Source organism: Streptomyces chattanoogensis (assembly GCF_001294335.1).
GTDB classification, from domain to species: domain Bacteria; phylum Actinomycetota; class Actinomycetes; order Streptomycetales; family Streptomycetaceae; genus Streptomyces; species Streptomyces chattanoogensis.
On sequence record NZ_LGKG01000079.1, the window covers coordinates 1 to 57,197 of the forward strand.

General features: G+C 69.2%; 50 protein-coding genes and 1 pseudogene (1 of these 51 running past the window's edge). 30 read left to right on the plus strand and 21 right to left on the minus strand.

Annotation, left to right across the window (positions count from 1 at the left end; genetic code table 11):
• Positions 1-125 (plus strand): annotated as a pseudogene (locus ADL29_RS45020) (12-oxophytodienoate reductase); the annotation flags it as partial.
• A 164-nt stretch (positions 126-289) separates the two neighbouring features.
• On the opposite strand, the gene ADL29_RS10295 reads toward ADL29_RS45020, so the two are convergent.
• The gene (locus tag ADL29_RS10295) at positions 290-1,744 is read right to left on the minus strand and encodes an MFS transporter (RefSeq protein WP_053923494.1); all 1,455 of its coding nucleotides are present in this window, start codon (positions 1,742-1,744) and stop codon (positions 290-292) included.
• 86 nt (positions 1,745-1,830) lie between these two features.
• Between ADL29_RS10295 and ADL29_RS10300 the strand changes: the two genes are divergently transcribed.
• Complete coding sequence (locus ADL29_RS10300; protein WP_053923371.1) at positions 1,831-2,217, plus strand: MarR family winged helix-turn-helix transcriptional regulator; 387 nt, start codon at positions 1,831-1,833, stop codon at positions 2,215-2,217.
• A gap of 53 nt (positions 2,218-2,270) precedes the next feature.
• On the opposite strand, the gene ADL29_RS10305 is transcribed toward ADL29_RS10300, so the two are convergent.
• Positions 2,271-3,107 (minus strand): helix-turn-helix transcriptional regulator, encoded by an 837-nt coding sequence (locus ADL29_RS10305; RefSeq protein WP_053923372.1) that lies wholly within the window; start codon positions 3,105-3,107, stop codon positions 2,271-2,273.
• Between the two features lie 142 nt (positions 3,108-3,249).
• Between ADL29_RS10305 and ADL29_RS10310 the strand changes: the two genes are divergently transcribed.
• The 6 genes from ADL29_RS10310 (at position 3,250) to ADL29_RS10335 (ending at position 10,060) form a co-directional block, all read left to right on the plus strand.
• Entirely contained in the window at positions 3,250-4,011 is a 762-nt protein-coding gene (locus tag ADL29_RS10310; protein ID WP_053923373.1) for an SDR family oxidoreductase, read from the plus strand.
• Positions 4,012-4,219: 208 nt separating this feature from the next.
• Positions 4,220-5,707, plus strand: coding sequence for a hypothetical protein (locus ADL29_RS10315; protein ID WP_053923374.1), 1,488 nt, complete (start codon positions 4,220-4,222; stop codon positions 5,705-5,707).
• Positions 5,708-5,769: 62 nt separating this feature from the next.
• The gene (locus tag ADL29_RS10320) at positions 5,770-7,032 is read left to right on the plus strand and encodes an AAA family ATPase (protein ID WP_053923375.1); all 1,263 of its coding nucleotides are present in this window, start codon (positions 5,770-5,772) and stop codon (positions 7,030-7,032) included.
• Positions 7,029-8,324, plus strand: a complete 1,296-nt coding sequence (locus ADL29_RS10325) for a vWA domain-containing protein (RefSeq protein WP_053923376.1) — start codon at positions 7,029-7,031, stop codon at positions 8,322-8,324. The genes ADL29_RS10320 and ADL29_RS10325 overlap by 4 nt, the downstream gene beginning before the upstream one ends.
• 331 nt (positions 8,325-8,655) lie before the next feature.
• Positions 8,656-8,811, plus strand: a complete 156-nt coding sequence (locus ADL29_RS44475; protein WP_157878438.1) for a hypothetical protein — start codon at positions 8,656-8,658, stop codon at positions 8,809-8,811.
• 373 nt (positions 8,812-9,184) lie between these two features.
• On the plus strand, positions 9,185-10,060 hold the full coding sequence (locus ADL29_RS10335) for a zinc metalloprotease (RefSeq protein ID WP_245689283.1): 876 nt from the start codon (positions 9,185-9,187) through the stop codon (positions 10,058-10,060).
• A 184-nt stretch (positions 10,061-10,244) separates the two neighbouring features.
• Here the strand turns inward: ADL29_RS10335 and ADL29_RS10340 are convergent, their stop codons facing one another.
• The 3 genes from ADL29_RS10340 to ADL29_RS10350 form a co-directional block, all read right to left on the minus strand.
• On the minus strand, positions 10,245-11,720 hold the full coding sequence (locus ADL29_RS10340; RefSeq protein ID WP_053923379.1) for an alpha/beta hydrolase family protein: 1,476 nt from the start codon (positions 11,718-11,720) through the stop codon (positions 10,245-10,247).
• Complete coding sequence (locus ADL29_RS10345; protein WP_053923380.1) at positions 11,717-12,292, minus strand: ArsR/SmtB family transcription factor; 576 nt, start codon at positions 12,290-12,292, stop codon at positions 11,717-11,719. Before ADL29_RS10345 ends, ADL29_RS10340 begins: the two co-directional genes overlap by 4 nt.
• A gap of 363 nt (positions 12,293-12,655) precedes the next feature.
• Positions 12,656-13,186 (minus strand): hypothetical protein, encoded by a 531-nt coding sequence (locus tag ADL29_RS10350; protein ID WP_053923381.1) that lies wholly within the window; start codon positions 13,184-13,186, stop codon positions 12,656-12,658.
• A gap of 419 nt (positions 13,187-13,605) precedes the next feature.
• Between ADL29_RS10350 and ADL29_RS10355 the strand changes: the two genes are divergently transcribed.
• Entirely contained in the window at positions 13,606-14,970 is a 1,365-nt protein-coding gene (locus ADL29_RS10355) for a M64 family metallopeptidase (protein WP_053923382.1), read from the plus strand.
• A gap of 256 nt (positions 14,971-15,226) precedes the next feature.
• On the opposite strand, the gene ADL29_RS10360 is transcribed toward ADL29_RS10355, so the two are convergent.
• Positions 15,227-15,946 carry a PaaI family thioesterase gene (locus ADL29_RS10360; protein WP_053923495.1) on the minus strand — a complete coding sequence of 240 codons (720 nt, stop codon included), beginning with the start codon at positions 15,944-15,946 and terminating at the stop codon, positions 15,227-15,229.
• Between the two features lie 575 nt (positions 15,947-16,521).
• Positions 16,522-17,208 carry a hypothetical protein gene (locus ADL29_RS10365; RefSeq protein WP_157878439.1) on the minus strand — a complete coding sequence of 229 codons (687 nt, stop codon included), beginning with the start codon at positions 17,206-17,208 and terminating at the stop codon, positions 16,522-16,524.
• Between the two features lie 583 nt (positions 17,209-17,791).
• Between ADL29_RS10365 and ADL29_RS10370 the strand changes: the two genes are divergently transcribed.
• On the plus strand, positions 17,792-19,345 hold the full coding sequence (locus tag ADL29_RS10370) for an alpha/beta hydrolase (RefSeq protein WP_157878440.1): 1,554 nt from the start codon (positions 17,792-17,794) through the stop codon (positions 19,343-19,345).
• A gap of 244 nt (positions 19,346-19,589) precedes the next feature.
• On the opposite strand, the gene ADL29_RS10375 is transcribed toward ADL29_RS10370, so the two are convergent.
• On the minus strand, positions 19,590-20,261 hold the full coding sequence (locus ADL29_RS10375; protein ID WP_078970877.1) for a TetR/AcrR family transcriptional regulator: 672 nt from the start codon (positions 20,259-20,261) through the stop codon (positions 19,590-19,592).
• 77 nt (positions 20,262-20,338) lie between these two features.
• On the opposite strand from ADL29_RS10375, the gene ADL29_RS10380 reads away from it, so the two are divergent.
• A complete protein-coding gene (locus tag ADL29_RS10380) occupies positions 20,339-21,283 on the plus strand; it encodes an alpha/beta fold hydrolase (RefSeq protein WP_053923385.1) in 945 nt (314 codons plus the stop codon).
• Between the two features lie 42 nt (positions 21,284-21,325).
• On the opposite strand, the gene ADL29_RS10385 is transcribed toward ADL29_RS10380, so the two are convergent.
• On the minus strand, positions 21,326-22,291 hold the full coding sequence (locus ADL29_RS10385) for a hypothetical protein (RefSeq protein WP_053923386.1): 966 nt from the start codon (positions 22,289-22,291) through the stop codon (positions 21,326-21,328).
• Positions 22,292-22,990: 699 nt separating this feature from the next.
• On the opposite strand from ADL29_RS10385, the gene ADL29_RS10390 reads away from it, so the two are divergent.
• Entirely contained in the window at positions 22,991-23,434 is a 444-nt protein-coding gene (locus tag ADL29_RS10390) for a cupin domain-containing protein (RefSeq protein ID WP_053923387.1), read from the plus strand.
• A gap of 492 nt (positions 23,435-23,926) precedes the next feature.
• Positions 23,927-24,304, plus strand: coding sequence for a hypothetical protein (locus ADL29_RS45025; protein WP_245689287.1), 378 nt, complete (start codon positions 23,927-23,929; stop codon positions 24,302-24,304).
• 191 nt (positions 24,305-24,495) lie between these two features.
• Here ADL29_RS45025 and ADL29_RS10400 read toward each other — a convergent pair whose 3' ends face one another.
• A complete protein-coding gene (locus tag ADL29_RS10400) occupies positions 24,496-25,467 on the minus strand; it encodes a GlxA family transcriptional regulator (RefSeq protein WP_053923389.1) in 972 nt (323 codons plus the stop codon).
• Between the two features lie 156 nt (positions 25,468-25,623).
• Between ADL29_RS10400 and ADL29_RS10405 the strand changes: the two genes are divergently transcribed.
• Entirely contained in the window at positions 25,624-26,610 is a 987-nt protein-coding gene (locus ADL29_RS10405) for an NADP-dependent oxidoreductase (RefSeq protein ID WP_053923390.1), read from the plus strand.
• Positions 26,611-26,809: 199 nt separating this feature from the next.
• Here ADL29_RS10405 and ADL29_RS10410 read toward each other — a convergent pair whose 3' ends face one another.
• Positions 26,810-28,366 (minus strand): alpha/beta hydrolase, encoded by a 1,557-nt coding sequence (locus tag ADL29_RS10410; protein ID WP_107094935.1) that lies wholly within the window; start codon positions 28,364-28,366, stop codon positions 26,810-26,812.
• A gap of 242 nt (positions 28,367-28,608) precedes the next feature.
• Between ADL29_RS10410 and ADL29_RS10415 the strand changes: the two genes are divergently transcribed.
• Positions 28,609-30,078: a pyridoxal phosphate-dependent aminotransferase gene (locus ADL29_RS10415; RefSeq protein ID WP_053923392.1), complete on the plus strand. Its 1,470-nt coding sequence runs from the start codon at positions 28,609-28,611 to the stop codon at positions 30,076-30,078.
• A 72-nt stretch (positions 30,079-30,150) separates the two neighbouring features.
• Here ADL29_RS10415 and ADL29_RS10420 read toward each other — a convergent pair whose 3' ends face one another.
• The 4 genes from ADL29_RS10420 to ADL29_RS10435 all read right to left on the minus strand — a co-directional run bounded on the left by ADL29_RS10420 (position 30,151) and on the right by ADL29_RS10435 (position 36,286).
• Positions 30,151-31,326 (minus strand): RNA polymerase sigma factor, encoded by a 1,176-nt coding sequence (locus ADL29_RS10420; RefSeq protein ID WP_053923393.1) that lies wholly within the window; start codon positions 31,324-31,326, stop codon positions 30,151-30,153.
• A gap of 8 nt (positions 31,327-31,334) precedes the next feature.
• Positions 31,335-31,748: a YciI family protein gene (locus ADL29_RS10425; protein WP_046929787.1), complete on the minus strand. Its 414-nt coding sequence runs from the start codon at positions 31,746-31,748 to the stop codon at positions 31,335-31,337.
• Positions 31,749-31,919: 171 nt separating this feature from the next.
• A complete protein-coding gene (locus ADL29_RS10430; protein ID WP_425424216.1) occupies positions 31,920-33,062 on the minus strand; it encodes an ABC transporter substrate-binding protein in 1,143 nt (380 codons plus the stop codon).
• 452 nt (positions 33,063-33,514) lie between these two features.
• On the minus strand, positions 33,515-36,286 hold the full coding sequence (locus ADL29_RS10435) for a SpoIIE family protein phosphatase (RefSeq protein ID WP_078970880.1): 2,772 nt from the start codon (positions 36,284-36,286) through the stop codon (positions 33,515-33,517).
• A gap of 723 nt (positions 36,287-37,009) precedes the next feature.
• Between ADL29_RS10435 and ADL29_RS10440 the strand changes: the two genes are divergently transcribed.
• The 3 genes from ADL29_RS10440 to ADL29_RS10450 all read left to right on the plus strand — a co-directional run bounded on the left by ADL29_RS10440 (position 37,010) and on the right by ADL29_RS10450 (position 40,603).
• On the plus strand, positions 37,010-37,273 hold the full coding sequence (locus ADL29_RS10440) for a hypothetical protein (protein ID WP_053923395.1): 264 nt from the start codon (positions 37,010-37,012) through the stop codon (positions 37,271-37,273).
• 18 nt (positions 37,274-37,291) lie between these two features.
• Positions 37,292-38,863: a hypothetical protein gene (locus ADL29_RS10445; protein WP_053923396.1), complete on the plus strand. Its 1,572-nt coding sequence runs from the start codon at positions 37,292-37,294 to the stop codon at positions 38,861-38,863.
• A gap of 216 nt (positions 38,864-39,079) precedes the next feature.
• The gene (locus tag ADL29_RS10450; RefSeq protein WP_053923397.1) at positions 39,080-40,603 is read left to right on the plus strand and encodes a cellulase family glycosylhydrolase; all 1,524 of its coding nucleotides are present in this window, start codon (positions 39,080-39,082) and stop codon (positions 40,601-40,603) included.
• Positions 40,604-40,678: 75 nt separating this feature from the next.
• Here ADL29_RS10450 and ADL29_RS10455 read toward each other — a convergent pair whose 3' ends face one another.
• The 3 genes from ADL29_RS10455 to ADL29_RS10465 form a co-directional block, all read right to left on the minus strand.
• Complete coding sequence (locus ADL29_RS10455) at positions 40,679-41,539, minus strand: MOSC domain-containing protein (RefSeq protein WP_078970881.1); 861 nt, start codon at positions 41,537-41,539, stop codon at positions 40,679-40,681.
• A gap of 224 nt (positions 41,540-41,763) precedes the next feature.
• The gene (locus tag ADL29_RS10460; protein ID WP_063788431.1) at positions 41,764-43,227 is read right to left on the minus strand and encodes an L-lactate permease; all 1,464 of its coding nucleotides are present in this window, start codon (positions 43,225-43,227) and stop codon (positions 41,764-41,766) included.
• Between the two features lie 150 nt (positions 43,228-43,377).
• The gene (locus tag ADL29_RS10465; protein ID WP_053923399.1) at positions 43,378-44,169 is read right to left on the minus strand and encodes an AraC family transcriptional regulator; all 792 of its coding nucleotides are present in this window, start codon (positions 44,167-44,169) and stop codon (positions 43,378-43,380) included.
• A 325-nt stretch (positions 44,170-44,494) separates the two neighbouring features.
• On the opposite strand from ADL29_RS10465, the gene ADL29_RS10470 reads away from it, so the two are divergent.
• From ADL29_RS10470 to ADL29_RS10480, 3 genes are all read left to right on the plus strand, one after another.
• On the plus strand, positions 44,495-44,935 hold the full coding sequence (locus ADL29_RS10470; protein ID WP_245689289.1) for a hypothetical protein: 441 nt from the start codon (positions 44,495-44,497) through the stop codon (positions 44,933-44,935).
• Between the two features lie 404 nt (positions 44,936-45,339).
• Entirely contained in the window at positions 45,340-46,149 is an 810-nt protein-coding gene (locus tag ADL29_RS10475) for a hypothetical protein (RefSeq protein WP_053923400.1), read from the plus strand.
• Positions 46,150-46,196: 47 nt separating this feature from the next.
• Positions 46,197-46,802 carry a class F sortase gene (locus tag ADL29_RS10480; RefSeq protein ID WP_245689319.1) on the plus strand — a complete coding sequence of 202 codons (606 nt, stop codon included), beginning with the start codon at positions 46,197-46,199 and terminating at the stop codon, positions 46,800-46,802.
• A 150-nt stretch (positions 46,803-46,952) separates the two neighbouring features.
• Here ADL29_RS10480 and ADL29_RS45995 read toward each other — a convergent pair whose 3' ends face one another.
• Positions 46,953-47,078: a hypothetical protein gene (locus ADL29_RS45995; protein WP_281181810.1), complete on the minus strand. Its 126-nt coding sequence runs from the start codon at positions 47,076-47,078 to the stop codon at positions 46,953-46,955.
• A 198-nt stretch (positions 47,079-47,276) separates the two neighbouring features.
• Between ADL29_RS45995 and ADL29_RS10490 the strand changes: the two genes are divergently transcribed.
• The 4 genes from ADL29_RS10490 to ADL29_RS10510 all read left to right on the plus strand — a co-directional run bounded on the left by ADL29_RS10490 (position 47,277) and on the right by ADL29_RS10510 (position 51,559).
• Positions 47,277-48,686, plus strand: coding sequence for a tetratricopeptide repeat protein (locus tag ADL29_RS10490; protein ID WP_053923403.1), 1,410 nt, complete (start codon positions 47,277-47,279; stop codon positions 48,684-48,686).
• Positions 48,687-48,698: 12 nt separating this feature from the next.
• Complete coding sequence (locus tag ADL29_RS10495) at positions 48,699-49,043, plus strand: effector-associated constant component EACC1 (protein WP_053923404.1); 345 nt, start codon at positions 48,699-48,701, stop codon at positions 49,041-49,043.
• Entirely contained in the window at positions 49,044-50,261 is a 1,218-nt protein-coding gene (locus tag ADL29_RS10500; protein WP_107094936.1) for a caspase, EACC1-associated type, read from the plus strand.
• Positions 50,262-51,019: 758 nt separating this feature from the next.
• On the plus strand, positions 51,020-51,559 hold the full coding sequence (locus tag ADL29_RS10510; RefSeq protein WP_063788433.1) for a DM13 domain-containing protein: 540 nt from the start codon (positions 51,020-51,022) through the stop codon (positions 51,557-51,559).
• A 77-nt stretch (positions 51,560-51,636) separates the two neighbouring features.
• On the opposite strand, the gene ADL29_RS10515 is transcribed toward ADL29_RS10510, so the two are convergent.
• Positions 51,637-52,761 carry an alpha/beta fold hydrolase gene (locus tag ADL29_RS10515; RefSeq protein ID WP_053923407.1) on the minus strand — a complete coding sequence of 375 codons (1,125 nt, stop codon included), beginning with the start codon at positions 52,759-52,761 and terminating at the stop codon, positions 51,637-51,639.
• A gap of 172 nt (positions 52,762-52,933) precedes the next feature.
• Between ADL29_RS10515 and ADL29_RS10520 the strand changes: the two genes are divergently transcribed.
• The 4 genes from ADL29_RS10520 to ADL29_RS10535 all read left to right on the plus strand — a co-directional run bounded on the left by ADL29_RS10520 (position 52,934) and on the right by ADL29_RS10535 (position 55,623).
• Entirely contained in the window at positions 52,934-53,659 is a 726-nt protein-coding gene (locus tag ADL29_RS10520) for a TetR/AcrR family transcriptional regulator (protein ID WP_053923408.1), read from the plus strand.
• Between the two features lie 191 nt (positions 53,660-53,850).
• A complete protein-coding gene (locus ADL29_RS10525; protein WP_046929796.1) occupies positions 53,851-54,078 on the plus strand; it encodes a DUF6458 family protein in 228 nt (75 codons plus the stop codon).
• A gap of 270 nt (positions 54,079-54,348) precedes the next feature.
• Complete coding sequence (locus tag ADL29_RS10530) at positions 54,349-54,909, plus strand: hemerythrin domain-containing protein (protein WP_053923409.1); 561 nt, start codon at positions 54,349-54,351, stop codon at positions 54,907-54,909.
• A gap of 363 nt (positions 54,910-55,272) precedes the next feature.
• Positions 55,273-55,623 (plus strand): PRC domain containing protein, encoded by a 351-nt coding sequence (locus ADL29_RS10535; protein WP_053923410.1) that lies wholly within the window; start codon positions 55,273-55,275, stop codon positions 55,621-55,623.
• An 18-nt stretch (positions 55,624-55,641) separates the two neighbouring features.
• On the opposite strand, the gene ADL29_RS10540 is transcribed toward ADL29_RS10535, so the two are convergent.
• Positions 55,642-56,538 (minus strand): helix-turn-helix transcriptional regulator, encoded by an 897-nt coding sequence (locus ADL29_RS10540; protein ID WP_078970882.1) that lies wholly within the window; start codon positions 56,536-56,538, stop codon positions 55,642-55,644.
• Positions 56,539-56,711: 173 nt separating this feature from the next.
• On the opposite strand from ADL29_RS10540, the gene ADL29_RS10545 reads away from it, so the two are divergent.
• Positions 56,712-57,197: the 5' portion of an SDR family oxidoreductase gene (locus ADL29_RS10545; RefSeq protein WP_053923411.1), read on the plus strand. Its footprint extends 252 nt past the window's final position; the window shows 486 of its 738 coding nt (coding positions 1-486); its start codon is at positions 56,712-56,714; its stop codon lies off the right edge, out of view.

Sequence of the window (57,197 nt, forward strand, 5' to 3'; positions counted from 1 at the left end):
AGTTCGACCTGGTGGCTGTCGGCCGTGCGTTGCTTCAGGATCCGTTGTGGGCGGCGAAGGTGCTGGGGGACCGGTTCGAGGAGCTGAAGCCGTATGACGCGGCGGCGCTGAAGACCCTGAGCTAGCGGTTTCCCGCCACCCACTCTTGTACGTCGGGCACCTGACTCGCGCCACGCACGGTCCTGTGGGCGGGAAACAGAGCGCGCGCTGCGCATGTTTCCCGCCCACAAGCAGGAGTGCCGGGTCAGGGCTGAATGAGGACCTTCAGGGTTTCGCGGCCGGCGCGGGGTCAGTCGACGAGGGCGAGCTCCGGCTCGGCCGCGGGCGTGTCGACGCTGCGGCGCCGTCCCAGTACTCCCGACAGCGCGATGACCAGGCCGATGGCTGACAGCGCGGTGACGGTGAGCAGGGCGGGGGTGAAACCGGCGAGCAGCGCGTCGGGCCCGGTCTTGCCTTCGCCACCGGTGGTGAGGGACGCGGTGACGACGGCGAGCCCGATCGCGCCGCCGACCTGCATCGAGGTGTTCAGCAGGCCGCCGGCCAGGCCCTGCTCGTGGTCCGGTATCCCGGCGGTGGCCTGGATGTTGAGGGACGAGAAGGCCAGGGTGAACCCGATGCCGAGCAGGATCATGCTGGGCAGCACGCCGACGGCGTACGGGGCGTCCCGGTCGATGACGAGGAAGAGCACGTAGGCGACGAGGTGGGCGATGACGCCGCCCGCGATGGTGCGCGAGGTGCCGAGCCGTTCGATCAGGGGATCCATGCGCGGCGAGCCGAAGGCGACGATCAGCGCGGCCGGAAGGAAGCCGAGCGCGGTCTGGAGCGCCGACCAGTGCAGCACCTGCTGGAAGTAGAGCATCACTACGAACTGGAAGCCGATGTAGCCGCCGAAGAACACCGTCGCACCGAGGTTGGCCCGCGCCAACGGGCCCGAGCGCAGGATGCTGAGACGGACCAGCGGATGCGCACTGCGGCGTTCGATCACGACGAAGGCGATCAGCAGCAGCGCGGCGAGGGCGAACTGGATCAGGGTGCTCGGCGCGGCCCAGCCGGCCTCCGGTGCCTGGACGACGGTGTAGACGAGCAGCAGCATCGCGGCGACCGAGGTGACCGCGCCCGGCAGGTCGTAGCCGCCGGAGGGGCGGGGCCCGTCCTTGGGCAGCAGACGGCTGGCCGCGATCCAGGCGATCAGTGCGATCGGCATCGGCAGGAAGAACGTCCACCGCCAGCCGACCTGGGTCAGCAGGCCGGAGAGCACCAAACCGGCCGAGTAGCCGCTGGCGCCGAAGACCGCGAAGACGCCCAACGCCTTGTTGCGCGCCGGTCCTTCGGCAAACGTGGTGGTGACGATGGACAGCGCGGCCGGTGCGGTGAACGCCGCTGCCATGCCCTTGAGTATGCGGGTGGCGATCAGCAAGGCTCCGTCGTCGACCAGGCCGCCGACGAGTGAGGCCAGGGCGAACACGGCTACCGCGGTCAAGAAGACGCGGCGGCGCCCCAGGAGGTCGGCGGCGCGTCCCCCCAGGAGCAGCAGCCCGCCGTAGCTGAGGACGTAGCCGCTGACGACCCACTGCAGCGCGCTGGTGGACAGGCCCAGGTCGGCCTGGATGGAGGGGAGGGCCACGCCCACCATCGACACGTCCAGGGCGTCGAGGCCCACGACGAGGGAGGCGGTGAGCAGGATTCCCCATAGTCGTGCGTTCCACGCGGATGTGGAGGTGGACAAGGGTGCGGAGGAAGTCATGCCGACCACCATTACATGCGCACGCATCGAATGCAATTGCATTTAATACTGCTGCATCAAATGCTGACGCATGCTAACCTGGGCGCATGATGAGCAGCTCGGAGCAACAGTTGGTCGAGGAGTGGCATGGACTTCTCGCCCGGCACGCTGCCGTGCACAACGCTCTCGAGCGCGAGTTGCAGGCACGGCACGACATCGGTGTCAACGAATTCGAGACCCTCGAACGCCTCGCCTCCTCCGACCACGGCAAGTGCCGGGGCCAGGACCTCACCGACGTGGTGCACCTGAGCCAGAGCGCCGCCTCCCGGCTGGTGGCCAGGCTGGAACGCGACGGGCTCGTCGAGCGCGCCATGTGCGATCTCGACCGCCGGGGCATCTTCGTCGTGCTCACCGACGAGGGCCGCAAGCGCTACAGCGAGGCGAAGCCGACCCACCGCGCCGTACTCGCGCGGACACTCCGCGACGACCGCTGACTGGTCACCCGTAGCACCTCGGAGGCGGCGGCAAGCCACGGCCCCCGCTGGTGTCAGGCGTGCGGCGTGGCCGGCTGTGCCGTCCAGCTCGCCAGTACGGTGAGCTTCTCGGCGGTCCCGGAGCCTGGAGAGGCCGTGTAGACGACCAGCAGCTGGTCCGGATCCCCAGGAAGCGCCAACGTCTCGTAGCCGAGTTCGAGGTCCCCCACCTCGGCATGCCGCATGCGCTTGACGCCGTACGTCTTCTCCTTGACCTGGTGGTCCGCCCACAGGCGGCGGAACGGCTCGCTGCGGAGCGACAGTTCGCCGACCAACTCGGCGAGGTGCCTGTCGTGCGGATGCCGCCCTGCATCGAGCCGCAGGTACGCCACGGTCTCGGCAGCCACCGCGTCCCAGTCGAGGTAGAAGTCCTGGGCCGCCGGGTCGAGAAAGGCATAACACGCCTGGTTGCGCCGCCCGTCGGGCATGGCGGAGAAGCCCGCTACGGCGTCGCCGAGCGCGTTCCACGCCAGCACGTCCATCCGGCGGCCGAGAACGAAGGCCGGGGCGTGCATGGAGTCCAACAGCAGCTGGATCCCCGGACGCAGCCGCTGACTGCCGCGCGGGCGCGCCGAACGCCGTTGCGGGCGGGCCAGGTCATGCAGGTGCGCCTGCTCGACCTCGTCAAGTCGCAGCACCCGCGCTATGGAGTCGAGCACCGCATCCGACACGCTCGGTCCGCGGCCCTGCTCGAGCCGGATGTAGTAGTCGACGCTCACCCCGGCCAGCTGCGCGACCTCCTCACGGCGCAGGCCAGGCACCCGGCGGCGCCCGTGCTCCTGCAGCCCGACCTCGTGCGGCTGGATACGGGCCCGGCGCGAGCGCAGAAATTCCCCCAGATCACTGCTCATGACCCGTGAGTCTAGGCGACGGGCTACGGGGCCAGCCTGGTACTGCGGGACCCAGGAAAACCGCTGCCCTGGGTACGGGCAGGGGAGTGTCACAGGATTGCCGGTGTCACCAACTGAGACACCGACAAGGAGCACGTCGAAGATGAGCTACCAGAACCTGTCCGGCCGGACCGCCGTCGTCACCGGGGCCGCCAGCGGCATGGGCGAGGCCACGGCGCGCCTGCTCGCCGCCCACGGCGCCCGCGTGGCCCTCCTGGCGCGTCGCGGCGACCGGCTGACCGAACTGACCGAGAAGATCGCCGCGGACGGCGGCCAGGCACTCGCGGTGCAGGTGGACGTCACCGACCGGGAGAGCATCACGCAGGCAACGCAGCACATCCACCGTGCGTACGGCCAGGCCGATCTGGTCGTCAACAGCGCCGGCGTCATGCTGCCCAACCCGATCGCCGAAGGCCGCGACGACGAGTGGGCGCGCATGATCGACACCAACCTCACCGGTGCACTGCGCATCATCCGTGCCTTCGTGCCCGATCTGATCGCCGCCGCAGCCGACGGCCGCCCCGCCGACCTGATCAACATCTCCTCCATCGGCGCCCATGTCACCTTCCCCAACTACGCCGTCTACGGCGCCACCAAGGCCGCGCTCACCCATCTCTCGGCGTCCCTGCGCACCGAACTCGGCCCGTCCAACGTCCGCGTCACCAACATCGAGCCGGGCCTGACCGGGACCGAACTCGGCGGCCACATCGACAACACCGAGCTCAGCCGTCAGCTCGACGGCATGTTCACCGCGATGGACGCCCTGACCGCCGACGACATCGCCGACCTGATCGCCTACACCACCAGCCGCCCGGCCCGTGTCAACCTCCGCCAAGTGGTGATCCTGCCGACCCAGCAGGCATAGGTCCTGATCTGCCTGGCCGTCAGACGGACGTCCCACCCCTTGACTGAACGCACCAACTGGTGATGACAGGCAGGGGTGGGCCAGGGACCGGGTGGCGCTTTCCTGTCGCCGGCACCTGACAGATCGAGGGTGCCGGGATACGATCAGCCGCGATGATGACTCCTTCTGTTGACAGATGGGGGGTCCCGTCCGCGCAAGGTGAGTGCTGATGCTCACTCACCTCGCGAAGGGGGATTCCCGCCTTTCCTTCTGGCTGCGCGTGCGTGAGTTCGCCGTGCCGCCGTCCGTGATCGAGACTGCGACCGCCCGCCGTTCCGTCGGGGACTGGGCCGGGGCGTGCGCCGCCGCAGGCATCGATGTCGATCTCAATCTGCGTGCCGTGGCGCGTACGCAGGGTCAGGACATGGCGGCCCAAGTCCGGGCCGACCTCCGCCACTTGGCGCCTGACCTGCTGCGCTGGCATATGCCGAGGGTCGCTCCCGACGGACTGCTGCGCCCGGGGCTGACCCTCTCTCTGGCTCGGTACGACGCTGTGGGGCGTAACGGCGCGTGCCCGGTGCACCTCGTGGTACGGACTCCGCCGGCCTGGGCGGATGCCGGGCAGCGGATCAGCCTCGCGCTGTGGGACGGATCCCGCCCCGAGGCCGGCGTCTGCCGTCATCCGCATCCCCGTCCCCACCGGCGGTTCCGTCTCGACCTGCACCGCCATCTGTGGGACGCGCGCAGGGCCGATGAGCTGCGGATCCGGTCCGGGGCCGATCGGCTGCCCGCCGACGACCGGCCTGTGCCGGGCCCGAGGCTGCCGGACCTGACGTTGCCCGGCCCAGAACTGCCCGACCCAGAACCGCCCGATCCGGAGCTGCCGGACCCGGAGCTGCTCAAGACGGTGCCGCAGGGGCGCCGCTGTGCCGTTGACCGATGGGCGGCCGAAGCGGGGATCCTGCTCCATGCAGAGAGGCCCGAGGGGCGGCACACCGGGACCGTCACCGTGCGGCTCGGGGGCCGGCATCGGCTGCTCCTGGACCTGGTCGCGGACAAGGACGGCGCGGCGCCGCCCGCCGTGCGGATCGCGTCGGCAGCCACGGACGGCGGCGCCTCCGCGCTGCCCGTCCTGCCCGACGCGGCGACCTGGGTGCTCCCCGACCTGGAACTGATCCGCACCGGTGCGATCCAGGCCGAACGGCTGCACCCGCTGGTCGCCTCGGCACTGGTCCCCGGCTGTTCGCCGGCCGGTCCGCCCCGTACTCCGGACCTCGCAGGCCAACCACACCTCGTGGAGTGCCGAGGAGCTCAGCACCGGATCGCCCTGGTCGACGGGGTACTGGCCCCGCTGGACCACGACCCCGCCGAGATCCGGCGGGAGGAACTGCTGGCCGCACTGACCGGTACCCCGCTTCCCTGCCTCCAGGCAATCGACGAGGCGCACCGCGATCCGCACTGTCTCGACGGCGTCCGCGAACGTCTGGTGCACGGCGACACCGCCGGTGCGCTGGCCGTCGTCGAGGGCCTGCTGGGTCCCGACGCACTGCTACGCGACGGTGCTCTGCGGGACGAACTGGAGGCGGCCGCGCAGCGGCGCATCACGTACGGACTGTTCAGGGCGGGCCTGGTCGGGCCCGGCCCCGGCCGCATCCGCCCGGATCGTCGCCGTACCCGTGACCGCCGCTCACACCCGCGCCACACCACCTCTCGCTGACCCAGGGGACCTCCGTCCCCTCGCACCCACGCAGCCCACCACCAACCCATAGGTGATCAAACATGCCCGCATACGCTCCGTCCACCGCAACCGGCACGCCCTCCGGCCCGGCCCACGCCTCCCAGCTCGACGTCGCCGGCGAGCTGCTGAGCCTGCTGCGCGACGCCACCACCGAACCGCGCCCCGACACACAACTGGCGGCACTGACCCTGGCCGTGGCCGCCGACCTGCCCGTACTCCTGTGGGGCGAGCCGGGGATCGGCAAGACCGCGGCCCTGACACAGCTTGCCCAGGCACTGGATCTGCCGCTGACCACCGTGATCGCCAGCGTGCACGAACCGTCCGACTTCTCGGGCCTGCCCCTCGTCGGAGACGACCCCGCCGAACACGGCGTCCCGATGGCGCCGCCGGACTGGGCAGTGCGACTGGTACGGGCCGGCCGGGGGCTGCTGTTCCTGGACGAACTGTCCACCGCGGCACCCGCCGTTCAAGCCGCCCTGCTCCGCCTCGTTCTCGAGCGGCGGATCGGCTCCCTGCAACTGCCGCCCGGGGTCCGGATCGTGGCTGCCGCCAACCCGCGGTCCTCGGCGGCCGATGGTTGGGAGTTGAGCCCGCCTCTGGCCAACCGGTTCGTGCATCTTCAGTGGACCCATGACCACGAGGTCGTAGTACGCGGCCTCGGCGGGACCTGGCCCCGCGCAACCCTGCCACGGCTCGACCCGGAGAAGTTGCCGGAGGCTGTGACCTTCGCCCGCCGCGCGGTGTGCGGATTCCTCTCCGCCCGCCCCGCGCTCGTACACCGACTGCCCAGCAACGAAGCCCGCCGGGGCGGCCCTTGGCCGTCACCCCGGAGCTGGGAGATGACCCTGTGCCTGATCGCCTTCGCCACCGCGGCCGGATCGTCCCGGGACGTACTGTCCCTGCTGGTCAGGGGCACCGTGGGAGACGGTCCGGGGCTGGAGTTGCTGGCGAGTCTGGACCGGATGGACCTCCCGGACCCCGAGACGCTTCTCGCCGACCCGGCGGGTGCCGCCCTGCCTGAGAGGGGGGATCTGCGCCAGGCCGTCCTCGACGGTGTGGTGGAGGCGGTCCGCACCCGTCCGGAGAAGCCCCGCTGGGATGCGGCGTGGGCGCTGCTGGTCCGGGCGGTGGAAACCGGAGCTCCGGACCTGGTGGTGGTGCCTGCGACCACCCTCGCCACGCTGCGCCGCGAGGACTGGGACGTTCCGGCATCGATCGAGGGGCTTGCCGGAGCGGTGTCCCTGTCGCGGAGAGCGGACCAGGCGGCGGCCCGGACCGCAGTCGCCCCGCAGGCCCGCCGATGACCCAGGACGCTCCGGTGACACCGGACACACCAGGTGCACCATGCACACCCGGCACCCTGGACTTCGACAAGCTCTTTGCCGCCCGACTGCACGCCGCCAGGGTCCGGCCTTACTTGGCGACAGCACTGTTCGCCCTGCATACCGTCGAGTCGCGGCGGGTACCGACGATGGCCGTCGACCGGTACTGGCGGTGCTACGTCTCACCGGCGTTCGTGGACCGGACACCGGTGGAGGAACTGGCCGGTGTCTGGGTGCACGAGGTGTCGCACCTGCTGCGCGACCACCACGGGCGCAGCGACCGGGTCGCGCGCGAGCGCGGGCTGACCGGCCCGGGGGAACGGCTGCGGATGAACATCGCCGCGGACTGCGAGATCAACGACGATGTGTTCGGTGACGGGCGGGTCCGGCCCGAAGGCGCTGTCGATCCGGCGTTCTTGGGGCTGCCCGAGGGGGAGCTCATGGAGGACTACCTGCGCCAGTTCCGGCTCGGGCCGCTTACGCAGAGCGCCGCCTGGCTGGACTGCGGAAGCGGCGCCGACGGACTGGAACGGGAGTGGGAACTGGGACCGGACGGCGCCCACGGCCTCAGCGAGCAGGAACGGGACGCGGTGCGGTTCCGGGTGGCCCAGAGCATCACCGCCCGACCGGGCAACACCCCCAAGGGCTGGCAGCGGTGGGCGGAAGAGGCATTCCACCCCCCGCAGCCGTGGCGGGAGTTGCTGGGCGCGGCGGTCCGCTCGGCAGCCTCCGGCCCCGGCACAGGCCAGGACTACACCTACGGCCGGCCCTCTCGGCGCTCGGCAGGGGTGCCTGGGGCCGTACTGCCGAGCCTCCGCCGCAGGCCGCCCCGGGTCTCCGTCGTCATCGACACCTCCGGCTCGGTAAGCGACGCCGAACTGGGCAGCGCGCTCCTCGAGGTCGCCGCCATCTCCCGTGCCGTGGGCGGCCGCCGCGACCTGATCACCGTCCTGCCGTGCGACGTGGCGGCCCGCATCGTGCACCCGCTGTGCCGGGCCGAGGGAATACCGCTGGTGGGCGGTGGGGGCACGGATCTCCGCACGGGCTTTGCCAAGGCGCTCCGAGCACAGCCCCGACCGGATGTCATCGTGGCCCTGACCGACGGCCAGACACCCTGGCCGCAGACGCGGCCACCGTGCCGGACGGTGGTGGGTCTGTTCCCCCGGCAGCAGGCAGCCCGGTCGTGGGACGAGGACGATCCCGACTACGTGCCGGACTCGCCGCCTGCCTGGGCACGAGTGGTGGTCATCGGGTCGGCGCCCGCTGGTCGGTGAGTTCCTCGGGACGGCGCGGTGGGCCTTTTCGGCACTCGTCCTTCGACAGTGAATCGGCCATGACCGGATGGAGTATTTTCCGGTCGCTGTTCCCCTGGGTTCGGCATTCTTGGCCTGCGGTCAGCCCATGAGGGCAGGGCAGGGCAGGGCAGGGCAGGTGGGGTGCGGTCCTGGCTGACGGCAGCGAATCCACGCCGATGCACTTTGACGCCGGAAGCGGACGCGGCGGGCACACGACCAGCGACTCGATGAACCGGCGGACTTGTTGAAGCAGGTCGTTGAGCAGTTGAGCGACCTGGCAGATCAAGCACCGGTTGCCGCGCTGGGGGCTGTGGCAGTACTGGAGCGCACCACCGTGTGTATCAGCCGTGCCGCCGCCTGCAACGCACAGGCGGACGAGGTGCCGTGGGGCGCGATCGGGAAGTCCCTCGGGCTGACCGAGCAGGACGCCCGCTCCTGTTTGACCAGCTACACCTTCCGGCGCTGACTCGGCCGCAGCCCTCCGCGAGGGGCGCCGAGGATCGTCTCCGGGAGGCCGTGAGTTCGGCTTCTTCGGGAAGCTTTGCTGTCTGTCGATGCTATGGGCCCGCTGGAAGGTTCGGAAGGTTCGGCGGGCAGCTCGCTCATCGTCACGGTTTTCCCTCATGGGCATCTTTTGCCGCGGTCCGCAACAGATGCTAGCCTTTTCGTGAGTTTATTCAATTCTCGTCATCATGGTTTATTTGCCGTAATCGGTAATGCCTCACCCAGACACAGCCGTGCTCCGCGGCTGAACCTGGAGGTGTGATATGTCCGAGAACGATGCGGCTGCCGCTCCTCCCCGCCGAGGGTGCGGCACGATGCCGGTGCACCATCTGCTGATGGCCGAGAACCCGGAATACGCCGCAAACCGTGTCCAGATCGAGAACCAGGCATTCGCCTACGAGACGGGCGCCGAGGCAATGGCGCGTGTCGGCGTGACCCGCATCCCGGTCGTCGTGCACGTGGTGTTCAACACCGCCGCACAGAACATCGGCAAGGACCAGGTCGTCAGCCAGATCAAGGTGTTGACCCAGGATTTCCGGGCGCAGAATCCGGACATTGAAAGGGTCCCGCCGGTCTGGAAACCGCTCGTGGCGGACAGCCGCATCGAGTTCCACCTCGCCACACAGGATCCGCAAGGAAAGCCCACCGACGGCATCACCCGCACACAGACCGGGACCACGAAATTCAACTTGCGGACCAATGCCGTCAAAGACTCGTCGCGCGGCGGTCATGACGCCTGGCCCGCCGACCGCTACCTCAACCTCTGGGTCTGCCCGCGCATCTTCGATCCCGGGGACCCCGACGAGGTGCTCGGCTATGCCCAGTTCCCGGGTGGCCCCGCAGCTACGGACGGGGTGGTCATCGGCCACCAGTTCTTCGGTACCACCGGCACCGCCTCCGCTCCCTTCAACGGCGGGCGCACGGCGACCCACGAGGTGGGCCACTGGCTCAACCTGCTGCACATCTGGGGCGATGACGACGGCGGCTGCAACGGCAGCGACCTCGTCGCGGACACGCCGAACTCCGGCGCGCCCAACTTCCAAACCCCGGCCTTCCCCCGGCTGTCCTGCAGGAATGGGCCCGACGGCGACATGTTCGTCAACTACATGGACTACACCGACGACAAGGCCATGTTCATGTTCACCAAGGGCCAGGTAGCCCGCATGGCGGCCACTCTCGACAGCGCCCGGTCGTCCTTCAACGGGGCTTGATGGGAAGGTAGTTGGTGGCGTGCCCTGCTCGGCTACCAGGACCGCGCGAACAGCGGCGAGGACCTGATCGACCCGCACCGCCGCGGGGCACCGTTCTCCTTCCCGCAGATGGACGCACCGCGCCCGCATGGCGCGGTGGTCGCGGGACAGCGCGGTGACGTGCCCTCCGGAGCTGTGAACGCTCTCAGGGGCGCAGCGTCCCCCACCACAGCGCCCACGGTACGAACAGCACCGCCGTCACCATCACCGTCGCCCGCGCCGCTGTCTGCCGGACGGGCCTCGCCCCGGCTGGCGCGTGCTCGAGTCGCGGACGCCGTGCCGTCACTGCTGCCGCCCCGGTCAGTGCGACCACGGCGACGCTCAGCACCTGCGCCACCAGCCATCCCACCGGCCGTCCCGCCACGACGGGTGCCGCCGCCCCGTCGCCCGCGATGAAGACCGCGAGCGGGCACAGCAGCGTTGCCGTCACTGCCGCAAGGCCCAGCCCGGCCAGCCAGCGCCACAGGGACACACACCGGCGTGTGTGAGGCCGCGCGCGTCTGGTGATCCGTCGCAGCGCCCCGCTCACCGGGTAGGAGGCGAAGCCGAGGAGCAGCAGTACGGGAGTGAGCCAGGCGTACCAGGTGCCGGCGACGGCAGTGCTGGCGGCTGCCTGCGGTGGTGCGGGACCGGTGTGGGGCACAGGAGGGTGCCCGGAGGCGACTGCATGCACCCAGGAGGTCATCGTGTCCATGTAGCCGGGGGCCGGCGCGCCCAGCCGCTTGCCTTGGTAGACGGGCCCCCCGATGCGGTCGAAGCCGTCCGACGTCCGATGGCCGTTGTGCGCGGTGTGGTGGAGGAAGCGGATGACCACGTGCGCGTTGCCCGCCTTGGCCAGAGCACGCTGAAGAACGCGAGCGCTCTCGCGCGGCGGTACCTGGATGTCGTGATCGCCCCACAGCGCGAGTACCGGAGTGCGGTGCAGGCGCTCCCACATCGGCAGCGGATCGTAGTCACCCTCCGGGAACAGGCCGGTGGAGTCCATCAGTTGGGCGGTCGGCCCCGTCATGGCGTGCAGGTAGGACCCGGTGATGCCCCGGTGCCGCAGACGGTTGGCGAGGTGCCAGGCTTGGGTGCGCAGTGGGGAGTGGCCCGGACCGCCGATGGTGATCACGAAGGCGACGTCGGAGGAGCGTGCGGCGGCCAGTGGGGCGACCCAGCCGCCCTCGCTGAATCCCCACAGGCCGACGTGGCGCGGATCCACACCCACCCGGCCGGTCAGCACCCGCACCCCGGCCAGGGCGTCCTCGGCCAGCAGCCCGAAGTCGCGGTCCAAGGTGGAGTAGCCCACCGTCCGCTTGTCGTAGACCAGCGTCGTGATGCCTGCGCGGGCGAAGGACTCGGCCTCCTGCCGGTACTCCTCCCGCGGGCCGGGCCCCGACCCGCCGACGAGCACGATCCCGGGCCGTGCCCGCGTCGTCCGAGTCGTGACGGGGCTCAGCACCGTCCCGTGGAGCGTGAGCCCACCACCGCCGCGAAAGGAGACCTCCTGGCGCATCAGACCATCGCCGTCCGGGCCGCGGCCGGCGGCATGGGCCGCCGGCGCGGGCAGCAGCACACCTGAAGCCGCCCACACCGCAACGACCAGCGCGAAGATGAGGCGATTGCGGGAGAGCGTCACCGTGTGCTCTCCTCGCGGCTTATCTCGGGAAATCCGAGCAGGCGAACGAGAACGGCGCGCGCATCGGGCGCGGCCTCCTCCTGCGACGGGGAGTACCGGTGGATCAGCGCGATGTACTCCTCGAAGAACTCCCTGAGCCGGCCTGGATCGAGCCGTAGCGTGGCACGGGAGAAGATTGCCGCATCAGCCCAGGGCCCGAGGGCGTCGCGCGCATCCTCGAACTGCCGGACACTCTCGACAAGTTCGGCGAAGTTGAGCCGGTGCATCTGCGTCAGCACCTCCCGCATCTCCGGCGTCTGCCGGCTGTACGGCGGGAACCGGCGGTCCCCGGGCACCGCCCGCCACCACCGCTCCCGCCCCTTCGCCAGCTCAGGCACCTCCTCGATGAACCCGTGCTTGGCCATCTGGCGCAGGTGGTAGCTGGTCAGGCCGGTGCTCTCGCCGAGCTCGCGGGCGAGTGCGGCGGAGTTGACCGGCCCCTTCCGCAAGCACTGCTCGATCTTCTGCCGCATGGGGTGCGCCAGGGCCCTGAGGGCCTCTACGTCGGTGATCTCCTGAGGTTCAGGTGCCATGCGAAGCAGCCTAGAGAGTGCAAACGACCCTTGCAAAGCAATTTTGCAACTTCGCGCCCTCCGCCTGGAGCGGGCCGTTGAGGCCTTTGCCGCCTGCTGCTCTGCCGCGGTTCTCTTCCCCCGGCCTGACCTCCCTGACTGCTCCTCATGACCCAATGACCCATCCACGGAACAGCATGTGATGCCGGGATGAACTGCCAAGTGGCAGGGCTGCCCCACACCAGGATGTGGGGCAGTTGTCGTCGGCAGGGGTGCCTCGTGACGCCGCAAGGAGCTCGACCAGCGGTTGGACTCCCGTAGGCCGAATCAGCGGAGGGCCGCACCACGAGCGTCGCGGGCCCTCCCGATCACGGTGGGGCGTCATCAGGCAGTCCGGTCGGCCCCGCCCGCACGGCTATGGAAGTGCTCGATCCCGGACCAGGGCGGCGGTCCGCCGAGCTGCCAGTCAAAATTGCCGTGGGAAGGGTCGAGCGAGCGGCGCGCGGCGTTGACGAAGTCCAACTGTGCCTGCACAAGGCCACTGTGTATCTCCTTGAGCCCTTCCAGCGTCTTGGGTCGCCCGTCGAGAATGAGGGTGAACTGCTCGACGAGTTCGGCGATGCGCGCGGCGGCAGAACCGACGCGGTTGTCTGCGAGGAGGCTGACGGACACCAGGGCCGCGTTGAACTGCTCCCAGCGGGGATTGTGCGTGCGGTCGTCCAAATACGCCTGCCGCAGTTCGATCTCGACTGCTGTGAACTCTTGCAGGAAAGTCTCGTACGCGACTGTCTGCTTGTCGCGCATCCACTGGCGATCCTGGTTGCGCCGGCCGACGACGGCGCCCATGTAGACGCCCAGGATGGTGGTGCCGGCGCCGACGGCGGTGGGTATGAGTGCTTCCCAGAGGGCTGCCATGGTTCTCCCTGCTTCGGTGGTAGGGGTGAGGGCCACGATTTGTCATCAAGTTCGTCAAGTCACGCCCACATCAACAGCGATGTGAGGGTGGCTGGCTGGTTCGTACGACTCGGCGATCTTGTCGTACCGGGTTGCGATACCGCGGAAGCGCTTGAGGCCGATCCCGCTCCTGATCCGTGAGGTCGCCCCGCCCCTCCCCGCCACACGCCAGCGCCGGGGCGACATGAATACTGCCTGGTCACGCGCCCCACCGGGCAGCTTCTGGGGCCGTCCCCGCCGTCCCGAAATCATCGTCTCGGCGGACCACTTGGACATCACCCGTTGCCTGGAGTCTCCGAAACCCTTACGTTGAGCCGCGCCTGACTCCGACTCAACCCGCCGTCCTTGCGACGGGCTTCGGAAGGAAACGGAAACCCCCCATGCGTAAAAACACCTCCATACGAACCACCTCCACTCCCACCCCCAGACGCCTCTCCAGGCGTACCGGCATATCCGCCGGCATAGGCGCCGTGGCACTGTTCGCCACCGTGGCAGCCACGGTAGCCACGGCCCAAGGCGCCATCGGCACCCCGGCCCCGCCCCAGCACAACCAACCCACTACTCACCACGTCGAGTACTTCACCGGAGCGGGCACCCACCCCCGGCAGACCACCGTCCCCGCCCCCAAGCCGCTTTCCCGCTCCGAAAAGGCCGCGATCGCCTCCGACGGCGACGTCACGCCCATCGTTCAGAACGGCCCCGTCGACAAAAAGCTCGATGTCGTCTTCATCGGTGATGGCTACACCGCCTCCCAGCAGGAGGACTTCCACGACGACGTCCGCGCCAAGTGGGCCAAGATCACCGCCGTCGAGCCGTATGCCTCCTACACCGGCCTGTTCAATGTCTGGGCCGTCGACGCCGTCTCCAACGAGTCCGGCGTGTCCGGCGACCCGACGCAGGACGTGGTCCGCGACACCGCCCTCGACTCCGCCTTCTTCTGCGACGGCACCGAGCGACTCCTCTGTGTCGACACCGGCAAGGTCGAGTCGTACGCCTCCAAGGCCCCGGCCGGCGACCTGGTCGTAGTCCTGTCCAACTCCACCAAGTACGGAGGCGCCGGCTACAACGACGTCTCCTCGCAGGTCGGTTACGACGGCATCGCCACCGCCTCTTCCGACAACGACCAGTCCGATCAGATCGCGGTCCACGAGACCGGCCATTCGCTCGGGAAGCTCGCCGACGAATACGACTACGGTCAGGACGGCACCTACACCGGCCCCGAGCCGGCCCAGGCCAACCTCACCACGCTCTCCGCCGACCAGATGACCGCGCAGCAGCAGAAGTGGTACCGCTGGATCGGCCAGCAGTCGCCGGACGGCGGTACGGTCGGCGCGTACGAGGGTGGCGGCTACTACCAGTACGGCCTCAACCGCCCCACCGAGAACTCGATCATGCGCACCCTCGGCCGTGAGTTCAACCTCCCCGGCCGCGAGGCGATGATCGCGGGCTTCTACCGCTACGCGAGCGTGCTGACCAGTCCGGTAGCCACCGACCGACCCCTGACCCGCAAGGACCGCATCCGCATCACAGCGTCCCCCTCCGCGCAGGTCAAGTGGTACGTGGACGGCCATGAGACCAAGTCATCGCGCGGCAGGAAAACGGTCACACCCCGCACCCTCGGCGTCCCCGCCGATGGCCGCACCCACACGGTCACAGTCAAGGCCACCGACCGCACGGACGCGGTCCGCGACCCGGCATTGCGCAAGCTGCTCTTCGGGTCACTGAAGTGGCGGGTGGTTTCCTAGCCGGTCTGGCCGGTTCTTGAATGAGCAGGGAGATCGCCGTTGCCGCGCACCGTCCGGCAACGGCGATCGCCACATCGGCGGGAGTGGGGACCGCAAAGCGTTGTTGACCAACTGGACGGCGCTGGGCACGACCGTGCTCCCACAGAGCCAGGCCTGTCCAGTCGGAGCCATAGCCCGTGGTCCACGACGGCATCGTGGCGGCCGGCAGTCAGGTGCTCGACGCGCTGAACCCATACGGTATTGACGGCGCCTCCGTTCAGGGCGCCGGCCTGGGATCAAGCCACAACGCTTCGGACACGGCGCACAGTTCGCCCTCCGCCGTAGCGAGCGCCACACCCATTATGTGCTTGCGGCCGGACTCCGACAGCAGCCACGCATACGCAATGTACGGCTCACCTGCGGTGACTGGCCGCAGAATTGTGCCCGTGAGCGATGCGGTGACCGCGCCCGGACGCTGCGTGCCGAGAAGGCGGCCCGCCCAGTTTCCCGGGCAGTCCAGGGCGCCCCAGACCAGTCGGTTCGGGAGGAGTCCGTCCGGGTCGGCGAAAGCGGGGGACGGGACCAGGGCAGAGGCCACAAGGTCGCGGCCCGGCACCGGTGCGCAGTGCATACGCAGGCCGCGGTCGGCGGTGCGCAGACCGCAGCCGAAGCAGTCGACCACACCCGACGGCGGCGCCGCCCGAAACGCCTCGGTCGCGGCAACCGCCTCGTCCCAAGAGGGTGCGGCCGGCCTGTCGAGCAGCAGCTCGGCGGGGCGCGCAGTGGCAAGGGGCCGCTCGGTCTCGCCCAGCTCCACGCCTCCTCCTGCCGTTTCGGAGATCGGCACGGGCACCTCCGTCGGCACCGGCCCACGGAAGTCCACCCGTACCGTCTTCGCCTTGGCTCGCTCCGCCAGCACACCGGCGACGTAGCCGCCGAAGGCCACACCGGGATAGCCAACGAACAGCCCTGGCACCACGATCGCGTCAGATCTCATCTTGATCACCGTCTCACCGTATCCCCGGGGCAGCTCTCCGCCGGTCCTGGACAGGGAAAACGGGCACTCCTGTGCTGTTGCTGCGGCGCTCGGATTCCGGGGCAAGTGACGATCTCACCGGCCCAGGACAGAAACACCGACCCGGATCAGGTCGTGTACGAGTTGGTGGGCTTCTACATGGTCCTGAAATGGCCAGGGGTGATGCCGACCGACGGCCCTCCGGAGGCAGACATGGTGCCGTCGCCGCACCTCTCTAGCTGATGGTGCTGTCTGGAGCCCCAGAGCGCCCGCTTCCGGCTCGAACTTCTTGCCGCCCCGTGCACCGGCAACTACGACCCCAGCGGTAGGGGCGCCATATTCTTCGCTGTTCCGGCTGCGGCGCAGATCGGGCGCAACTACATGCGTGAGAAGGCCCTGGAGGGCCAGCACGACGACGCCGTTGGTCACTCGTCGGGCCGAGGCGGCCGGGACGCGCTCGCATCACGCCTGCACCGTCGACCGAGCGGTCAAGCCCCGCGCGGCAGGCACACTGCGGCAGACGCAGGAATGACGGGCTGCAAGGACTGCAACTCCCCTTAAAGGAAGGGGAGTTCCGATATCCGGCTATCGGAGGTGAGGCCCGCGGCGGCAGCCGTTCTGAGCGCGGAGTCCAGGTCGAACGGGCGGGTGCGGTCCGGGTCGGCGCAGCCGAGCACGGGCAGGAGAACCTCGGCGGTCAGCGCGCGGGCCCGGGCGGCGGCGAACAGTGCGTCGGCGAAGGCATACGCCTCGTTCAGGTCACCGACTTCGTAGTACGGCTCGAAGAGGCGGCAGTTGAAGCCGCTGTACGGGGCTCTCACGAGGCCGCTGCCGTCGTCCGCACCGTCCGTGGGCACGCGGTCCTGTGTGCCGTCCGCATCGGCCCAGTGGAAGAAGCCGATGGGAGCCTTGGCCCGTACCGTACTGCGTAGCCCGCGGTCGTCCCTCGCCCAGGCGTCCCGCAGCCAGCCGGGTCCCGCCGACAGTGCCTGTGGGAGGTCGTCGTAGAGATCGCCGGAAAGCTCGTGGTCCTTGCCCATGAGGACGGCCCTGTCGCCCCCGAACGGAATCAGCTGCCACCAGTTGCTACTGCCGTCGTCGTGGCTGAGACCGGTGTCGTCGACCCAGTACCCCTGCTCCGCCCCGGCAGCATGGACCACCGCCATGACGCAGCCCTCCAGCCACAGCTCCGCCAGATCCTCCATCGTTCCGCCGCCGTCGTCCTTAAATCGTTGATTCGTCACACCAGCAGCATGGCGCGCGACCGAGGTATGTCCCCGGCGGTTCGCCGCCGCCATGCCCTCGCAGTGAGGGTACGGGAGGGGCCCACTGGCTGATTCGGCGGCTCAGGACGCCCGCGACGGGGGCTGCGTCAGCCGGTCTTGCCTGGTCTGCCGGACGGGAGTTGGGCTGTCGGACGGGAGTTGGGCTGCCGCCGTACGGCTTCTCGGTTCGACGTCACCGCAACCGGACGTGCTCGCGTCGACTGCGGGGGGGGGAGGGGGGCGGATCGAGGCGGTGCCTGGCAGCTGCAGCACGTGGTCTCGCTCGCCGACCTGACAGCGGGCGGAAGGGAAACGGAACCGGCCGCGCCGCCTGGTCACCACCTGGTCACCCAGGGGCCGGCACCCCATCCCTCCGCGCAGCCGTCTCTCGCGCACGCGACTTAGGCCGATTACCCTACGTGTCCACTTGCCCGCGCTACGTACCTCGCCTGCGTGACTGTGACGGGGCCAATAGCGATGTGGTGGCGCCTATGAGCATCCTTCCCGGGGGGGTAGTGAGAGAGCGAGAACGGCGATGCCCATATCCCGCAAGTCCATACCCTTGACCACCGGTGCACTGGCCGTCGCCACGTTGGTGGTGACCGGCTGCGGCGTCAGTGACGCCGCAGCGGCCCGGCCCGGCGATGCCAAGGACATGAACACGTCCGTCCCGGTGCTGCCCGCGCGATTCACGCAGCAGAAGGTCCAGTGGACGGCCTGTGGCAAGGACGTCACCCCCGACGCCGTACCCGGCGCGGAGTGCGGCTGGGTGAAGGTGCCTGTCGACTACGCCGCCCCGGACGGTCAGACCGTCAAACTGCGGGTGTCGCGGGTGCAGGCAAAGGAACCCGGTCGTCGGCTCGGGTCGCTGCTCTACAACCCCGGCGGCCCCGGTGCGGGCGGTGCGGCCGATGTGGCCGACGGAAACTGGCAGGCCGGTGAACAGGCTCGGGCCCGCTACGACCTGGTCGGCTTCGACCCGCGGGGCACAGCCGGCTCCGGGCAGATCAAGTGCCCAGACGGCGTGGTGCAGGAGCCCGAGAACCCGCCGCGTACCGAAGCGGAGGCCGCGAAGGCATTCGCCGACGCGAGCAGGCGGGCCCAGGCCTGCCGAAAGGCGAGCGGCGCGGTTCTCGCGCACATGGACAGCGTGAGCGTCGCGCGCGACCTGGATGTGCTGCGTACGGTCCTGGGGGACGCCAAGTTGAACTACACCGGTATCTCCTACGGCACCTTCATCGGCCAGCAGTACATGAAGCTGTTTCCCCGCAAGGTGGGCCGGATGGTGCTCGACGGTGTCGTCAACCCCGCCGCCGACATACAGCAGGTCGCCCGGCTCGATGCCAAGACCTCCGATGATGCGATGCGTCGATACGCTCAAGACCTCGTCGCGCGCGGGGATGACCGTCTGGGAGCCACGGCCGAGGAGGTTGTGCGGAGGGTCACTGGCTTTGCCAGGAAGCTGGAGCACGCGCCGCTGCAAGGGACCGACGGCGAGAAATTCACCGACGCCACCTTGTCCACGTATCTGGGGACGGCCGTGACGGCCCGAGAGAGCTGGAAGCCACTGACCAAGGCGCTGGTGGCCGCCGTGCACGGGGACGGGGCCGCCTTCGAGCGCTTTGACGCCGAAACGGCCGGCGAGAGCGGTGGCGAGAAGCCGACGCCGCAGGAGGAGCAGTCCGACGAGAACATGTCGATGAGCCTGCCGGCGGTGCTGTGCCTGGATTCCCCGTCCGCGCCGAAGTCCCCGAAGAAGATGCTCGACACCGCTGACGCCTTCGCCAGGCAGTCGCCGCTCTTCGGGCGTTACTACGCCTGGCAGATGATCGACTGCGCGACGTGGCCGATCGCTCCCACCGGTGTGGCCGAGCCGGTCAAGGCATCCGGGGCCGCGCCGGTGCTGCTGGTGTCGTACACCGACGATGTGCAAACTCCGCTGCAGAACGCGCAGGCGGTGCACCGGCAGTTGGACAACAGCTCGCTGCTCGTACGCAAGGGCCAGGGGCACGGGGCGTACGCCTCGGAGGATCCGTCCACGTGCACCGACCGCGCCGTCGACAGGTATCTGGTCGGGGGAAAGCTGCCGGACCGGGCCGCCAACTGCCCGCGCTGACAGGGGGAGGCCGGCGGATGTACGCGGCGTGGTGACTCGCATGACGAAGCCGCCGTCTGTGAGCGGGCCCTGTCTCACCGCGGCGTCGCGTCTGCCCAGGCCCGTCGGCGGGTGATCACCGGCGCCCACCTCGTCCGCTGCTCCATGCCGGCGCCAGGTTCGCACACGGATGCCTGGCCAAGCGCACGGAGACCGTCACGCCGCCTGATCGCGCCGCCGAGGTGTGTGGCCAGCTATGGCGCAGTCAGCCCAGCACGCCGGTCAGAGCGCGGGTGAGCACGGCGTCGAACCGGTCGCGGGCGTTGCCGCCACCCGGGGAAGCGGCGAGCAAGGCGGTGATACGGGGGTGGCTTCCGGCGGCGGCAACATGACGGAGGTAGGCGGATTGCCGCGGGGCGCTGCTGTCCTCGGCAGCCATCTCGTTCTGGACGAACAGCGCGGTCAGGCCGCTGACGAGGGCGAATGCCTCGAGTTTTCGCTCGGCGTCGGCCGGGTGGTCGGCGAGCACGTCGAGCATGTGCTCCAGTAGATCGACTCCGTGGGGGCCGAGCCTGGGGCGACCCATGACCATGGTGGGCAGCCACGGGTGGCGGCGCATGATCTGCCGGGCCTGGCGGGCGATGGCGAGCAGATCGGCCTGCCAGTCACCGCTGGGGGCAGGCAGGTCGTATTCGCCCGCGGTGCTGTCCGTCATCAGGTCGAGCAGGTCGTCGCGGGTGGCCACATAGCGGTAGAGCGAGGCGGCGCCGGTACCCAGGACCGATGCGACGCGGCGCATGGAGACGGCCTCCAGGCCCTCGCGGTCGGCCAGTTCCACCGCGGCAGCGGTGATCTCGGCGCGACTGCGCTCGGCCGGGCGTCCAACCGAGGCCTGCTCCGGCCGCATCCAGATCACTGATTCCTGCTGTCCTGCCACTGCCACCTCCCGTGTTGCCGCCAGCCTACCTATCGCATACGGTGTTCGCGAACGACGTACGCGATAGGAGAGATGCGATGACGCGCTATGCGCACAATGGCGAGATCCGGATCGCCTTCGAGGACCTGGGGGGAGCGGGCGGCGACCCGCTGCTGCTGGTCATGGGGCTGGGAACCTCACGGTTCTGGTGGCCGGACGGCCTGGTCGCCGAACTGGTCGGCCGCGGCTTCCACGTCGTGGCCTACGACCAGCGCGACGCCGGCCAGTCCACCCACCTGCCCAACCCGCGCGTCGGCCCGCCGATCAAGGCCCTGCTGCGCCGCGAAGCTCCGGCCTACGGCGCCGAGGATCTCACCGACGACGCGGTCGCCGTCCTCGACACCGTCGGCTGGGAAGGCGCCCACCTCTTCGGCCACTCGATGGGTGGGCTCGTCGCACAGCGCACCGCGATCCGCCACCCGAAGCGTGTGCTGAGCCTGGCAACCTCCTCGGCCGTCCCCAGCGACGCGAAGGGCCTGGGCCTCCTGCGTTACCTGCGCCTGGCATGCCTGCCCCGTTTCGCCCGGCTTCACTACCCCGAGACCTTTCAGGGCAACCTGGATCTGGCGGTGGCCGTCGCCCGTATCCTGGCCGCGCCCGGCCAGCGCATCGACGAGCACGATGTCCGCGAGTTCGTAGACAAGGAGGCGGCCCACGAGGTCGCGAGCTTCCGTGAGGAGAAGGCGCAGAGCCGTCAGATCGGCGCGAAGTGGCACGGCGGACCACTCGCCCAGATCACCGCGCCGACCCTGGTACTGCACGGCGAGCGCGACCCGCTCTTGCGCGTGGCGGCAGCGCGCGACATCGCCGCCGCCGTCCCCGACGCACGCCTGCGCACCCTGCCCGGAGTCGGCCACTTCCTCGCCCGCGGCGTCTGGGCCACCTATGCGGACGAACTGCGCGCGCTCGCTGACAGCGCCGACGAGCAACTGAAACCGCAGCTCAACGGGATCACACAGACAGAGGTACGGGATCACGTATAGGTAAGTGGCGACCGCCGCCCGGCGCACTCCTTGGGGCCACCTTCATGAAGCGACGATGTGCGCCTCATCTGACAGGCGGAAGGCCAGACTCATTGCGTCGTCCGTCATGTGCGTCAGTGGGTTCTGCCGCAGGCACAGGGTGCCCAAGCGAGGCGTGAATGTCCTGCTGTCTCCATGGCTCACGGGGAAAAAGAACCCGAGACGGCCGGTGACTGGATGCCGGGCCGGCAGGTGGGAGGTGGCGCGACTACCTTTTCCGAACCTTGTCGGATCGGAGGTTGCCAGCCGGCCTTGGGTGGCCTCATTCCACACACTTGCGAAATCCAGCGACTTGGTGAACCTCTGGAGAATAGGCCGACGCCCCAGCAGGTTCTGATCGATGCGGGCTCCCCGCAGATAATCAAGCCACTGGTCTTGTGTACGGGTTCGCCCCAGCACCACGCTACGACTTCCCCATGACCATGCTTTCTCCACGTCTGTCGCTTTGAGAACCCACTGGCTCCGATCGCGAATACCGAGGGATTCATGCTGAGGGTGGGAGAGGGCATCTTTCAAAGGATATGACTCAATGCAAGCCGAACGCAGAAACGCAAGATTCTCCTTGCCGATGGATTCCGTAAGGGAATCGGTCATCAACGGATCGTGCAGCATCGCGAAGATCATCTTCGAGTCGAGCCAAGGTTCCGCCGTGACAACGCGGCAACTCCCCAACCGGAGCGGTTGGGCAAGCTCGGAGCGGTAAAAGAGCCTGTCAATCAGAGCGCTCTGGGCGACTGGCTCGGCGTCGATGTTGACCGCTGTGATATCGAAATCCAGATTTTCTCGCATACTTTGAGCGAAAAACTGGGTCTCGGACCTGCATTCCGTCACTGTTCCGGTCGCATAGCATGCCCGATCGACACCCATGCTGGCGTACCAGTCTGCAAATCCCTGCAGGAAGTCCAAATGATCGGACCGGCCAGGAAGGCTGGCCAGCAGCCAGCCGCGTCCGGAAGCCACGAAATCCATCTCGCAGATTTTTGGTCCTTCCGCAGTCAAGATGATATCCGGTCGGCACACGTGTCCGAGAGAAGGAAGGGTCCCATAGGGCTCCGCGCTGTACGGAATCAGCCGACCCCACTTCGGGTGCTGCCGGAGGGCATCCCCGAGGACGAACCGGACGAGCGCAGGGAGAGCCTTGGCGAATCGCTGGGTGAAATCACTCAACGGCAGCGCCAGAAGTCCTTCCGCCGTTTTCGATGGAACAGCTTTCGACGGAACGGTCGATGAGGACGAGGTAATCAGCGTGATCCCTCCTTCGGGAGTGGCAGGCAGACACGTTTGAACGACCCCGCCTGGTGCCCACACTGCCGACCGGTCACCCCTCGGTGCGCGTCGAATTCGTCTGGTCCAGTGACCTGGTGACCCAGTGGTCCGGTGCGCCTTGCCACCCTGCGTCGATTCAGACAGCGGGGGAGTCGCTCACGGCATGGGGGCGGTTAGGGAGCACGGCAGCTGCTCGTCGTCGCCGATGAAAAACGCGTACCAGGCGCTGGTGTGCTCGGTGATTGCTGAGCGGCGTGCGGCTGGCCATTGCCCGGACGGACACCTTCGCCACGGAGGCGTACGTCGCCGTTGCCATTCCGGCAACAATAGTTGTGATCCCGTACGCGTAGCCGCAGCCTGATGCTCGACCCACAGCCGTCGAGACAAACAGGAGGCCACACGATGACCACCCACGAACACGTCGGATCCACACCGAACACCGACGGCAAGCGGCCGCTGGGGAACCGCGTCCACCACGTTCGGGCCGGCGAGTTGGATGGCCATGCCGCCATCAGCGGCGGCACCGTCGGCTCGAAGAAGCTCTGGATGGGGCTGGTGGAAAATCCGCCGTTGAGCGCAACGGACAACCACCATCACGGCGATTCGGAGGCGGGGATCTACGTGGTCAGCGGTCACCCCGTGTTCGTCTTCCACGACGGCATACAGGAGGTACGAATCTCCGCCGATCCCGGCGACTTCCTGCTTGTTCCCCCGTTCGTCCCTCATCGCGAGGAGAACCCCGACCCGAACGAGCCCGTGGTCGTCGTGATCGCACGGACCACGCAAGAGCCGATCAAGGTCTCTCTGCCCGAGCTGTACCAACTCAAGGAGGCAGGCACGCGGTAGGAAGAAGAAGACCGACGCGCGCGGACCGATGGAACGGAATGAAGCACCCGTGCCTACTACTGGCGTGCGTGCCGAAAGCGAATCTTGGTTCTGAGCCTGCCGGGCCGCCATGGCGGCGGTGGAGCGAGGTAGGAGCGGAGGAAGCGGCAGCCCAAGGGGTGTTCGCGCCGGTGTATGCCGTCTCCTTCGGCGCTCCGGGAGCAATCGTCGTCGCGCCGGGTGACACCCGCGGCACCGTCCTGATCCCCGATCGGTGTGGCGGATACTGCTGTGGGCTGGACGGGAGCGACGGCCCCAACCTTGCCTGCGCACAGTGCGGCCGGGCGGTGGCGACCCGCATCGATGACTGCTCGCTGTGGCAGTCGGTGTGGTTCGAGCCGCTCGCCGTACGCCGCTTGGCCGCCGAGGATCCCGATGATCGGACGGCTGACTGGGAGGTGCTGGCGCAGCAGCGGCGGACGCCGCGTGCTCGACGGGCTGATCCCTTCCGGGATGCCCGCGAAGACCGTGGCGTTGGCCGGACCGGGACTGCCCGCACCCAACCCGGCCCCCGACATCCTTCTGGTTCCGTGCCATCCGCGGACGGGGAAAGCCTGGCAGCCGCCGGGCACCACAGCCACCGTGCCCCTGTCCGCCGAGGTATGGACGCATCTGGCCTTCCACCGCGAGCCGCTGCCCGTACCCGCGACAGGTGGACTGCCCGACGGTGTTCTCCGCGACGATCCACTGCCGATGCATCCACGAGGGTTGTTCCGGCCCGATCGGGAACTGTTCCTCGACACGCTGGCACGGCTGCCGGCCGTCCGCCAGCCGTGGCTGCGCAGGATCTACGACCTCGTGAGGGACTTCCGGTACCCCCGCCTGTTCTGACAGGTGGTGAGCGAATGCGGTTCGGACAGCCGGCCGTGCTGGTTTTCTGATGGGCGGTCAGCAGGCAGTGTTGCGGACGAGACGAGTTGGGTACTTGTCCGTCGCCTCGTGGCTCGGCGGGAGGTGTGGTCGGGCACCAGGAGGCAACGGTCCAGTCGTTCTCTCCCCCACAGCGCCCAGGCCCGCCGCGCTCAGGCAGCTGTCTGCTGGTGGCGGAACGTGCGTCGGTATGCCTGGGGGCTGACGCCGATGGCGGTGTGGAGGTGCTGGCGCAGCGAGGTACCGGTGCCGAATCCGGCCCGGTGGGCGACGAGGTCGATCGGCCAGTCGGTGGTTTCCAGGAAGTGGCGTGCCAGATCAACGCGTTGCCGGGCGAGCCACTGGCCGGACGTGCTGCCGACTTCTTCGCGGAAGCGGCGGCTGAAGGTGCGCACACTCATGTTGGCATGGGCGGCGAGGTCGGACAGGGTGAGCGGTTCGGCCAGGCGCTGCATGGCCCATGCCCGGGTGGCCGCGGTGCTGCCGGTTGACGGGTCGGGGACGGGGCGTTGGAGGTACTGGGCCTGGCCGCCCTCGCGCCAGGGCGGAACGACACAGGAGCGGGCGACCTCGTTGGCGATGTGGCTGCCGTGATCGCGGCGGATGATGTGCAGACACAGGTCGATACCAGCAGCGACTCCCGCGGAGGTGAGTACCTCACCGTCGTCGACGTACAGGACGTCGGGGTCGATGCGGGTGGCGGTGAACATCCGCTGGAGCCGGTCGGCCTCACGCCAGTGCGTGGTGGCGGGACGTCCGTCGAGGAGGCCGGCCGCGGCCAGGACGTAGGCGCCGGTGCAGATCGCCACGATTCTCGTGCCGGGCCGGACGGCGGCCAGGGCATCACGCAGCGGGCCCGGCAGGCGGCCTTCTTCCCGTATCGGTCCCAGGCGGTGAGAGGGCGGGACGACGACGGTGTCGACGGCGGCCAGCAGGGAGGCGTCGTGGGAGACGGCCAGGTCGTAGTCGGCCTCGGCGTGCACGGGGCCGCCGTCCAGGCTGCACGTGGTCACGGAGTAGAGCTGGCTGCCGTCGCTGCCGCGGGCGGCGTGGAAGATGCGCGCGGGAATGCCGAGTTCGAAGGGGACGACGCCGTCCAGAGCCAGAACGCCAACACGGTGCATGGCCGGATTCTTTCAGGACATGGCCAGCACGCCATCACAGGGGGCTGTGCCGACCAGGCAGCCTTGGACCGTGTCCGGCACCACTGGCACCACCAGCGCTACTGGCACCACTGGCACCACAACCACACCGCACCTTTCCGGAGAAGGAACGCCTCCATGACCCAGTCCCTTGCCGCCCCCGCGACCATGCGCGCCGTATCCCAGGAGCGGGCCGGCGCCCCCGACGTCCTCAAGCTCGTCGAGACGCGGCGACCGGAGCCGGGCCGGGGCGAGATCCTGGTCCGGGTGCGTGCGGCGGGCGTGAACCCCGCTGACTGGAAGACCCGCGAGCGCGGCGTGTTCGCCAACGGAGCAACACCTCCCTTCACCCTCGGCTTCGACGTGGCCGGAGTCGTCGAAGCCGTCGGTGCGGGCGTGACGATCTTCCAGCCCGGCGACGACGTGTTCGGGATGCCCCGCTTCCCGCACCCCGCGGGCGCCTACGCCGAGTACGTCACCGCACCGGCCCGCCACTTCGCCCCGCGCCCACGCGGCCTCGACCACATCCAGGCCGGTGCCCTGCCGCTGGCCTCGCTCACCGCCTGGCAGGCCCTGGTCGACACCGCCGACATCCAGCCCGGGCAGCGCGTCCTGATCCATGCCGCAGCCGGCGGCGTCGGCCACCTGGCCGTGCAGATCGCCAAGGCCCGCGGCGCCTACGTCATCGCCACCGCCAGCGCGGCCAAGCACGACCTCTTGCACACGCTCGGCGCCGACGAGCTCGTCGACTACCGCACCCAGGACCTCGCCGACGCCGTCCACCACGTCGATGTCGTCCTCGACAGCATCGGCGGACCCAACTGGGCGCGCTCCCTGCGCACCCTGCGCCGAGGAGGCACGCTCGTCTCGATTCTGCCGTTCGACGACAGCTTCCCCGCCCAGCAGGCCGAGGCAGCCGGGGTGCGAGCGGTGTTCATGCTCGTCGAACCCGACCAGCAGGGGTTGCGCGAGATCAGCGCACTGATCGAAAACGGCAGAATGCGGGTGCTCGTCGACGCGGTGTTCCCACTCGAACAGGCTGCTCAGGCCCACACATGGGGTGAGAACGGCCGCACCACCGGAAAGATCGTCCTGACCGTCACCTCGGACGCTGAACGCCCCTGACAGTCCCCGTCCGCAGCGCGCCTGGAACGGTGTCTGCTGCGTGGCCGGCCCGGCGGTGTGCCCCAGCCGCCGCCTGAACGCTCTGTTCCAGGGCCCGGACTGCTCGCGCGACGAGCCGCAGCCCACCGGCCCAGGCATCGGGTCCTGGCTGCGATCACAGACAGGACCCGATACGTGGGCGGCTCGGTGAGCCAGGGGGTCAGAAGCTGGGCGCACCCGGTACAGGCCGCGGCGTCGGCACGATCCCCTCGTGCGAGCCGTGGTTCTGGTTGCCGGACGGCTTGCAGGTGACGTCCCGTGCCGGGAGCCGTCCGGTGCTCAGGTAGGCGTTGACAGCGCGGTTGGCGCAGGCGCTCGGGTCCCCGTAGTAGACGCCGTGCCCCTCGCCGCCCTCGACGTACACCATGCGCGAACCCTTCAGGGCGCGGTGCATGCCAAGACCGCTGGCCAGAGGTGTCTGGGAATCCCACTGGTTCTGGACGGTGAGTACACCGGTGTTGTTGTGCACGGGCGTGACCGGCTCGGCCGGCTTGTTCCAGAAGGCGCAGGGGGTGATGTTGGAGCCGAAATCGCCGTACAGCGGGTACCTGGCCTTGTCCCGGATCGCGTCACGCCGGTACTGGCCGGGATGACGCGGCCAGGCCGCGGTGTCACCACAGACGACGGACCAGAAGACGGCGGACGAGTTGTCGGCAGGCAGCTTTCCGTCCGGCGCTGCGGAGCGGCGTGCGCCCGGGCCGTCGTTCGGCATCAACGAATTGCGCGAAGCGGGTTTGCCGTCGGCGGCCTTCTTCAGGCTGACGACGGCCTCGGCGGCGCTCTTCGGGCTGAAGAACTGGCGACGCAGCGCGGAACGGATGTCGTCCCCGTTGAGCTTCCCGCCCTCGTACGGGATCGGATCGCGGTCGGCCCGGGCGATCAGATCCCAGAACGTCTTCTTCACCGCGGCCGGGCTGTCACCGAGCTGGTAGGCGTGGTTGCGCTGAGCGGTCCACTTCGTCCAGCGGGTGAACGCGGGCTCGGTGCCCTCCGCCCACACCTGGATCATGCCGCGCCAGACCCGGGCGGGGTCGACCGCGCTGTCGAGGACGAAGCGGTCGGTCCGCCGGGGGAACATCTGGGTGTAGACGGCGCCCAGGTACGTGCCGTACGAGTAGCCCAGGTAGGAGATCTTCTTCTCGCCGAGTACGGCGCGGATGACGTCCATGTCACGGGCGGTGTTGCGGGTGGTGATGTGCCGAAGTGTGTCGCCGTTCTTGGTGCGGCACTTCTCGGCGACGGTTCGTGCCCAGGCGACGTCACGGCTGAACGTCTCAGGCCGGTACGGATGTTCGATGTTCTGTTCCGCCGCCGTCAGTCCGCAGGTGACCGGAGTGCTCCGGCCCACACCGCGCGGATCGAACCCGATCAGGTCGTACTGCTCGCGGACCTTCTTGGGGATCGTTTCGTTCATCATGACGGGCATGGACAGGCCCTCGCCGCCCGGACCACCGGGGTTGAAGAGGATCGCGCCGTGTCGCTTACCCGGGGCGCTGGCCTTGATACGGGAGATGGCCAGTTTGATGGTCTTGTGGGTGGGTTGGCTGTAGTTGAGCGGCACTTCGATCGTCGCGCACTGGTACGCGGCGGACTGCGACGGGTCGCAACGATGCCATGCGGGGTGCTGGTTGTGGAATCTCTGCAGCGGGTCCGCTGCGGATGCCTGCGCCGGAGTCAGGGCGGGGAGCAGCGTTGCCGTGACTCCCACCGCGAGCATGGGCGCTAAGCGTCGTATTCGCACGATATCCGTTCCTTCCGATCAACTTCCCGGAAAGAACGACCATTTCGTGTCGGGGCATGCCTGCGAATCCTTCCGTAGGGTGATCATGGTGATCTTGATCCGACTTCTGGCGTACGGGGAGAAGGACCCGTGGAGAAGGACCCGTGGAGGAGGGGCGGCGATGGGCGACGCCAAAGGAAGCGATCTCTTCGTGGCCGCCACGCCGAGTCGGCAGCGTCGTGTTGATCCTCCCGGGTGACTTCGCGGGAGGCACCGTTTCCCGCTGGTACGCCGCGGATACCCGACCAGAGCGGCCGCTCCGGCCGCAGAGTGCCTACGCGCTGGAAGGGGAAACGGTCATCACCGCCGACGAGGACGTCACCGAGAACGCTGCCGCCGCCATCCTGTACGGGATCACCGACCCCGAAGAGCGCCTTGCCCTCCACCATGTGTCATTGACGGCACCGGTGCTGAATCTGGCGGTCGCCGAGAACGTTCTCCTTTACGACTCGCTGAAGGAGAAGGTCTTCAAGAACCCGGAGATCGGCCCGGAGGACATCCGCTACAAGAGGTCGTACGGGACGGACGAGCTGCGGCAGCACATCGCGCGACTGCTGAAGAAGACCATGTCGCCGGTTGTCGAGGCCGACGACGTCTACGCCACCGCGGGAGTCTCCGGAGCACTGGAGTGCCTGGCCTTCGCCCTCGAACAAGGCAAGGCACTCAAGCCGGGCGACCGGGTGCTGCTGCCCGCCCCCTCCTGGCAGGGCTTCAAGTGGTGCTTCGAGCAACGGCCCGGCCTCCAGTGCGTGTTCGCCCCGCTGCCGGTGACAGGCGACAACGCGTTCCAGCTGACGCTGAAGGCGCTCCAGGATGCGTACGACAAGGCAAAGCCCCACCCCAAGCTGCTCGTCCTGACCAACCCCAACAACCCGCTGGGGGCCAACTACAGCAAGGAACTGCTGGAGAGCATCTACACCTGGGCGCTGACGAAGACCGAGATGCACATCATCTCCGACGAGATGTACGCACACAGCCAGATCGCCAAGTCCAAGCCCGGCTTCCACAGTGCGTTCACCCTCGACGCCTGCAAGCAGCACCAGGACCGTGTCCACGTCGTCTGGGGCCTGGCCAAGGACTTCGGCCTTTCGGGCTTCCGGACGGGCTTCGTCCTCTCCCGCTCGGCACTGGTCCGCAAGGCGATGCGCGGTGGCAAGGGGCTGAAGGAGATGTCGTGGTTCAGCCCGCTGGACTCGCTCAAGAACGTGGTCGTGGGAAAGCTGTTCCGTACGGGTGAGGACAAGGATGCCTGGTACCCGGAGCAGCTGATGCGCAACGTGTATCCGGAGCGGCTGACCAAGAGTTACGAGGCGGTGAAGAAGGCGCTGAGCAAGGCCGGCATCCCCTTCCTCAGCAACAACGCCGACAACGCGGCCCAGTTCTTCTTCCTCGACCTCCACAAGTATCTGGACAAGGTTCCGGAGGAGGAGGGCGACGACACGTGGTTGCGGGTGTTCCCGGAGATCGACGACCGGGAGGAGAGGCTGCGTGCGTACCTGGAGACGGAGGCGCAGGTGCAGCTGCTACCGGGGCAGACGCTGTTCTGCCCCGCTCCCGGATATTTCCGGCTGTGCTTCACCGCGTACGACCAGGACAAGGTCGTACAGGCGGTGGACCGGATCGGCGCAGCGCTGAACAAGCTCGGTTGACCAGGCAGAGGAACCAAGCACCGGATACGCGGAGCGCCCTGAGGCAGCCGTCCGCATGGGGCGCTACACCCGTCAGCGGCGTCGGCGGGCGTTGAGCCGGGCGGCCTGGCGGGTCAGGTGGTCGCGTTCGGCGAGGTTGGGTGCCTTTTGGGCCGCCTCGGCATACAGCCGGGCCGCCGTCGCCAGGTCGCCGTCGCGTTCGTGGAGGTAGGCGGCCACTGCGGTGTGGCGGGGGACGGGGTATCCCCCGCTCGAAGGGCTTGGGGAAGAGTCGTCCAGCTTCGCGAGTTCCGCCAGGCCGGCGCGCGGTCCGTCGGCCTCGCCGACGGCCACCGCGCGGTTGAGCCGGACGACGGGGCTGTCGGTCAGGCGCACGAGCTCGTCGTACCACTCGACGATCTGCACCCAGTCGGTCTCCCCGGCGGTGGGCGCATCCGCGTGGAGTGCCGCGATGGCGGCCTGAGCCTGGAACTCGCCCAGCCGGTCGAGGGCGAGGGCCGCCTGCAGGATCCCGACGCCCTCGGCGATCGCGGCGGTGTCCCACCGGCCGCGGTCCTGCTCGGCGAGCGGTACCAGGCTGCCGTCGGGCGCGGTCCGGGCGGCGCGCCGGGCGTGGTGGAGCAGCATGAGGGCGAGCAGCCCCGCCACCTCGGGGTGGTCGATGGCGGCCGCGAGCTGCCGGGTGAGCCGGATGGCCTCGGCGGCGAGGTCGACGTCACCCGAGTAGCCCTCGTTGAAGACCAGGTAGAGGACGCGCAGCACGGTGGCGACGTTGCCGGGCTGGTCGAAGCGCACGCCGGACACGGTGCGCTTGGCCCGGCTGATGCGCTGCGCCATGGTCGCCTCGGGCACCAGGTAGGCCTGGGCGATCTGGCGGGTGGTCAGCCCGCCGACGGCGCGCAGCGTGAGCGCGACCGCGGACGACGGCGTCAGCGACGGATGGGCGCACAGGAAATAGAGCTGGAGCGTGTCGTCCACCGCAGGCGTGGGCCCGGGCGCCGGCTCCTCGTCCACCAGGTCCTCACGCCGGCGGCGGGCGGTGTCCGCGCGGGTCGCGTCGAGGAACTTGCGCCAGGCAACGGTGACCAGCCAGCCCTTCGCGTCCCGCGGAGGGTCGGCCGGCCAGACGCGGACCGCCTCGAGAAGCGCGTCCTGCACGGCGTCCTCGGCCGCCGCGAAGTCGACTCCGCGGCGGACGAGGATGGCGAGCACGCTCGGAGTGAGGCTCCGCAGCAGCACCTCGTTCATCGATGAGGTCACTCCGGGACGGTGCAGTGCTCGTGCCCGCCGAGGAACGGGCGCACCTCGAGCCACTCGTGGATCGGCTTCCCACCCGCCCCAGGCGCGGCCGACAGCTCCCCGGCCAGCTCGATGGCGCGCTCGTAGCTGTCGACGTCGATCACCATCCAGCCGGCGATGAGGTCCTTGGTCTCGGCGAACGGGCCGTCGGTGACCGGCGGGCGACCCTCGCCGTCGTAGCGGACCCACGTCCCCTCGGGGGCGAGCGCCTGACCGTCGACGAACTCGCCGGTCTTCTCGAGCCGGGCCGCGAAGTCCTGCATGTACTGCACGTGGGCCGAGATCTCCTGCGGCGTCCACTGGTCCATGGGCACGTCGTTGGCCGGAGCCGGGGCGCCGCGGTAGTGCTTGAGCAGCAAGTACTTGGCCATCGTGATTCTCCTCGGTGCTGGTGCGACCCATTGTGGTCGCGTTCACTGCGGGGACGGAGCCGATCGCGGGTTCTCGACATCGCCGTCGGATTTTTTTGGGCTTTCGCGGATGAGCCTGGGGGAGCCGTCCCGCGGTGTCCGGATCCATGGCGTAGCGCGGGGGCGGGAGGGTCAGCCGCCGACGGCCTTGGGCCAGTTCTCACGCACGGTGCGCAGCGCCTTGTTCAGCTGGGCCTCGGTCGGGAACTGCGGTGTGCCCTCGACCGTGGGCAGCCGTGAGGCCAGGGCCTTGTTGAGGGTGTCGTCCTTCGCCATGGCGTCCATCAGCACCGGGCGGGCGTAGTCCACGAGGCGGAGGTTCTGGCCTTCCGGACTGAAGAGGTACTCCTCCCACAGTCGCGCCGCGGCCGGGTGGGGGGCGTCTTTGTTGATCGCCTGCGCGTAGTACTGCGAGAAGCTGCCGTCGAAGGGAATGGAGACCTTCCAGTCCACGCCCGTCCCGCGGAGCTGGTCGATGTGCTCCAGGTTGAGGTAGTCCCACTCGATGCTGATCGGCGTCCTGCCCTTGGCGATCGCCACCGGGTTGGGATCGGCCCGGTTGTAGTTGCCGGCCTTGTCGAGCCGGGCGAAGAAGTCGATGCCGGGCTGGATGTTGTCGAACGATCCACCGTTGGCGAGCGCCGCCGCGTACACGGAGGCGAAGGCCGATCCCGCGATCGTGGGGTCGCCGTGCATCGCGACCAGGCCCTTGTACTCCGGCTGGAGCAGATCGGCGAAGGACTCGGGGCAGGTCCGGACGCGGGCGGCGTCGCAGCCGATGGAGATGTACCCGCCGTAGTTGTTGTACCAGCGGGCCTTGGCATCCTTCTGCTCCGGTGGGATCTGGTCGAACCGCGCGACCCGGTAGGGGGCCAGCAGGTTCTGCCGCGCCGCGGACTGGGCGAAGGAATCCCCGAGGTCGAGCACGTCGGGGGCGCGCTCCTGGCCGCGGTAGCGCTGCACGGCGTCGATCTCCTGCTGGCTGTGGCCGTACGGATGGTCGACGACGACCTTGATGCCGTACTTCTTCTCGAAGCCGTCGATCAGCCCGCCGTAGCTGGCCCACTGGCGTGGCAGTGCGATCGCGTTGAGCCTGCCCTCCTGTTTCGCCGCCTTGATCAGGGCCGCCGTCCCGCCCGCCTCCACGGCGGAACCGGCCCGGGCGGGCTCGACCGGCCGGGTGGTTCCCCCTTCCTGGCAGCCACCGAGACCGAGCACCGCAAGGCCCAGACAGCACAGGAGAGCGCCGGCGCGGACCTGATGATGTCTAGCCACGACGCCTCCAGCAGGGCCAGGTGGGGAACGGTCCGCCGAGCGGGCGGCGGCCGCGGACCAGGGCACCATGACACGGTGCGGTCGCATGGCTGGTGCAACGGCACGACCGCCGAGGACGGCGCACGCCCGGAAGCGGGACGGATGCCGACGGGGCCTCGCAGGCTCGCCGAGCAGGCGTCCCCGGCACTCCCGCAGGGCCGTCGACGCCGTGACACGCGGCCGGTCCTGGCGTCACCCCGCCGCAACGTGCCGCCGCCCGAAGTTTCTCTCTGTAGCGACGTTTCTCTCTGTAGCAAGGGTCCGGACCAGCGTACTCCGCCCTCTTGCGGGCCTCCGCCAGGACGGTGATCGGGCCAGGTCAGAGCGGCGAGTAGGCCTCACGCGCGCAGGGAGGCGCCACATGAGTAGGGAGGCACCACGCTCGTCCCGGCCGCGGGTGCCACACCGCGGCCTCACCACCCCCCGCGGTGCTCCCAATGGTTGAGGAGGTCCTCCGGAGACTCCTCCTCCGAGGACAGGGCGTCGGGACCGACCGCCTGAGCGGCCCAGATCGTCTTGCCCCTCGGGGAGTACCGGGTACCCCATTGCTCGGCGAACTGCGCGACGAGGAAGAGGCCGCGGCCTTCTTCGTCGGTGTCCTTCGCCTGGCGGATGTGCGGGGAGGTGCTGCTGCCGTCGGAGACCTCGCAGATCAGGGTCCGGGTGTGCAGCAGCCGCACGTGGATGGGCTCGGCGCCGTAGCGAATGGCGTTGGTGATCAGTTCGCTGAGGATGAGCTCGGTGCCGAAGGCGATGTCCTGCAGACCCCAGTCCGCCAACTGGCGGACGCAGTCGTTACGGACCGGGCCCACCGCCGCCGGGTCCCGAGCCACGTCCCACTCCGCGACGTGCGCCGGGTCCAGCCGCCGGGTCCGTGCCACCAGCAGCGCGACATCGTCGGCGGCCCTGGCGGGCAGCAGGGATTGCATGACCGTGGCGCAGGTGTCGTCCGGCGTACGGTCCGTCCCGGCGAGCGCCGCACGCAGCGCTTCCAGTCCCACGTCCAGGTCGCGGCTGCGGTTCTCGACCAGCCCGTCGGTGTAGAGCACCAGCCGGGAGCCCTCCGGCAGCGACAGCTCGACGGTCTCGAAGGGCAGGCCGGTGCCCAGACCCAGCGGCGGGGAGACCGGAGGTTCCAGGAACTCCACCCTCCCGTCGGGGTGGGCCACGGCCGGCGGCAGATGGCCGGCCGTGGCCACGGTGACCCGCCCGGAGACCGAGTCGTAGACGACGTACAGACAGGTGGCGCCGGTGATCGCCGGTCCCGACTCGGTGTCCTCGTCCTGGACGTCGATGCGGGTCACCAGCTCATCCAGATGGCGCAGCAGTTCGTCGGGGGAGAGGTCCAGGGCCGAGAAGTTGTGCACGGCGATGCGCAGCCGGCCCATGGTGGCGGCCGCGTGCAGGCCGTGTCCGACCACGTCACCGATGACCAGCGCCACCCGGGCGCCGGGCAGCGGGATGACGTCGAACCAGTCCCCGCCCACTCCCGCCTGGGCGGGGAGATAACGGTGCGCCACCTCCAGGGCGTCCTGGTCGGGCAGGCCGCGCGGCATCAGGCTGCGCTGGAGCGTCATCGCCATCGTGCGTTCGCGGGTGTAGCGCCGGGCGTTGTCGAGCCCCACCGCGGCCCGCCCCGCCAGTTCCTCGGCGAAGGACAGGTCCTCGTCGTCGAACGGCGGGGAACTCCCCGACCGCCAGAAATCCACCAGCCCCAGCACCACTCCCCGGGCCCGCAGCGGCACGACCGCCAGGGAGTGCACGCCGTGCTCCAGGATGCGCCGGGCGCGTTCCGGGTCCTGGGACCGCCAGCCGGAGGAGCCGGCCAGGTCCGGTTCCACCACGGAACGGCCCTGGTCCAGACTCGTCGCCATCGGGGTGCCCGGGACGAACGGGATCAGCTCGCCGACGGGGTAGAGCGGATGGTCCGCCGCCAGCCCGGCGATGGCCGTCCGGCGCAGCTCGGTGCCCGCCACCGCCGGCTCCTCGCCCTTCAGGACCGGGTCCAGCAGCTGGACGGTGACGATGTCGGCGAACCGGGGGACCGCCACCTGCGCCAGTTCCTCGGAGGTGCGCTCGACGTTCAGCGTGGAGCCGATCCTCACCCCGGCGTCGTAGAGGAGTCTCAACCGCTCCCGTGCCACCTCGGCGCGCCCGGACAGCCATCTCAGTTCGGTGGTGTCGCGCAGGGTCACCACGCTTCCCTGGTGGGCTCCGTGGCGGGCAGTGGACCGCTTGTTGAGGGCCAGCAGTCTGTCCTGGGCCAGGTGCACCTCGTCGGTGGCGGTCCGGTCCGACGCCAGGAGTTCGGCGGTACGGGGATCAAGCCCCAGGTCGCCGACATGGCGTCCCTCCGCGTCCGCCGACAGGTCCAGCAGCCGCCGTGCCTCGTCGTTGGCCAGCAGGAGCCGACCGTCGCGGCCGACGATGAGGACGCCCTCCCGCACCGCGTGCAGGACCGCATCGTGGTGCTCGTACATCCGGGTCATCTCGGCCGGTCCCAGACCGTGGGTCTGCCGGCGCAGCCGACGGCTCACCAGCCCCGCGCCGCCTCCGGCGAGAGCCAGCGCCCCGACGGCGGTGCCCAGGAAGAGGGGCAGCTGCTGGTTGACCGATTTCTGCACCTTCTCCACGGTGACGGGTGCGGAGACGATGGCGATGACCCTGCCCGAGGAGTCCTTGACGGGGGCCGCAGAGATCACGGAGAGGCCCAGGGCGCCCTCGAAGGTCCTGGTGAAGGGCTTGCCCCGGGCGGCGTCGGCGTACGGGCCGATGACGTGCTTGCCGATCTGCCGCGGATCGCTGTGGGTGAGGGTGATCCCGTCGAGCTTGTACACGATGAGGGCGTCGACGCCGGAGGCCTTCCGGGCCGCCTCGGCGAGCGGCTGGAGCTTCGCGGTCGGATTCTTGCTGTTCAGCGCGTCCTGGAGACCCCAGGAGTGCGCGAAGGACTCAGCGGCGGCGAGCGTCCGGTGCCGGGCGTCGGTCATGGTGTCCCGCCGGGCCTGGACGACGATGGCCACCGCTGCCGCCGCGACGAGCAGCACCACGAGCACCAGCTGGAGGAGGAAGACTTCCCGGGCGACACTGCGCGTGGCCAACGAGGACCGCGTGTGCTGCGGACCGCCGGCACCCGCAGGCCGTTCGTCCTGCGGGTCGCCGGTGCCGCTCCCGGCACGGGGCATGCCCGGAGCAGCGGAACGGCCGGGCGCGCCGCTCAGCCAACGCCGGAAACGACCCGAATGTACGGTCATGGTTCATTTTTATCCTGCTGCGCCCAGGCACGGGCAAGGCGTGTCGCCGGGGCGTGTGCGGCGGCCGGGTGGTGGCCGCACACGAGCGCCGTCCGGCGGGTCGGCCGGTGCGCGGGTGGGCTGGGGCTCGGGCACCGGGATGCCGTGACGGCACTGTGGGCGCCGTCCGGCAGGACTCGCGCAGCCACCGCGGCCGTGGCCGCCGCAGGCTGTCGCCTCCCGGCCTCCGGGGGATCGCCCGGTCGAGCCGGTCCATCGGGGGAGCGATGCAGCGTGGTCCGGCGCGGACACTCCGGGCCGCCGGAGCTCCTGGACCGAGCAGGGTGCCTGCTGAGCCCGCTCCAGGTCGAACAGCCTGGCGCCGAGGATGTCGCCGCCCGATGGGTCCATGTGCCGGGACGGGGCATCGCGCGGGGCCTTCAGGTGCACTGCACCAAGTCCGAGGCGGCAGAGGTAACTTGACGAACGATCAGCTCGAACTCGCAGCCTGGACGGGTCCGTACGCTCGCCGCCTTCCCCCTGCCTCGGCGCTCATCGTGAGCGTACATCCTGGCCCTATGGCGTGGATCACAGTACAGAAATGTCACTTGATCTCCGCAGTTTCTTCATCAAGGATCCAGCTCGGCCAATTCCGGCACCGCGATCGCGAGGAGTGTGACCGGGGGAGGCGCTACCGCGTGGTCCCCGGCGGGGGGTTCCGCCGGCAAGATCGCCGTCAAGGACGGCAGCGACGACGGTGACCCGGCCAAGGCGGAGTACTACCGCCACGACAGCGCCGGCACCAAGCGCACCTTGTGGAACAAGAGCGGTCCCGGCACGACTTCTTACTCGGGTGACGGGTCCAAGATCATCAAGTTCAAGGCCTGCCACGAGAACGACTGGGACGACGACGACTGCTCCGGCTGGGTCGCTCCCTGAGGGCTGATGTAGGTCTCTTTGCTGATCGCCCTGGGGGTGCTGACAGGCGTCCCGGCGTTGGCGCTGCTGGCCGTCGCCGCACGTGTCGGCTCGCGCCCCCACGAACGCCGCATCGGACTGCTGGCGACGCTCGGAGCGACCCGGCGAGACCGTGCGGTCGTCACCATGGGCGAGGCGGCTCTGCCTGCCGCAGCCGGGACCGCGCTGGCGGTCCTTCCGATGCTCGCGGCGATGACCACGGACCTCAGGATTCCCCCCACCGGCTATCTGCTGAACAGCAGCGATCTGCGGGCGGTATGGCCCATGTCGGTCGCCGCTCTGATCCTTTCCTTCACGCTCACCGTCGCCACGGTCGTTCTGTTGCACCGAGCAGCACGCCACCACTCCGCCACGCAGGCCCAGTTGTCCGTGTCCGGGGCTCCGCGATGGCGGACGGTCGGATGTGGTCTGGGCGTTGCCGCCGTCGCGTTCAGCCAGTACCTCATGGGTCAGGCCGCCCTCTTGGTGTTCGCCGGCGGTACGGTCGTCATGTGGGCGCTGCTGCCTTCCGCGGCCACCGCGGCCGTCCGGGTACTGGGGGACAAACTCGCGGCACGCGGGTTCCGCGCCGGCCGTGCCGGTCAACTGATCGGCGGACGATGGACGGTCGCGCACCCCGGTGTCGTGGTCCGGCCGGCCGTCGCCCTGTGCATCGGACTCGGGCTCGTCTGCCAACTCCAGATAGGGAACAGCCACCTCGGGGACAAGGCCGCCGCGGCGCGCGCCACTGAGGCACGTGTCCAAGACAGCGTGCTCAGCGTCCAGAGCCGTGATCTCACCCCGTCGCTGATCGAGGAGTTCACGCGCTCCCTCCCGGCAGGCTCCCGCGTCCTTGCCCTGAACACAGATGTCGACCAGCAGGGAGCGCTCCTCCAGGGGACCTGCCGTACGTGGCGATCGTTGAGCCTTCCCTGCCCCACCAGGCCGGTGACGGTCACCGGTGACGACGACCGCATGACCGAGATCGGCCACTGGTACGGGCCCCATCTGCGCATGCAGGTTGCTTCGTCCCCACCGCATCTCGACAGGCTTCGCGGCTCACTTGTGGTGATCACCAGCGGCCCGGGCCGGCGTGCCCAGGTGGAGAGGGCGGCATACGCACTGGTGCCGACGGTGAACGTGGAAACACTGGGCGAAACCTGGCTGGTCGGCGCCGGGAACAAGGCCCGGCTGAACAACTGGGTCGTGCTGTTCGGGGCCACGGGGCTCGCCCTCCTGCTGCTGGCCGGTGGTCTGAGCGCGGCTGCGGAGTTCGTGCGGGCGCGACGCCCCCTGGCGCCGCTGGTCGCCCTGACGGGCAGTCACCAGGTCTACCGATCGGCGGCCTTGTGGCACCTGACCGTCCCCCTGCTGATCTCCACCGTCGTCGCCGCCGTCGTCACCGCCTGGCACGCCGGGTTCCTGACGGCCGTGGTGGGGAACGGAGGATTCTCCTGGGATCTGCTCGCCACCGCGATGTGTGCCGGGGCCCTGCTGGCGGTGGCAGCCGGAATCCTGGGCGGCCGGGTCCCGAGCGGGGCCGCTCAGCGAGGGCCGTCGGCAGATGACTGAGCCGCCGCTCGGGGAGGCGGACGGGAGTGTCTGCATGTCCGATTCCGCTTCCGTTTCCGCTTCCGCGATGTGGCCGCGGCGCGCGGCAGCCCCTTGGTACTGCGGCAGCCCCCGGCGCTCGTCCGAGGCCTCGTGGTGGTTGATGACCCCTCTGGGTAGATAGCGGCTGAGCGCCGATCCGACCAGGCGCCAAGCCGCTGCCCTCAGGAGTCCGTCATGCTTCTGCGCCGCGTCGCCACGACCCTCGCCCTGGGTGTGGTCCTGCTGTCCGCCATACCCGCCGCGGCGCTGGAGGCGTCCGGACGAACGGCCGTCCGGGCCGCGCCGCCGGTCCCCCCGGCCGCGCCGTCGGCCGCCCGGCACGGAAAAGTCGCTGCCTGGCCCCTGCCCTCCGGCACCGTCACTTCGCCCGACGGCCGTACGTACCTCACCGACCGGCACGGCCGCGTCCTGCAGCTGCGCGGCCTCAACCTCGGCAAGACCGACACCGTCACCGAGGAGCGCGTCGCACGGTTGGCGAGCGACGGCTTTGACGTGATGAGGCTCAACATCCAGTGGGAGAAGGTCGAACCGCACCAGGGACGCTACGACACCGGCTATCTGCGCTACCTCGACCGGGTCCTGGGCTGGGCCGACCGCCACCGGGTGCGGGTGCTGGTCGACTGGCATCAGGACGTCTTCGGCCCGGCGTTCGGGCACAACGGCATCCCCATCTGGGCCACCCGCACCGACGGACTGCCCTTCGAACCCCACCCCGACGACTGGTTCGCGGACTACTTCCAGCCCGCCGTACAGGCCGCCTTCACCCACCTGTACGACGACCCCGACCTGCGCGCCGCCCAGACCGCCGTCTACGCCAAGGTTGCGGCCGTGCTGCGCGAACACCGCTCCCTGCTGGGCTACGACCTGTTCAACGAGCCGTTCGGGCCGATTCCCGGTGACCCGGCCAACCCCGATGACCAGATCAAGGCATCTGCCGCCCTGGAGCGCGGCCGGTTGGCGGCCATGTACCGGCGGCTGATCGACGCCGTCCGCTCCGCCGACCCCGACGCGTGGCTCCTCGTCGAACCCACCGTCCTGGTCGGCCAGGGCGTCCCCACCAGCCTGCCCGGCTTCGATGACCCGCGGCCCGGCGCGGACCGGCTCGGCTACGCCCCGCACTACTACGACACCGCCGTCGAATCGGGCGCCGACTGGGACCCCTCGGGCCGCTTCATCGAGAACTACGAATCCGCCATCGGCGGCTACCCCGTCGCCCACCGGCTGCCGGTGCTGGTCGGCGAATGGGGGCCGCCGCAGGCCGTCACCCCCGGAAACGCAGAGCTGATACGGCGTCAAATGTCCTCCATGGACCGCTTCGCCTCGGGCTGGACCCTGTGGTACGGCTGCCGTGCCGACAACGGCGGCGGCTACTGCGCTTACGACCGCGACGGCAGCCCCGCCCCCGGAAAGGAGCCGGCCTTCGCCCCGTACGCGCCGGCGGTGGCGGGCATCCCGGGCGCCGAGCACTACGACCCGGCAACCCGGACCTACACCTTCACCCTGACCGCCAACCGCACCACACCACGCGCCTGGACGCTGCTCTCCCTGCCTGCCACCGCCTTCCCCGACGGAGCGAGGGTGTCCGTCACCGGGGCGGGCTCGCCCGTAGTGGTGGCCCACCGTCCTGGCGAGACCAGGCTGCTGCTCCCGGCAGCGCGGCCGGGAGCGACTGTGCGGGTGACGGCAACGGCCCGCTGACCGGGACGCCGACAGTCGACGGGCAGCCGATGGCTGTCGCACGGCATTGCGCGAGGGGGCGATGGGCCCACGAGGTCACTCCGTGCACGCGACGGCGTCGGACGACATGCACACCGTGTCGCCCAGTTCGATGCGCCCCGGCCGGATCACCTGGGCATATACGCCGGCGCACGGCTCGGGCGGACGTCCGGGCATCGCGACGATGCGGTGGTGTTCGGCGAGGCTGCGCAGGGCGGCTTTGTCCTGGGGCAGCGCGCCGTGCGCGAGGGTCGGGACGGCGCAGCGGGGGGTGGAGGCCACCACGCGGAGGATGAGCCGGTCGCCGATGCTCAGTTCGCTGCCCACCCAGGCATGGTCGGTGAAGCCCACACCGTCCGTCTTGATGACGATGTTGGGACGGTAGCGCTCTGCCTCTACGGTCCCACGGGGGCTGAGCGCGGCCACTTGGCGCAGGGTGGAGGTGCTCATCAGGTGTATCGGGGCGAAGTCGAAGAATGTGCCGGCGGGCGCCAGCGAGCCGAACTGCAGGACGTCCGCCCGGACCTCGGCATCGAGGCCTTCTCGGAGCACCTCCTCCGGTACGGAACGGTCGAGCATGCCTTGTGACGGCAGCGTGTCGGTCAGCGTGACGTCCCGGCCGAGGGCGGCCGACAGAACGTCGTCGATGTCGGTGTCGTTGCTCCGGACCAGCTTGCCGTTCGGCAATGCGATACGTGGATGGCTCTGCTCCAGTGTCGCAGTGCACTTGAGCAGGTTCCTCCACAGCCGCGGATTCTTCGCGCTGGCGACCTTCCCCGAGGCCCGGTCGACGACCGCGAGACGCCGGTCTCCCGCCAGTCCGTGTTCGGTCACCGCTGTAGAGGGCACCGGTTCGCCAAGCATCGACTTGACCGGGTAGCGCCATAAAGATTCCACTGTGCCGAGTTCGTTCGTCACGGCGTCTCCTTCCTCTCCTTCGTCTTCTTTATCTTTTTCGTCTTCTTCATCGCGTTGCGATTGTCGTGGCTCGATGATTCTTCGCGAACCACGCAGATCCCTCTATGTGATCAGGGTCTCCGGCGCCCTGGCTCTGTGACTGCCGACCGTGTTCGGTGGCGGCCGAAGATCCCGGCTCAGCGCACCCACCCGCCGCACCGCGAACCCAGGCGGCCGGCCGAGGGTCACGCGAACGAGACCAGGGCAACGGCCGTCGCCGCCAAGGCTGCGTATATCGCCGCTGCCACCCGCAGGCCGAAGCGCAACAGGCCGTGCTCCACGACGCCCGCGCTCTTCGCGGAGTTCCCGGCCACCGCCAGGATCAGCATGATCATCGGGAGTGAGGTGAAGACGGCGTGGCCCGCCGCGCTGTTCTGCAGGGCCGCGAACCATACGTCGAGCCCGGCGCCGTGCGGGGCGAGGCGCTCCTGGAGCGGCATCATCAACGCGTTGCCGCCGACGTTGGAGCCGGTGATGAAGCCGCTGAGCATGCCGAGCGCAGGGGAGGCGAGCGCGGTGACCAGCGGCGGCGCCGCGGCGACCGCCGCCCCTACCTCCCCGATCATGCCGCTGTCCGCCATCAGCCGGCCGAGGGCGACGAACCCGGTCAGGGCCAGCAGCGGTCGGCCGGCACGGATCAGCGCGGCCCGGGCGTCCGGGCCGTGCGGTCGGCCCCGGTCCAGCAGCAGGGCGGCGGCCAGCAGGGGCAGGCCCGGCGAGGACAGCAGCGCGAAGCTTGCGTTGCCCGCGTGCAGTTCCAAGGGCGGAACGCCGAGGGCTGCAGCCGCACGGGTGACGACGATGCCGCCGAGGACGAGGCCGTACGCCTGCAGGACCGCGCGCGGTGGCAACAGCCGACCGGCGGGACCGCTCCCCGCACCGGAGCGGGTCCGGCGGACGGCGCACAGCACCAGCCCCAACGTCGTGGTGAGCAGCCCGGCCAGGACACCGGTCGGCTGGACCACGCCCGCCCGGTTGAGCACCAGCAGCCCGAGCGAGAGCGCCCCGCCCGCGCCCGCGGCCACGACGGCCGTACGGAGCCGGTGTTGCGGGCGGGCCAGCAGCGCCGCCCAGACGGTCACCAGCGGAAAGACCAGGCTGCTGGTGACCGCGGTGGCGGTGCCCAGTACGGCTGTGTCCGTGCCGGTGAGCGCGGCGCCGATGACGGTGGCGAGGCCGAGGGTTCCCCACGGCATGATGTTCATGCCGAGCATCGCCTGCCGCAGCGCGGTCGCGGGCGGCGTGAGAGCGAGCAGCACCGGCACGGTGACCAGAAGCGAGACTCCGAAGCCGGTGAGCGCCTCCACCGTGGGGGCGATGCCCGCCACCACCAGGGCGACCTTCGCGGGGCCGGGCAGTGGTAGCCCGCGCACCCACTCCTGCAGCGACCGGTGTACCTCCCGGCGAGTGAGCACCTGGCTGAGGTAGACGCCGGGCAGCATGACCGCGGCGGCGTTGAGCACCAGCAGACCGGTTCCCCCGGCCGCTGCGGTCAACGCGCCTCCCGACAGAGTGAAGTCCGGCAGCCACCAGATCAGGACCGCCGCCATAGCGGCGCCCGCGAGCGCTGCCCAGTGCGCCGGCCGGCGCAGCCCCGTGATCATCCCCAGCACCAAGACGAGAGGGGAGACCGCTATTGCCCACACCATCGTTCCAGCCGCCTTTCGTTTCTCGTTCCACGGCTGAGACACAGCCTGGCCGCGCGACCGGCGGTGGTCTTGAACAAAAGTCGCGGAACGACGAGCAGGGCCACGCACAGTCGACGGCCGCCCTCGTGGGACGACGTCGCACGCTGACGTTCAGGGGCGGATGGCCCCCGGAGTGACCCCGAAGTAGCGCTTGCAGATGCGGGTCAGATGCGACTGATCGGCGAAGCCCGTAGCGGCCGCCACTTCGGCCGGCCGCTGCCCGGCCAGCAGCAGGCGGCGAGCGCGGTTGGCGCGCAGCCGCAACAGGTAGGCGTGCGGCGGCAGCCCGTATGCCTGGCGGAAGGCGGCGATGAGCGAGGCCCGCGGCATGCCCGCCGCCGCGCTGAGCTCCGCGACGGTGACGGCCTCGGCCCAACGGTCATGCAGCAGCTGCCGGGCCAGATCCGGACCGCGGTGCGCATCTTGCGGCGTGCCGACGGCGGACACCCGGCCGGTACGGGCGTGCCGACGCAGCAACGCGCCCAGTCCGTCGAGCAGCAGGGACTCCGCGGACAGGGGATCGCCCGCGCGCTCCTGCTCCCGGTGGACGTGGCGCAGCCGGGCGAACAACGTGGCATCCCGCACGGCCGTCTCCGGAAACCAGACATCCGCAGCGCCCAGGCGCTCGCGGGCCAACTCGTCGACGAGCGCCGTGGCGAAATAGAACATCCGGTACCGCCAGCCGGACTCGTCGGCGGCGAAACCGGTGTGCACCTGCCCAGGATTGAGGACCACCAACTGCCCGGCCGGAACCACGACCTTGCCGCCGGCCATGTGCAGCCCCTCCGCGCCCTGCTCGATGACGCCTACGGACAGCTCCTCGTGGCTGTGCCGGTCGAAGGCGAAGCGCTCGAAACGAGCAGCCAGCAGATCCACCTGCGGACTGCCGGCTGCGACCCACAACCGAGCATGCTCGCCTCCCGATCCCATCAGCGCATGCTCGCAGACAAGCATCCACCGGCATATGGCCCTGCTCACAGCCCCGGCAGAGACCACCCGCACCTCTCACGAGCCACTGCCGCTCCCTTTCCATCAGGTGAGTGGTCTTGGCCGTTCAGGCCGTCAAGCGTCGAGTGCACCAGGCATGTTGGCGGACTCGCCACTTCCACGGAACATCGCAACGGACTGTGCGGCCGACGCTTCGCGTCACATCGCGCGGGCCCATGTCGTCGTACTGCCGAGACACTTCCCACCCACCGCCGCAAGGCAGAGAAAAGGGGACCGCGCGATGGCCACAAAGACGACGGCAGAACACCGCAGCCTCACGTTCCTGAGAGTCGTGATCACCCTGCAGACTGCGGCCATTTTCTTCCAGGCGGTCACCGCCGGACTGCTGCTGTCCTCGTCCTACGGCGAGGTACTGCACAGCGCCGGAGCGCGCGTGATGTACGGCGCATCGATGGTGTACGTGCTCGCCGCAATCCTGGCGTGGCGGCCGGGCGGCGGCGCGCCCCGCCCCATCCTGTACGCGTCGGGCTTCCTCGTACTCGCTTCGGTGCAGGTGGCGCTGGGCATCGCTCACGTGCCGTCGCTCCATGTCCCCCTGGGCGTCCTGATGTTCGGCCTGAGCATGCTGGCGCTGGGCCAGGCGCTGTCCGCCCGCATCAAGCCGGCCATCGCCCAGCGCGGCACCGCCCACGGCTCCGGAGAACCGAGCGGTGGGGCGTAGAACAGGCAAGTGCGGTGCTGCTGCACTGGAGTGCAAGGTATTGCCGATGTCTTCCCAGGCCCCGTCGTCGTTGACCGAGTCGGCTCGTACGCGGGCAGGTTGGCCGGGCGGTACCGATCTGCCGAATCTCAGTGTCTCCAGCCACCACGGCGCCGCCGGAGAACGGGTCCTGTGTGCCGCATATCAGAGACGTACCTGTCAAGAGAATCCGTCGTTTTAGTCAAGGCGCGCCACATCGAGCGGTGCGCTGAGCGGGGCGTCGGTGGGCGTCGTACTACGGACCACTTGCGCCCGGGCAACAACAAGCGGTCTCCAGCCGTGAGAAGCATCGTTGCACTGCACGGGCCTTCGGACGAGACCACGGCGATCCCAGACGGGACACCGCCGGAAGGGAACGAACGACCGTGACATCCCAGCGCACCGCTCGCCTCGCCGCCCTCTGTGTTCTGCCTGCCGTCCTGGTCCTCTCGGGTGCCGCCGCCCCGGCTACCGCCGGGGAGAAGGCGTACCAGATCAACCTGAACCAACTGAACGGATCCCAGGGCAAGGGCACGGCAATGCTCAGTCTCCACGGCACCCGGCTGACCGTGAAGATCGAGTCGGAGGGGCTTGTGCCGGGCCAGCCACACGCACAGCATCTCCACGGCTCCACCGACGGCCATGACTTCCAGTGCCCGGACGCAAGCGCCGACACGGACGGCGACGGAATCATCAACAACACCGAAGCCACGGTGCATTACGGCGATATCAACATCTCGCTCACCACCGACGGCGACACCAGCCCGAAGAGCGGGCTCGCCGTAGACCGTATGCCCAAGGCGGACGCCCAGGGGAACCTCTCCTACGAGCGCACCATCCCCGTGTCCCAAGACGTGGTCGATCACATCAAGGACCTCCACATCGTGCAGCACGGCATCGACCCGAACGGCAACAAGAAGTACGACTTCGGCGCGGGCAAGAGCGAGCTCGATCCCAAACTGCCCCAGGAGGCCACCGCGCCCGCGGACTGCGGAATTGTGGAGGGCGCGGCGGTCGGGTCCCTTCCCGTGGGAGGCGTGGAGACGGGCGGTGGGGCGCCCACAAGCGACGAGGGCCCCGGGGCCCTGGTGGGCGCCGGCGGGCTTGCCTGCGTAGCGGTCGCCGGAGCGCTGGTCCTGAAGTGCAGAAGGCGCTCGACCCCCGCTGCGGAGACGACTGAGCAGAGCGCCGCATGAGGGGCCGGGGCAAGCGCGAAGCCGTACTCTGCGCCGTTGCCGCTGCGATGGTGCTGCTCGGCGGATGCGGGGGCCAGACACCGGTCTCGCAGTCGCCTCCTGCCCAGCAGCAGCCCGCGCGGGGCGGTCAGGCCGCCCCGGGAGCGGGAACGGGAGCTGAGAGTGGTCAAGGCGGTGCGCAGGAAACGGGGGGTGCTGCGGAGAAGTCGGCCCCACAGCGGATCTCCGTCCCGTCGCTCAACCTCTCGTCCACCCTTGTGCCCTTGGGGCGGAAGAAGGACGGCACGATGGAAACGCCCGCCGACCCCGCCAAGGCGGGCTGGTACACGCCCGGCCCGGCTCCCGGTGAAAAGGGCCCGGCCGTCATCGCCGGTCATGTCACCTGGAACGGAAAGCCGGGGGTATTCCACCGGCTGTCCTCGTTGAAAGCCGGTGACACGATCGAGGTCGCCCGGACGGACGGGAAGTCCTCGAAGTTCACTGTCAGCCGCATCGCCCAGTACCCGAAGAACAAGTTCCCCACCATCGAGGTCTACAAGAACATCGATCACGCGGGGCTGCGTCTGATCACGTGCGGTGGTCAGTACGACGCATCGCAGCACTACTACCCGGACAACCTGGTGGTCTTTGCCAACCTTGCCGGCGCGGAATAGCACCGCGGCCGCCGTTGAGCGGCCGCCGGTTTCCGCTCCAACGCCCAGAGCGGAGGGACGGCCAAGCCCCGCCCGGAGTGTCCGGACGGGGCAGGGGGGCGACTCAACCGCGGTGCGGCGGTCGCTCTCGGTGGGAAGGGCGCAGGGTAGCTAGACCACGGTTTCACTGCCGTCGGGCCATCTGATGTATGTCTCGCAGATGCTCTGCATCGTCTCGTGGTCCTCCCAGCAGCGCGTGTACTGCTGCCCCTGTTCGACCCTCCACCCGTCGGGCATGACCGCAGTGTCGGGCCCCGCGCCCACCCCAAAGCCCCACAGCCCCCCGTCCCGCACACCACCGAGATTTCATCGGTATTTCAGCGCTCCCCACGACAGTTGGGACAGCAACGTGCAGAACAGCCAGCCACGCTGCGCCACGGCCGGGACTTCTGACCCGAGAGAACGGGATGGAACGGACGAGCGACCGGGGGACGGATGGAAGAGGAAGAGCAGTACCACACAGCCGCAGAGGGCGGCGACCCGTTCGCCATGACCTGCCTGGCGTGGCTGCTGCAGGAGCGGGAGGATTTCTCCGGGGCCGAACAGTGGCTGCGGCGCGCCTCGGACGGCGGGTACGGCGAGGCAATGATGCGGCTGGGGGGTCTGCTCAAGGACCGTGGGGAGTTCGCCGAGGCGGAGCGCTGGCTGCGGAAGGCCGCAGACCTGGGGCACGCGGGCGCAGCGGGCGCTGTGGGATTCATGCTCCAGGAGCGCGACGACCTCGTGGGCGCGCAGGAGTGGTATCGGGCCGCGGCGAATCGTGGCGACGCCTTCGCGATGTGGAAGTTGGGTCTCCTGCAGCAGCACAGGGGCTGCCCGCAGGAAGGGCAGCAGTGGTTGCAGAGAGCAGCCGACTGCGCGGGTGACATCCAGGTGCAGTGCGAAGCGATAAGGGACCTCGCACTTCTTGCGAGGCAACGCGATGATGCCACCGAGGCGGAGCGGTTGTTGCGCAAGGCCGTGGCGCTGGTGGCGGAGACGGATGAAGATCACGGGAAGGAAGCAGCCGCGCTCGAGGCCGACCTGCTGACTCTGCTGGCATCCGTGCTGCAGGAGCGCGGCGAGTCGGTCGAGGCCGAGACGCTGTACCGACGGGCTGCCGGCGCGGGTAACACCGCCGCGATGATCTCCCTGAGCGAGATGATGGAGCATCAGGAGCGCTCGGCCGAGGCAGGGGAGTGGCTACGGCGGGGGTCCGAGGCCGGGGATGTCCGCGCGATGCTCCTGTTGGCGAGCCTGCTGATGGAGTGGGGGGATTTCGCGGAGGCCGAGCCGTGGTGCCGGCGTGCGGCCGAGGCGGGGGTTCCGATGGCGATGGACCTCCTGGGCAGGCTGCTGCAGCGGCGGGAGGACTTCGCCGAGGCGGAGCAGTGGTATCGGGAGGCCGCCGAGTCCAGGGTCCAGAGCTCCATGGTCCGGCTGGCCTACCTTCTCGAACAGCGCGGCGCCCTGGCAGAGGCGCAGCAGTGGTACGCGAAGGCTGCCGCCGCCGGAGAGGACCTGGCCATGGTCAAAGCCGGCGCACTGGCGGAGAAGCAGGGAGACGCCGACGACGCCGAACGGTGGTACCTGCAAGCCGCCCGGGCGGGGAACGTCTTCGGCATGTTCATGGTGGGTCGACTCGCAAGCAATCGCGGCGACTTGGAAGAGGCCGAGATGTGGCTGCGCAGGGCGGCCGCCGCCGGCAGCGCCAATGCCATGGCGGTGCTCGGCCTGGTGCTTGCCGTGCAGGGGCGAGTGGCCGACGGAGAGCAGTGGTGCAGGAAAGCGGTCGACGCCGGGGAGGCCAACGCTCTGGTCGACCTGAAGGCCGTCCTGGAAGCGCAGCGTGGTTTCGGGCACTGAACAGGGAGAGCGATGAAGGCGCACATCCGGCTGACGGGCGAGACGGCCTCGGCTGAACTGATCGGGCTGGCGGAGTGGCTGTCCCGTGAGGACGAGTTGCGTGGGCGGGCAGCCATCGAGTCACCCGAGTCGCGCCCCGACCAGATGGGCTCGCTCGCCGAGGTCCTCGTCGTGGCTCTGGGCGTCCAGGGGGCCGGATCGGTACTGGCGGCCTCGCTGTCGGTGTGGATCAGGCACCGCCGTCCGTCGGCGGACATCGAGGTGACCGGCCCCGACGGACAAAGTGTCAAGATCACCCTGCGGGACGTCCCGAAGCCGGACCTGGAAGCCGTGCTGCGCAAAGCCCTGGAGCGGTGAATGCGCCTGCCCGACCCCTCTCGGTCCAGAGCACTGCTGCTGGGCTTCGGCGCGTTCACGGACCCCGGCCTGCCCGATCTGCCGGCTGTGCGGAACAACATCGACGACCTGGCGAGGGCATTCACCAGTCCGTGGGGCACAGCGCTCCCGGACGAGCATTGTGTACGGCAGCGCGGCGAGGGCCCTGCGGACCTGGCGGACCCCGCCGTCATCGGATCCCGGCTGGTGGCTGCCGCCGACGAGGCCGATGACCTCCTGCTCGTCTACTACGCCGGTCATGGCCTGGTCGGCCCGGACGGCGAGCTGTACTTGTCCCTGCCCGCAACGTCCAGCAATCCCTCGCTCGTGGCCTGGACGGCCCTGCCGTTCGCCCTGCTGCGCCGTACACTGGCGAACGCCAGGGCGCACAACCGGGTACTCATCCTGGACTGCTGCTTCTCCGGCCTGGCCGTCGACGCGATGACCACCACCACGTCGGTGGTCGCGGGCCAGCTGACCGTGTCCGGCACCTGCACCCTGGCATCATCACCGGCGAACCGCCCTTCCAGCGCTCCCGTCGGCGCCCGCCACACCGCCTACACCGGTGAACTGCTTCACCTCCTCCAGCACGGCACCGATGACGCCACGGAGTTCCTCACCCTGCAGACCATTCACGACCATCTCGCCCGAGTGCTGCCCAGCAAGGGCCATCCGCGCCCCGAACTGCGCAACACCCAGACGATCGGCCGTCTCGCGCTCGCCAGGAACCGGGCCCACTCCGACTCCGTCACCGGCGATCCGGCGGCAATGGTCAGGGAAGGCCATCGGATGGAGAGGCTCGGCGACACCGAGCGCGCCATGCGCTGCTACCGGGAGGCGGCCAACGCGGGGCGGGCCGAAGCCATGGGGAAGCTGGCACAGTTGCTGGAACAGGAGGGAAGCGGCGCGCAGGCGGGGCTCTGGCGCAGCAGGGCCGCCGAGGCCGGGGATCCCAGCGCCATGCACGCCGTGGGGGTCAGCGCATGGCACACGGGGAATCTCGCTGCAGCCAGGCGATGGCTCGGGAAGGCCGCCGAAGCCGGGGTAGCGGAGGCGGCGGACGACTTGAACAGGCTGCTGCGGCGGACCGGTCGAGAGCCGTGGGAGGCGGATCCCCAGAGCCAACAGGTCCAGACACCGGGGCGGCCAGAGGACTGGGAACAGCATTCGAGGAGTTCGACGTGGAGTGACTCTGCGTAGGCCCGCCTGGGCCGGCTCGTTCGGCTGATCGAGGGGACTCCTGCTACCTGCGCGCCGAACTCTCCGAACTCGCCGGAAACGCAAAGGAACGCGCGAGCCGGCCCCTCAGCCCGCTCCCGCTGATCACCTGGAACGGGGACGTCGTACCGCTCAGTCCCGACCCGGCTGACTTCTCCTCACCCCGCCACCGGCCGAAGACCGCCACAGTAAGGGGCGCCACTGACGCCACCGACGCGATCACGAAGTCGGAGTGGAGAGCCAAGACGTCGTTCGTTTGGCGTGAGGATTGTTGTGCTGGGCATGGCGAGTCCTGCTGAGCGGATGTCTGGCTCGGCCTGCCCCGAGCCGAGGGCCGTAGCACGCGCACCAGCCGCACATGTCGAAGCGCTGCAGCATCTGTGCACGACCGGGGCCAGTCGGATGGTTGGCCCATGTGCATTCCTCGTTGATCGAATCCCGGATGTGGGGTGTGAGCTCGACATCGGCTCAGAAGAGGAATGGCGCCTGGAAGCCGGGAAGGGCGCGGACTCGATCGTCATGGAGGCGTGAGGCCTCGCCCTCTCTTCGCCGTCCGGTCGGGCCTGCGTGCCTGGTTGGTTACCGGTGTCTTACGGGGCGTCCTCCCCGGTACCCCGACGGGGCGGCGTGCGGATTTGCTGTACGCATGACGGGCCGGCCGATCACGGTCGGCCCGGTTGCCCCGTTCAGATTGTCCCGTTCAGGAGGTCTTGGTGTCCCGAGTTTCCCGCCGTACGACTGTGTCTCTCCTTCTCGTGCTGGTGGCTGTCGCCGGTATCGGGCTCTCTCTCTTCCAACCCTGGAAGGCGTTCACCAACACCTCGGTGAACGAGGAACTGCCCACCGCCTCCGCCCCCGAAGTGAAGGACCGGCCGCAGATGAACGACCACGCCGGGATGAAGGGCGGGGGATCGTCGATGACCAGCACAAGGCCCAAGGACCTCGCCTCAGGCCGCTTCGTCACCCATGAGCACGACACCAGCGGCACCGCCCGTACGGTCAGGCTGCCGGACGGTGGCCAGGTGCTGAGACTGGAGGACCTCAAGACCTCCGAGGGGCCGGATGTACGGGTCTATCTTTCGGCCCGAGGCGCTGACGCGGCGAAGGCGGGGCTCGGTGACGGGGCAGTCGCGCTGGGGAAGCTCAAGGGCAACCTCGGCAACCAGAACTACACCGTCCCGGCCGGCACGGACCTGCGGAAGTTTCGCAGCGCCGTGATCTGGTGCGAGCGGTTCTCGGTCTCATTCGGCGCAGCCGACCTCGTCCCGGTGACGGGCTGACCCGTTGAACATCCGACCCGTCCCGGCCCTCGGCGCTGCCTGCCGAGTCCCTCCTCAGGGCGCTGTCACCGTCGCAGCTACACATCCGTGGCTGCGGTGCTGCTGGGCGCGAAGCCGGTGGCGGCGTCCGGGCCGGTGTGGGTGAGGGTGGGGCGGACGCGGGTTTGCAGGAAGTCGAGGAAGCGGTCCGGGTGCTTGTAGGCGGCGAAGTGGCCTGCGTCCTCGATCAGGGTGAACTCCTTGACCGGTGCCTGGACTGCGTCAAAGAGGGAACGGGCGCGGGCAGCGGTGTTGACCAGGTCGTCGGCGCCCTGAACGACGAAGAACGGGACCTCGAAACGGGTGCCGTCCGCCCAGTCGTCGAACCCTGCGGTGCCTGGCAGCATCTCGGCGGACACCTTGAAGCCCTGGAAGAACGTGATCAGTTCGCGGAGTGAGTGCAGTGGCGAGTACCAGAGCGACTTCATGACCACGGACTTCATGGCACCGAAGGTCTGCGGGTCGGTCGCGGAGGCGAAGCGGCTGAAGTGGCTGTGCTGCTCGGCCGTCCAGGCACGCGCATCTGGTCCCATCTTCCGTACGGCCGCCAACTCCTTCTTCTTGCCCGCCCGCTGGAGCCGGTCCAGCAGGGCTGCGTAGTCGGACGTGTCCCGGCCGCCGTCGAAGACCTTCTGGTCGGTGCCGACGTAGGCGGCGACCAGCTGCGGGTGACTGCGGGCGAGGCGCAGTCCGAGAGCACTGCCGAAGGAGTGCCCCAGCACGATGACCCGCGCTGTGCCGAGCCGGGCCCGGACATGCTCGACCACTTCGACGGCGTCCGCCAGCAACCGTGCGAAGGTCAGCTCACCCTGGCCGTCGGCACCGGAGCGCCGCAGGGTCTTGCCGGCGCCCCGCATGTCCCAGCGCACCAGGGTGAAGTGCCGCTCCCAGTCACGGGTGCGGTTCATGAGGATCGAGTTCACGGAGCCGGGGCCGCCGTGCAGTTCCACGATGACCGGGTTGGTGCGGTCCTCCCCGCGGACGGAGAGCCACTGGTCGATCCCGCCGATACGGGCGAAGTACCGCTCGTCGATGCCGCGGGCGCCAGTGATGCCAAGGAGGCGGGCGTTGCGGGAGCGGATGATTCCGCGGCGAGCGAGAAGCCCGGCTGCCGGGGCGGCGACAACGGCCGTGGTGGCAGCGGTGAGAACGGTGCCGAGCATAAGAACCCCCAGAAACTGTGTATGTGCTACGCAGTGGATAGCTGTGTATGTTGTACACAGTTTCTGGACGGGTGGCAACATCCCCTGGCAGTCCCCCTCGGCCCGGATGGCCGACGTCCGGCAAGGGCACCCGGAGGGGCAGGCGGGGGAGACAGGAAAGGAGGCCGGTGCCGTGCCGGCGAACAGGGAGAGCAAGCGGGACCCGCGTACCAGCCTCGCGCTGCTGTGGGGCGAAGCCGACCGTCCCCGACGAGGCCCCAAGCCGAAGCTGACACCATCCGAGGTCGCCCGCTGCGGCATCGAGATCGCCGACGCGGAGGGCCTCGAGGCCCTCTCGATGCAGCGAGTGGCCGAGACGTTGCGGGTCACCACCATGGCCCTCTACCGCTACGTCCCCGGCAAGCCCGACCTCGTCGACCTCATGGTCGACACGGTGCTCAGTGATCCGCCCGACCTCACCCGTGTCCTCGGCGGCTGGCGTCCCCGGCTCGAAGCCTGGGCCCGCGCCTGCTGGGACGTCTATCGCGCCCATCCCTGGATACTGACCGCGACCGGGATGCGCCGGCAGGCCATGGGCCCCCACCAGGTGGCCTGGCTCGACGCGGCCCTGGCCGCCCTCGAGCCCTCCCGTCTCACCGCCCGACAGCGGCACGACGCCGTGATCCTCGTCCTGGGCCACGTCCGCAGCCTCACTCACCAGGTGCTCGACTACGACGAGGAATCCAGCACGGACTGGGACCGCCTCACCACCGACCAACTCACCCGCCACGGCGAGCGCTTCCCAGCCCTCACCCGCGCCGTCGCCGAAGGCGCATTCGCCCCCACCGACGAGGACCCACTCAACTTCGGCCTCACCTGCGTGCTCGAAGGCATCGCCGCGCTTGTGGAGTCCGGCTGACAGACACACGCCGTAGATCATCAGGCGGTGGATCAAGGGCGGTCGCGTCACCAGGCGCGGAGAGTGCCAAGTGTGAGCAGATGAGAGCGTGTCGGCGGGCGGGAGCCAGGCGGCCGACGACATAAGCCGCCCGCCGTCGGGTACGCGAACCTCAACAGGCCTTACTTCCACCAGATACGGAGGCTGAGACGATGGGTATCGGCGGGTGCATCGGTCTGCTTGCGGTGGGGGCGATCCTCACTTTCGCGGTGGACTGGCACATGGCCGGAGTCAATCTCGACCTCGTGGGCGTCATTCTGATGATCGTTGGCGTCATCGGTCTCGCGTCGTATGTGAGTATCCTCAAGCGGCGGCGTACCCAGCCACCGTCCCCCGGCGCCCCGGTGGTCGACGTCGAAGACAACCGCTACTACAAGTAGCCCTGGGGTACGCCCAGTTGAGCCGGACGAGCCATCGCGCTCTCCCTAGCCCGCAGGAATTCGGCATCGCGCCATCGCGCCATAGCGCCGGGCCCCGGGTCACGCGAATGCCTGCGACGGGGGTGAAAGCACCAGGCCAACCGGGGCTCCGCCCGTTAGCTGCCTGCGGGCTCGGGAACCGGTGATGCGCGCCCGCCGCACCGTGCGCGGGCTGCCCAGAGCCGTTTCAGGAATGCACCACCTCAGGGACACACCGCACCGGGAGGAACCATGGCACACGACGGCGACATGATCGCGGAACTGACATCCGACCACCGGGAGGTCGAGGGCCTCTTCGAACAGATCGCGACGCTCCCCAGTGGCCTCCAAGATCGCAAACGCCTGATCGACCAGCTCACGATCGAGCTGGTGCGCCACTCCGTCGCCGAAGAGGAATACCTCTACCCGACGGTGCGCGAGCGTCTGCCGCGCGGCGGCACCCTGGCCGACAAGGAGATCGAGGACCACGCGAAGGTGGAGACGCTGCTCAAGCGGATCGAAGGGTGCTCCGCGGACGATCCCCAGCTTGAGCAGCTGTTCACCGAGGTGCAGGCATCGGTGCTCAGCCACATGCGCGACGAGGAGAAGAATCTCTTCCCGCAGCTGCACCGGATCTGCTCGCCGGAGGACCTGGCCAAGCTCGGCGACAAGATCCGCCTGGCGAAGAAGACCGCGCCCACCCACCCCCACCCGTCCGCACCCACCGCCCCTCCGGCGAACAAACTCCTCGCGCCGGGACTCGGCCTCGTCGATCGGGCGCGAGACTATGTCACCGGTCGCGGCAGGTCCTGAGACATCCCTCGCCGGGCCGACACGGCGTTGCTCGTACGGGGGGCGCGGGGTGCTCGAGCACGGTTGACTGGGCGGCGGTGTTGGTGATCCAACCGGCCTGGGTCGCCGCCTTCACCGGTTGTCGCGGCGGGCAGTCGGCCGGTGTCGGGCGCATAATTGCCTGAGGAGGGAGCGCTCCCAGGCGGGAGTCGAGGCCACACGGCCTGACATGGGAAGCCACGATTCCGTCGCTTCTCGTGCTGCTCACCCTCGCTACAGAGGGGCCGCCGGTATCGGTGGTAGTCGAGTTCGACGGTTCGACGGTTCACTACGTCCGGCCCTGCCCTCACATCTCTGACTCATGGCCAAATTGGAGCTCTTCTCATGACGGGCAACATGTGGAGCTATCAGGATGCCTCGGGCTACCGACCGGGTTCCGAACTGACCGGATTCAGGGTCGAGGCGATCGACGGCAGCGTGGGCACGGTCGACGAGCATTCCGACGAGGTCGGCGCTTCCTGGCTGGTGGTCGACACCGGCGGGTGGATATTCGGCAAGCATGTCCTGCTCCCGGCCGGCGTGATCTCCTCCATTGATTTCGAGGCCACGACGCTCTACGTCGCTCGTACGAAGGAGGAGATCAAGAACGCCCCGGATTTCGATAGGGAAAAGCACATCAGCGACGACGAATATCACCGTGAGCTCGCGAGTTACTACGGGGCTCCCCACATCTGACTACGAACCTCACGGTCATCAGACTTCAGCTGTGCCGGTCACCGAAGTGTGGTCGTGTGCCATCGATTCCTGATGCGGTTCGTCAAGCCGCCAGCGCGATGGGCTGCGTGACGCTCCATCAGCCGATTCCCGGATGTCGGAGTAGATCACCAGTGTCTGTTCTGGCTGTTCGGCCAGGTGGAAGGCGGTGTAAGCGAAGTCGATCACCCCGCGTCCCGGGTGCCGCAGCCGTTTCCGTCCGCCGTGCCGTGCCTGCACGTCGTACTGCGGCCACCAGGCACGCACTTCCGGGCTGCCCGCGTTCAGCTCGTCGATCAGCCGGGTGTATCGGGGGTCGCCCGGGTGGCGTCCGGCCAGTGTCCTCAGCCGGGCGAGCAGGCCGCGTGCCTCGAGCTCCCAGTCGACCAGAACGTCCCGGGCGGCAGGTTCGAGGAACACCCAGCGGGCGAAGTTCGCCGGCCGGTCCGGCGCCGCGGTGAGGTGCGGGAACAGCTCGTCGGCCGCCCGGTTGTAGCTCAGCACGTCGTAGTTGCCGCCGATGATGTATGCCGGGTTGGGCTGGAGCAGGAGCGGGACGGCTGCCACCTCGGCGGCGAGCGGCTCGGGTGCTTCGGTTTCGGCCGCAGCCGCGTGACCGGCGAGCTGAAAGAGATGACCGCGCTCGTACCGGTCGAGTTGCAGCGCCGAGGCGAGGGCGTCGAGCACCTGGTCCGAGGCACGGATGTCCCGGCCTTGCTCGAGGTACGTGTACCAGGTGGCGCTGATCCCGGCGAGCAGCGCGAGTTCTTCCCGGCGCAGCCCGGGGGTCCGTCGTCGGCCGGTGTGTGGCAGTCCGACCCGGTCAGGGGTGATCCGCTCCCTGCGGCTGCGAAGGAAAGCACCCAGCTCACGGCGCTGGTTCGACTGCTTCTGCATGGTGGATGGCACCCCTGGTTCCAGAATAAATACGTTCTGGATACCAGGCTAAAGACCTCACACACTGGATCCCGAGTGGGAGGTGCAGCTCCCATAGATGACCTCTAGATGGCCTCTAGACGACCTCTGTAGGTCAGCGGCTACCGGTAATTCAGAAGAAAGAGGCGGACATCGTGGCGGGAATCGACGGCAAGGTCGTGGCGATCACGGGAGCCAGCAGCGGCATCGGCGAGGCGACCGCACTGCTGCTTGCCGAGCGAGGCGCGCGGCTCGTCCTGGGGGCGCGCCGGTCCGAGCGCCTTGCGGAGCTGGTGGCGCGGATCGAGACGTCGGGTGGCATGGCCGTGCAGACCCGCACGGACGTGACACGACGGGACGACCTGCACGCCCTGGTCGCCCTCGCCGGCGAGCGATTCGGCCGCCTCGACGCGCTCGTCAGCAATGCCGGGGTCGGCACGATCTCTCCCCTCGACGACCTACGCGTCGACGAGTGGGACCGGATGATCGACGTCAACATCAAGGGAGTGCTGCACGGAATCGGCGCAGCGTTGCCGGTCTTCCGTGCCCAGGGCGCGGGCCACTTCATCACCATCGCCTCCACGGCCGCATTTCGCATCGTGCCGACCATGGCGGTCTACGCCGGTACGAAGTTCGCGGTC

Bases quoted from the DNA above. Each gene is read 5' to 3' on its own strand.
- ADL29_RS10295 (WP_053923494.1), bottom strand. From the start codon at position 1,744: ATGACTTCCTCCGCACCCTTGTCCACCTCCACATCCGCGTGGAACGCA.
- ADL29_RS10300 (WP_053923371.1), top strand. From the start codon at position 1,831: ATGATGAGCAGCTCGGAGCAACAGTTGGTCGAGGAGTGGCATGGACTT.
- ADL29_RS10305 (WP_053923372.1), bottom strand. From the start codon at position 3,107: ATGAGCAGTGATCTGGGGGAATTTCTGCGCTCGCGCCGGGCCCGTATC.
- ADL29_RS10310 (WP_053923373.1), top strand. From the start codon at position 3,250: ATGAGCTACCAGAACCTGTCCGGCCGGACCGCCGTCGTCACCGGGGCC.
- ADL29_RS10315 (WP_053923374.1), top strand. From the start codon at position 4,220: ATGCTCACTCACCTCGCGAAGGGGGATTCCCGCCTTTCCTTCTGGCTG.
- ADL29_RS10320 (WP_053923375.1), top strand. From the start codon at position 5,770: ATGCCCGCATACGCTCCGTCCACCGCAACCGGCACGCCCTCCGGCCCG.
- ADL29_RS10325 (WP_053923376.1), top strand. From the start codon at position 7,029: ATGACCCAGGACGCTCCGGTGACACCGGACACACCAGGTGCACCATGC.
- ADL29_RS10335 (WP_245689283.1), top strand. From the start codon at position 9,185: ATGGCCGAGAACCCGGAATACGCCGCAAACCGTGTCCAGATCGAGAAC.
- ADL29_RS10345 (WP_053923380.1), bottom strand. From the start codon at position 12,292: ATGGCACCTGAACCTCAGGAGATCACCGACGTAGAGGCCCTCAGGGCC.
- ADL29_RS10350 (WP_053923381.1), bottom strand. From the start codon at position 13,186: ATGGCAGCCCTCTGGGAAGCACTCATACCCACCGCCGTCGGCGCCGGC.
- ADL29_RS10355 (WP_053923382.1), top strand. From the start codon at position 13,606: ATGCGTAAAAACACCTCCATACGAACCACCTCCACTCCCACCCCCAGA.
- ADL29_RS10360 (WP_053923495.1), bottom strand. From the start codon at position 15,946: ATGAGATCTGACGCGATCGTGGTGCCAGGGCTGTTCGTTGGCTATCCC.
- ADL29_RS10380 (WP_053923385.1), top strand. From the start codon at position 20,339: ATGACGCGCTATGCGCACAATGGCGAGATCCGGATCGCCTTCGAGGAC.
- ADL29_RS10385 (WP_053923386.1), bottom strand. From the start codon at position 22,291: ATGGATTTCGTGGCTTCCGGACGCGGCTGGCTGCTGGCCAGCCTTCCT.
- ADL29_RS10390 (WP_053923387.1), top strand. From the start codon at position 22,991: ATGACCACCCACGAACACGTCGGATCCACACCGAACACCGACGGCAAG.
- ADL29_RS45025 (WP_245689287.1), top strand. From the start codon at position 23,927: ATGCCCGCGAAGACCGTGGCGTTGGCCGGACCGGGACTGCCCGCACCC.
- ADL29_RS10400 (WP_053923389.1), bottom strand. From the start codon at position 25,467: ATGCACCGTGTTGGCGTTCTGGCTCTGGACGGCGTCGTCCCCTTCGAA.
- ADL29_RS10405 (WP_053923390.1), top strand. From the start codon at position 25,624: ATGACCCAGTCCCTTGCCGCCCCCGCGACCATGCGCGCCGTATCCCAG.
- ADL29_RS10410 (WP_107094935.1), bottom strand. From the start codon at position 28,366: ATGCTCGCGGTGGGAGTCACGGCAACGCTGCTCCCCGCCCTGACTCCG.
- ADL29_RS10420 (WP_053923393.1), bottom strand. From the start codon at position 31,326: ATGAACGAGGTGCTGCTGCGGAGCCTCACTCCGAGCGTGCTCGCCATC.
- ADL29_RS10425 (WP_046929787.1), bottom strand. From the start codon at position 31,748: ATGGCCAAGTACTTGCTGCTCAAGCACTACCGCGGCGCCCCGGCTCCG.
- ADL29_RS10435 (WP_078970880.1), bottom strand. From the start codon at position 36,286: ATGCCCCGTGCCGGGAGCGGCACCGGCGACCCGCAGGACGAACGGCCT.
- ADL29_RS10450 (WP_053923397.1), top strand. From the start codon at position 39,080: ATGCTTCTGCGCCGCGTCGCCACGACCCTCGCCCTGGGTGTGGTCCTG.
- ADL29_RS10460 (WP_063788431.1), bottom strand. From the start codon at position 43,227: ATGGTGTGGGCAATAGCGGTCTCCCCTCTCGTCTTGGTGCTGGGGATG.
- ADL29_RS10470 (WP_245689289.1), top strand. From the start codon at position 44,495: ATGGCCACAAAGACGACGGCAGAACACCGCAGCCTCACGTTCCTGAGA.
- ADL29_RS10480 (WP_245689319.1), top strand. From the start codon at position 46,197: ATGGTGCTGCTCGGCGGATGCGGGGGCCAGACACCGGTCTCGCAGTCG.
- ADL29_RS45995 (WP_281181810.1), bottom strand. From the start codon at position 47,078: ATGCCCGACGGGTGGAGGGTCGAACAGGGGCAGCAGTACACGCGCTGC.
- ADL29_RS10490 (WP_053923403.1), top strand. From the start codon at position 47,277: ATGGAAGAGGAAGAGCAGTACCACACAGCCGCAGAGGGCGGCGACCCG.
- ADL29_RS10495 (WP_053923404.1), top strand. From the start codon at position 48,699: ATGAAGGCGCACATCCGGCTGACGGGCGAGACGGCCTCGGCTGAACTG.
- ADL29_RS10500 (WP_107094936.1), top strand. From the start codon at position 49,044: ATGCGCCTGCCCGACCCCTCTCGGTCCAGAGCACTGCTGCTGGGCTTC.
- ADL29_RS10515 (WP_053923407.1), bottom strand. From the start codon at position 52,761: ATGCTCGGCACCGTTCTCACCGCTGCCACCACGGCCGTTGTCGCCGCC.
- ADL29_RS10525 (WP_046929796.1), top strand. From the start codon at position 53,851: ATGGGTATCGGCGGGTGCATCGGTCTGCTTGCGGTGGGGGCGATCCTC.
- ADL29_RS10530 (WP_053923409.1), top strand. From the start codon at position 54,349: ATGGCACACGACGGCGACATGATCGCGGAACTGACATCCGACCACCGG.
- ADL29_RS10535 (WP_053923410.1), top strand. From the start codon at position 55,273: ATGACGGGCAACATGTGGAGCTATCAGGATGCCTCGGGCTACCGACCG.
- ADL29_RS10540 (WP_078970882.1), bottom strand. From the start codon at position 56,538: ATGCAGAAGCAGTCGAACCAGCGCCGTGAGCTGGGTGCTTTCCTTCGC.